Origin of the sequence: Streptosporangium sp. 'caverna', assembly GCF_003203775.1 — a bacterium.
GTDB classification, from domain to species: domain Bacteria; phylum Actinomycetota; class Actinomycetes; order Streptosporangiales; family Streptosporangiaceae; genus Streptosporangium; species Streptosporangium subroseum.
Window position 1 is genome coordinate 10867770 of sequence record NZ_CP029711.1, and the last position, 55489, is coordinate 10923258.

At 68.0% G+C, this 55489-nt stretch carries 54 protein-coding genes and 1 pseudogene (2 of these 55 only partly in view); 27 read left to right on the forward strand and 28 right to left on the reverse strand.

Features of this window, described 5'->3' with window-relative positions:
* From DKM19_RS47000 to DKM19_RS47010, 3 genes are all read left to right on the forward strand, one after another.
* Positions 1–1453, forward strand: the 3' portion of a protein-coding gene (locus DKM19_RS47000) for an ATP-binding protein (RefSeq protein WP_110705052.1). It extends 1373 nt beyond the left edge of the window; the window shows 1453 of its 2826 coding nt (coding positions 1374–2826); its start codon lies beyond the left edge, outside the window; the stop codon is at positions 1451–1453.
* Position 1454: 1 nt separating this feature from the next.
* A complete protein-coding gene (locus DKM19_RS47005) occupies positions 1455–2144 on the forward strand; it encodes a response regulator transcription factor (protein ID WP_110705053.1) in 690 nt (229 codons plus the stop codon).
* Positions 2145–3012: 868 nt separating this feature from the next.
* Positions 3013–4368 carry a DUF1593 domain-containing protein gene (locus DKM19_RS47010; RefSeq protein WP_110705054.1) on the forward strand — a complete coding sequence of 452 codons (1356 nt, stop codon included), beginning with the start codon at positions 3013–3015 and terminating at the stop codon, positions 4366–4368.
* 369 nt (positions 4369–4737) lie between these two features.
* On the opposite strand, the gene DKM19_RS47015 is transcribed toward DKM19_RS47010, so the two are convergent.
* Both DKM19_RS47015 and DKM19_RS47020 read right to left on the reverse strand, forming a co-directional pair.
* Positions 4738–5694, reverse strand: a complete 957-nt coding sequence (locus DKM19_RS47015) for a phosphotransferase family protein (protein ID WP_110705055.1) — start codon at positions 5692–5694, stop codon at positions 4738–4740.
* A gap of 490 nt (positions 5695–6184) precedes the next feature.
* Complete coding sequence (locus tag DKM19_RS47020; RefSeq protein WP_110705056.1) at positions 6185–6685, reverse strand: hypothetical protein; 501 nt, start codon at positions 6683–6685, stop codon at positions 6185–6187.
* Between the two features lie 222 nt (positions 6686–6907).
* Between DKM19_RS47020 and DKM19_RS47025 the strand changes: the two genes are divergently transcribed.
* Together DKM19_RS47025 and DKM19_RS47030 are read left to right on the forward strand one after the other, a co-directional pair.
* Positions 6908–7831 carry an alpha/beta hydrolase gene (locus DKM19_RS47025; protein ID WP_110706486.1) on the forward strand — a complete coding sequence of 308 codons (924 nt, stop codon included), beginning with the start codon at positions 6908–6910 and terminating at the stop codon, positions 7829–7831.
* 863 nt (positions 7832–8694) lie between these two features.
* Complete coding sequence (locus DKM19_RS47030; RefSeq protein WP_204358548.1) at positions 8695–11904, forward strand: BTAD domain-containing putative transcriptional regulator; 3210 nt, start codon at positions 8695–8697, stop codon at positions 11902–11904.
* 292 nt (positions 11905–12196) lie between these two features.
* Here the strand turns inward: DKM19_RS47030 and DKM19_RS47035 are convergent, their stop codons facing one another.
* Positions 12197–12412, reverse strand: a complete 216-nt coding sequence (locus DKM19_RS47035) for a 2TM domain-containing protein (protein WP_110705058.1) — start codon at positions 12410–12412, stop codon at positions 12197–12199.
* Positions 12413–12839: 427 nt separating this feature from the next.
* Between DKM19_RS47035 and DKM19_RS52395 the strand changes: the two genes are divergently transcribed.
* Positions 12840–13094, forward strand: a complete 255-nt coding sequence (locus DKM19_RS52395; protein WP_239513976.1) for a DUF6247 family protein — start codon at positions 12840–12842, stop codon at positions 13092–13094.
* Between the two features lie 258 nt (positions 13095–13352).
* Entirely contained in the window at positions 13353–13796 is a 444-nt protein-coding gene (locus DKM19_RS47045; RefSeq protein ID WP_110705059.1) for an ester cyclase, read from the forward strand.
* 558 nt (positions 13797–14354) lie between these two features.
* Here the strand turns inward: DKM19_RS47045 and DKM19_RS47050 are convergent.
* Positions 14355–14939: a hypothetical protein gene (locus tag DKM19_RS47050; RefSeq protein ID WP_110705060.1), complete on the reverse strand. Its 585-nt coding sequence runs from the start codon at positions 14937–14939 to the stop codon at positions 14355–14357.
* A gap of 375 nt (positions 14940–15314) precedes the next feature.
* Here DKM19_RS47050 and DKM19_RS47055 point away from each other — a divergent pair, with 375 nt between their 5' ends.
* The gene (locus DKM19_RS47055; protein ID WP_110705061.1) at positions 15315–15833 is read left to right on the forward strand and encodes a hypothetical protein; all 519 of its coding nucleotides are present in this window, start codon (positions 15315–15317) and stop codon (positions 15831–15833) included.
* A 162-nt stretch (positions 15834–15995) separates the two neighbouring features.
* Here DKM19_RS47055 and DKM19_RS47060 read toward each other — a convergent pair whose 3' ends face one another.
* Entirely contained in the window at positions 15996–16919 is a 924-nt protein-coding gene (locus DKM19_RS47060; protein ID WP_110705062.1) for a helix-turn-helix transcriptional regulator, read from the reverse strand.
* Positions 16920–17124: 205 nt separating this feature from the next.
* Between DKM19_RS47060 and DKM19_RS47065 the strand changes: the two genes are divergently transcribed.
* Both DKM19_RS47065 and DKM19_RS47070 read left to right on the forward strand, forming a co-directional pair.
* Positions 17125–18105 carry an aldo/keto reductase gene (locus DKM19_RS47065; RefSeq protein ID WP_110705063.1) on the forward strand — a complete coding sequence of 327 codons (981 nt, stop codon included), beginning with the start codon at positions 17125–17127 and terminating at the stop codon, positions 18103–18105.
* 95 nt (positions 18106–18200) lie between these two features.
* Entirely contained in the window at positions 18201–18605 is a 405-nt protein-coding gene (locus tag DKM19_RS47070; protein WP_110705064.1) for a nuclear transport factor 2 family protein, read from the forward strand.
* A gap of 97 nt (positions 18606–18702) precedes the next feature.
* Here DKM19_RS47070 and DKM19_RS47075 read toward each other — a convergent pair whose 3' ends face one another.
* Positions 18703–19479, reverse strand: a complete 777-nt coding sequence (locus DKM19_RS47075) for a TetR/AcrR family transcriptional regulator (protein WP_110705065.1) — start codon at positions 19477–19479, stop codon at positions 18703–18705.
* Positions 19480–19591: 112 nt separating this feature from the next.
* Between DKM19_RS47075 and DKM19_RS47080 the strand changes: the two genes are divergently transcribed.
* Positions 19592–20671, forward strand: a complete 1080-nt coding sequence (locus tag DKM19_RS47080) for an alpha/beta fold hydrolase (protein WP_110705066.1) — start codon at positions 19592–19594, stop codon at positions 20669–20671.
* 316 nt (positions 20672–20987) lie between these two features.
* Here DKM19_RS47080 and DKM19_RS47085 read toward each other — a convergent pair whose 3' ends face one another.
* The 3 genes from DKM19_RS47085 to DKM19_RS47095 form a co-directional block, all read right to left on the reverse strand.
* The gene (locus DKM19_RS47085; RefSeq protein ID WP_204358549.1) at positions 20988–21803 is read right to left on the reverse strand and encodes an alpha/beta fold hydrolase; all 816 of its coding nucleotides are present in this window, start codon (positions 21801–21803) and stop codon (positions 20988–20990) included.
* Between the two features lie 4 nt (positions 21804–21807).
* A complete protein-coding gene (locus tag DKM19_RS47090) occupies positions 21808–22200 on the reverse strand; it encodes a VOC family protein (protein WP_110705067.1) in 393 nt (130 codons plus the stop codon).
* A 120-nt stretch (positions 22201–22320) separates the two neighbouring features.
* Complete coding sequence (locus tag DKM19_RS47095; protein ID WP_110705068.1) at positions 22321–23295, reverse strand: helix-turn-helix domain-containing protein; 975 nt, start codon at positions 23293–23295, stop codon at positions 22321–22323.
* Between the two features lie 284 nt (positions 23296–23579).
* Here DKM19_RS47095 and DKM19_RS47100 point away from each other — a divergent pair, with 284 nt between their 5' ends.
* Complete coding sequence (locus DKM19_RS47100; RefSeq protein WP_110705069.1) at positions 23580–24281, forward strand: Clp protease N-terminal domain-containing protein; 702 nt, start codon at positions 23580–23582, stop codon at positions 24279–24281.
* Positions 24282–24304: 23 nt separating this feature from the next.
* On the opposite strand, the pseudogene DKM19_RS47105 reads toward DKM19_RS47100, so the two are convergent.
* The 5 genes and pseudogenes from DKM19_RS47105 to DKM19_RS47130 all read right to left on the reverse strand — a co-directional run.
* Positions 24305–24655: pseudogene (locus DKM19_RS47105) on the reverse strand (transposase); the annotation flags it as partial.
* Between the two features lie 196 nt (positions 24656–24851).
* Entirely contained in the window at positions 24852–25580 is a 729-nt protein-coding gene (locus DKM19_RS47110) for a VOC family protein (protein ID WP_110706488.1), read from the reverse strand.
* 44 nt (positions 25581–25624) lie between these two features.
* Positions 25625–26203: a PadR family transcriptional regulator gene (locus DKM19_RS47115; protein ID WP_110705071.1), complete on the reverse strand. Its 579-nt coding sequence runs from the start codon at positions 26201–26203 to the stop codon at positions 25625–25627.
* Between the two features lie 386 nt (positions 26204–26589).
* Positions 26590–26934, reverse strand: a complete 345-nt coding sequence (locus tag DKM19_RS47125; protein ID WP_162642302.1) for a nuclear transport factor 2 family protein — start codon at positions 26932–26934, stop codon at positions 26590–26592.
* Positions 26931–28319 carry an MFS transporter gene (locus DKM19_RS47130; RefSeq protein WP_110705074.1) on the reverse strand — a complete coding sequence of 463 codons (1389 nt, stop codon included), beginning with the start codon at positions 28317–28319 and terminating at the stop codon, positions 26931–26933. The genes DKM19_RS47125 and DKM19_RS47130 overlap by 4 nt, the downstream gene beginning before the upstream one ends.
* A gap of 91 nt (positions 28320–28410) precedes the next feature.
* Here DKM19_RS47130 and DKM19_RS47135 point away from each other — a divergent pair, with 91 nt between their 5' ends.
* Positions 28411–29133, forward strand: a complete 723-nt coding sequence (locus DKM19_RS47135; RefSeq protein ID WP_110705075.1) for a TetR/AcrR family transcriptional regulator — start codon at positions 28411–28413, stop codon at positions 29131–29133.
* A gap of 99 nt (positions 29134–29232) precedes the next feature.
* On the opposite strand, the gene DKM19_RS52695 is transcribed toward DKM19_RS47135, so the two are convergent.
* The 3 genes from DKM19_RS52695 to DKM19_RS47145 are packed head-to-tail and all read right to left on the reverse strand — an operon-like array spanning position 29233 to position 30148.
* On the reverse strand, positions 29233–29355 hold the full coding sequence (locus DKM19_RS52695; protein WP_255415488.1) for a hypothetical protein: 123 nt from the start codon (positions 29353–29355) through the stop codon (positions 29233–29235).
* 11 nt (positions 29356–29366) lie between these two features.
* Positions 29367–29804, reverse strand: a complete 438-nt coding sequence (locus DKM19_RS47140; protein WP_110705076.1) for an SRPBCC family protein — start codon at positions 29802–29804, stop codon at positions 29367–29369.
* Positions 29801–30148, reverse strand: a complete 348-nt coding sequence (locus tag DKM19_RS47145) for a helix-turn-helix transcriptional regulator (RefSeq protein WP_110705077.1) — start codon at positions 30146–30148, stop codon at positions 29801–29803. The genes DKM19_RS47140 and DKM19_RS47145 overlap by 4 nt, the downstream gene beginning before the upstream one ends.
* A 358-nt stretch (positions 30149–30506) precedes the next feature.
* On the opposite strand from DKM19_RS47145, the gene DKM19_RS47150 reads away from it, so the two are divergent.
* Both DKM19_RS47150 and DKM19_RS47155 read left to right on the forward strand, forming a co-directional pair.
* Positions 30507–31475: a GlxA family transcriptional regulator gene (locus DKM19_RS47150; RefSeq protein ID WP_110705078.1), complete on the forward strand. Its 969-nt coding sequence runs from the start codon at positions 30507–30509 to the stop codon at positions 31473–31475.
* A gap of 1 nt (position 31476) precedes the next feature.
* On the forward strand, positions 31477–32100 hold the full coding sequence (locus DKM19_RS47155; RefSeq protein WP_110705079.1) for a DJ-1/PfpI family protein: 624 nt from the start codon (positions 31477–31479) through the stop codon (positions 32098–32100).
* A gap of 91 nt (positions 32101–32191) precedes the next feature.
* Here the strand turns inward: DKM19_RS47155 and DKM19_RS47160 are convergent, their stop codons facing one another.
* The 4 genes from DKM19_RS47160 to DKM19_RS47175 form a co-directional block, all read right to left on the reverse strand.
* The gene (locus tag DKM19_RS47160; protein WP_204358551.1) at positions 32192–33610 is read right to left on the reverse strand and encodes a sensor histidine kinase; all 1419 of its coding nucleotides are present in this window, start codon (positions 33608–33610) and stop codon (positions 32192–32194) included.
* Positions 33611–33734: 124 nt separating this feature from the next.
* Positions 33735–34439, reverse strand: a complete 705-nt coding sequence (locus DKM19_RS47165) for a response regulator transcription factor (RefSeq protein ID WP_110705080.1) — start codon at positions 34437–34439, stop codon at positions 33735–33737.
* 56 nt (positions 34440–34495) lie between these two features.
* Positions 34496–36016 (reverse strand): serine hydrolase, encoded by a 1521-nt coding sequence (locus DKM19_RS47170; RefSeq protein ID WP_110705081.1) that lies wholly within the window; start codon positions 36014–36016, stop codon positions 34496–34498.
* Between the two features lie 256 nt (positions 36017–36272).
* Positions 36273–36500 (reverse strand): hypothetical protein, encoded by a 228-nt coding sequence (locus DKM19_RS47175; RefSeq protein WP_204358552.1) that lies wholly within the window; start codon positions 36498–36500, stop codon positions 36273–36275.
* 174 nt (positions 36501–36674) lie between these two features.
* Between DKM19_RS47175 and DKM19_RS47180 the strand changes: the two genes are divergently transcribed.
* The 3 genes from DKM19_RS47180 (at position 36675) to DKM19_RS47190 (ending at position 39947) form a co-directional block, all read left to right on the forward strand.
* Positions 36675–37949 carry a sensor domain-containing protein gene (locus tag DKM19_RS47180; RefSeq protein ID WP_110705082.1) on the forward strand — a complete coding sequence of 425 codons (1275 nt, stop codon included), beginning with the start codon at positions 36675–36677 and terminating at the stop codon, positions 37947–37949.
* Positions 37937–38596 (forward strand): response regulator transcription factor, encoded by a 660-nt coding sequence (locus DKM19_RS47185; protein ID WP_110705083.1) that lies wholly within the window; start codon positions 37937–37939, stop codon positions 38594–38596. Before DKM19_RS47180 ends, DKM19_RS47185 begins: the two co-directional genes overlap by 13 nt.
* Before the next feature lie 166 nt (positions 38597–38762).
* Positions 38763–39947 (forward strand): serine hydrolase, encoded by a 1185-nt coding sequence (locus DKM19_RS47190; protein ID WP_204358553.1) that lies wholly within the window; start codon positions 38763–38765, stop codon positions 39945–39947.
* 366 nt (positions 39948–40313) lie between these two features.
* On the opposite strand, the gene DKM19_RS47195 is transcribed toward DKM19_RS47190, so the two are convergent.
* Positions 40314–41240 (reverse strand): alpha/beta fold hydrolase, encoded by a 927-nt coding sequence (locus DKM19_RS47195; protein ID WP_110705084.1) that lies wholly within the window; start codon positions 41238–41240, stop codon positions 40314–40316.
* A 95-nt stretch (positions 41241–41335) separates the two neighbouring features.
* On the opposite strand from DKM19_RS47195, the gene DKM19_RS47200 reads away from it, so the two are divergent.
* The 4 genes from DKM19_RS47200 (at position 41336) to DKM19_RS47215 (ending at position 43362) form a co-directional block, all read left to right on the forward strand.
* A complete protein-coding gene (locus tag DKM19_RS47200; protein ID WP_110705085.1) occupies positions 41336–41941 on the forward strand; it encodes a PadR family transcriptional regulator in 606 nt (201 codons plus the stop codon).
* A gap of 104 nt (positions 41942–42045) precedes the next feature.
* Positions 42046–42312, forward strand: coding sequence for a hypothetical protein (locus tag DKM19_RS47205; RefSeq protein ID WP_110705086.1), 267 nt, complete (start codon positions 42046–42048; stop codon positions 42310–42312).
* Positions 42313–42423: 111 nt separating this feature from the next.
* Positions 42424–42816: a helix-turn-helix domain-containing protein gene (locus DKM19_RS47210; protein ID WP_239513977.1), complete on the forward strand. Its 393-nt coding sequence runs from the start codon at positions 42424–42426 to the stop codon at positions 42814–42816.
* Positions 42817–42951: 135 nt separating this feature from the next.
* Positions 42952–43362 (forward strand): VOC family protein, encoded by a 411-nt coding sequence (locus DKM19_RS47215; RefSeq protein WP_110706493.1) that lies wholly within the window; start codon positions 42952–42954, stop codon positions 43360–43362.
* A gap of 63 nt (positions 43363–43425) precedes the next feature.
* Here the strand turns inward: DKM19_RS47215 and DKM19_RS47220 are convergent, their stop codons facing one another.
* Positions 43426–43752, reverse strand: a complete 327-nt coding sequence (locus DKM19_RS47220; RefSeq protein WP_110705087.1) for a hypothetical protein — start codon at positions 43750–43752, stop codon at positions 43426–43428.
* An 82-nt stretch (positions 43753–43834) separates the two neighbouring features.
* Here DKM19_RS47220 and DKM19_RS47225 point away from each other — a divergent pair, with 82 nt between their 5' ends.
* The gene (locus DKM19_RS47225; protein WP_110705088.1) at positions 43835–44020 is read left to right on the forward strand and encodes a hypothetical protein; all 186 of its coding nucleotides are present in this window, start codon (positions 43835–43837) and stop codon (positions 44018–44020) included.
* Between the two features lie 154 nt (positions 44021–44174).
* On the opposite strand, the gene DKM19_RS47230 is transcribed toward DKM19_RS47225, so the two are convergent.
* Positions 44175–45257, reverse strand: a complete 1083-nt coding sequence (locus DKM19_RS47230; RefSeq protein ID WP_110705089.1) for an aldo/keto reductase — start codon at positions 45255–45257, stop codon at positions 44175–44177.
* Between the two features lie 470 nt (positions 45258–45727).
* Between DKM19_RS47230 and DKM19_RS47235 the strand changes: the two genes are divergently transcribed.
* The gene (locus tag DKM19_RS47235; RefSeq protein WP_204358554.1) at positions 45728–49018 is read left to right on the forward strand and encodes a S8 family serine peptidase; all 3291 of its coding nucleotides are present in this window, start codon (positions 45728–45730) and stop codon (positions 49016–49018) included.
* Between the two features lie 54 nt (positions 49019–49072).
* Here DKM19_RS47235 and DKM19_RS47240 read toward each other — a convergent pair whose 3' ends face one another.
* The gene (locus DKM19_RS47240) at positions 49073–49828 is read right to left on the reverse strand and encodes a siderophore-interacting protein (RefSeq protein WP_110706495.1); all 756 of its coding nucleotides are present in this window, start codon (positions 49826–49828) and stop codon (positions 49073–49075) included.
* Between the two features lie 449 nt (positions 49829–50277).
* Positions 50278–51141 carry a superoxide dismutase gene (locus DKM19_RS47245; RefSeq protein ID WP_239513978.1) on the reverse strand — a complete coding sequence of 288 codons (864 nt, stop codon included), beginning with the start codon at positions 51139–51141 and terminating at the stop codon, positions 50278–50280.
* Positions 51142–51547: 406 nt separating this feature from the next.
* Between DKM19_RS47245 and DKM19_RS47250 the strand changes: the two genes are divergently transcribed.
* Positions 51548–52012, forward strand: a complete 465-nt coding sequence (locus DKM19_RS47250) for a hypothetical protein (protein ID WP_110705091.1) — start codon at positions 51548–51550, stop codon at positions 52010–52012.
* A gap of 216 nt (positions 52013–52228) precedes the next feature.
* Positions 52229–53056, forward strand: a complete 828-nt coding sequence (locus DKM19_RS47255; RefSeq protein WP_204358555.1) for a DUF72 domain-containing protein — start codon at positions 52229–52231, stop codon at positions 53054–53056.
* Between the two features lie 172 nt (positions 53057–53228).
* Here the strand turns inward: DKM19_RS47255 and DKM19_RS47260 are convergent, their stop codons facing one another.
* Positions 53229–54101 (reverse strand): LLM class flavin-dependent oxidoreductase, encoded by an 873-nt coding sequence (locus DKM19_RS47260; RefSeq protein ID WP_110705093.1) that lies wholly within the window; start codon positions 54099–54101, stop codon positions 53229–53231.
* Positions 54102–54557: 456 nt separating this feature from the next.
* Between DKM19_RS47260 and DKM19_RS47265 the strand changes: the two genes are divergently transcribed.
* Entirely contained in the window at positions 54558–54980 is a 423-nt protein-coding gene (locus DKM19_RS47265; RefSeq protein ID WP_110705094.1) for a hypothetical protein, read from the forward strand.
* Positions 54981–55326: 346 nt separating this feature from the next.
* Here the strand turns inward: DKM19_RS47265 and DKM19_RS47270 are convergent, their stop codons facing one another.
* Positions 55327–55489, reverse strand: partial view of a helix-turn-helix domain-containing protein gene (locus DKM19_RS47270; RefSeq protein WP_110705095.1) — the final stretch only. Its footprint extends 563 nt past the window's final position; the window shows 163 of its 726 coding nt (coding positions 564–726); the start codon falls outside the window, past its right edge; the stop codon is at positions 55327–55329.

Here is a 55489-nt window from a genome sequence, read left to right on the forward strand (position 1 = left end):
CGCGGCCCTGGCGACCATGGCCGTACTCACTCTTGCCATGCTGCCGTTCCGCGGCGAACTGAACATCGCCACCACAGCTCTGGTGCTGGCCGTGCCTGTCGTGGTCGGTGTTGTGATCGGCGGCTTTCGGGCCGGCGTGATCAGTGTCGTCGGCGGATTCCTCGTCTACGACTTCTTCTTCATCCCACCCTACGAGACGCTTTATGTGGGCGTCAGCGAGAACTGGGTGGCGCTCGGCGTGTACGCGATGATCATGCTGCCCGTTGCCCGAGTGGTGGTCAGCATGAACACCGCCCGCGCACAGGCGCGGCAGCGGGCGATGCAGATCCGGCAACTGTTCGAGCTGTCCGCCCTGCTGGTCGAGGACAAGCCGCTCGAGGAAATGCTCACGGTCATCGTGAACGCCCTGCGGGACGTCTTGGACGCCCATCAGGTGGCCCTGCTGCTGCCCCGCAACGACGATCTCGAGATCGTCGCCTCGGCCGGCGCCCCACTCACCGAGGACGACCGGCGCCGGCTGCTGCCCTCCCCGGGCCGGACGGCCAGCGTCGACGCCACCCGGCCCAACGGCACCAACCCGTTCGGGATCGCCCTTGTCGCCGCCGGGCGGCCAGTGGGCATTCTGACCGTCTCCGGCACCGAGATCACCGGCCGGCAGCGCGAACCACTTCTGCTGTTCGCCAACCAGATCGCGTTGGCCGTCGAGCGCGCGCAGTTGCGCGAACATGTCCTGCGTGCCGGGCTGACCGAGGAGGTCGAACGCCTCGCCCGCACGCTCGTCGCGGCCGTCTCCCACGATCTGCGAGCCCCACTGGCCTCCGTCAAGGCGTCCTCGTCCATCCTTGCCGACCCGCAACTGGGCGAGGGACTGGACCCCCATGCCCGGCACGAACTCGCGGTTCTGGTCGACACTCAGGTCGACCGGCTCGCCGCCCTGGTCACCAACCTGCTCGACATGAGCCGTGTGCAGGCCGGCATGCTCCAGCCCCGGGCCAGCATCGTCCACCTGCACGACCTCGCCGACACCGTCCTCGCCGACCTGCCGCTCGGCCGCCGCGACTGCCCCCCCATCCTCGACCTGCCCGATGACCTCCCGCTCATCGACGTCGACGTCGTGCTCATCGCCCGGGTGTTCACCAACCTGCTGGAGAACGCCATCCGTCACGCGCCGAAAGACAGCCCGATCACCATCGCCGCCCGGCGTGCCGATGCCGCCACGATCACCGTGTCCGTCACCGACCATGGCCCCGGCGTCAGCCCCGACCGGCGTGGCGAGATCTTCGGGCTGTTCATCCGCCGGCACGGAGACTCCGGCTCAGGACTGGGACTGGCCATAGCCAAGACCTTCATCGACGCCCACCGGCAACGCATCTGGGTCGAAGACGTGCCCGGAGGGGGAGCACGCTTCTGTTTCACCCTGCCCGTCGCCGCGCCACTACAAGAAAGATCCTGACATGTCAGCCGTGCTGATCATCGACGACGACATCGCGCTCCTGAACGCCTGCCGGGTCGGCCTGCAGGCACTCGGCCACGACGTGCGCACCGCTGAGACCGGCGGTGACGGACTGTCCGCCGTCGCGGTGTGGCGACCTGACGTCATCGTCCTCGACCTCGGTCTCCCCGACCTCGACGGGATGGAAGTCTGCACTCGTGTCCGTGGGTGGACCGACACCCCCATCGTCATCCTCTCCGCCGACGGAGCCGAGGACCGCAAGGTCGGAGCACTCGACGGCGGCGCCGACGATTACATGACCAAGCCCTTCGGCATGCGTGAACTCGACGCTCGCCTGCGGGTCGCGCTACGCCACCATCACAACGTCGGCGCCGGTGACGACCAGGACAGTGAGCTCCAGGTTGGAGCCCTCACCCTCGACCTGCAGCACTACGAGGCGACTCTGCAGGGTGCGCCACTCGACCTCACCTGCAAAGAGTTCGAGTTCCTGGCTTATCTCGCCCGGCACGTCGGCAAGGTCTGCACCCGCCGCTTGATATTGGAAAACGTCTGGGGACCCGCGTACGCCAACGAGACGCACTACCTCAAGGTCTACGCCTATCGGATACGCAAGAAGCTCCACGACGAGCAGGGCCGCTTCTTGCAGACCGACCCTTCCGTGGGCTACCGCCTCAAGGCCACCGACACCTGACGCGCCGGTCGTGTGGTCCTGCCCAGAGCCAGGTGCCTCTGCCTGACGTTGTAGCTCGGCGGGGCTTGGCCTGGCGCGCATCGCCGCCGGCCCTCCCGGCGAGGGGAACGATGAGCCCCCAACTGCTTCGGATCTTTAGCTGATCTCTCTGCGTACAGCAGTGAAGTACAGCAACAGGATCACACATCATCTCGCCCTGCCATCCGGCATTCCGCGCCTGAGCACGGCGGAGAGCCTCTCAGGTGGCGACCGGCTCCCGTTTGCAAGCAGGAAGTCAGGAGTTCGAATCTCCTGGGCTCCACCAGTCAAAACACCTCTGAAGTGATCTTGGTGTGCGGTGCTCGGGCTAACGGGCCATTGGCTCACTCAGGCCGGCACACCCACGCTGCCGTCTATCCCTGTCCCGGTCCTTCTGCTCGGCCTCCACACGTGCGCTCAGCGCGTCGGCGATCTTCTGGTCGGCATCCCGTGTGGCGTGCTGGTCTAGGTGGACGTACGACGGGCTTCCCCGCGGTCACGTGCTCATTGGTGTGGAACTGCTCGCGGGTGAGGCCACTTCCCCGATGAGTCCGGGACGAACCCAGCGCGGGTTGCGGTGTCGGTCGCTTAGCGGTCGACGCACTGGCCGAACGACCAGGTTTCGGCTCTGAATCGCATCGCTCAGCTCTCCTCCAGCGCGTATCCACTTAGCAGTGCATATTTATTCAACACTGCATGAGCTTATGCAAGTCGTAACGCAGCGCACGGCGCCATGTCAAGCGTCGCATCGCCGACGGACACCCTCTTGCGCGACGCGGCGATTGTTGGCTACCGTCCACTACATATTCAGTCATGGCTGAATATTTATTCAACTCCAAGGGGTGGAGAGATGCAGTTCGCACGTCGCACGTTCCTCGCTCACGCCGGTGGCGTCGTGGCCGGGGTCGCGCTCGGGTCCAGAGCCACTGAGGCGCTCGCGACCGACCGGCACCTGCCGACGGCTCCCGAGCACGGTCGCGGCCCGCGGTCGCTGCCCCGTGTGCTGGTCTCTTCGGACATCGGTGGCACCGACTTCGACGACTTCCAGTCGATGGTGCACTTCCTGCTCTACGCGGACCGCTTCGACGTCGAGGGGCTCGTCTCGTCACCCTACGGGCCGGGCCGCGCCTCGGACATCCTGTCGGTCATCGACGCCTACGAGCACGACTGGCCGAACCTGCGCACATGGTCACGCCGGTACCCCGCGCCCGGCCGCCTGCGTGCCATCACGAAGCAGGGCGCGCTGGACATCGCTCCGGCTCCGGGGTACGGCGCGCCGACCGAGGGCTCCCGGTGGATCGTCGAGTGCGCGCGACGGCGCGATCCACGACCGCTCAACGTCCTCGTGTGGGGCGGCATCGACGACCTCGCGCAGGCGCTGCACGACGCGCCCGACATCGAGCCGAAGCTGCGCGTCCACTACATCGGCGGGCCCAACAAGCTGTGGACGGTCGACGCGTACGACTACATCGAGACACATCACCCCCACCTGTCGATCATCGAATCCAACGCCACGTACCGCGGCTTCTTCACGGGCGGCGACCAGTCCGGCGACCTCGGCAACCAGACCTTCGTCGCCTCGAAGGTCGCTGGCCATGGCGCGCTGGGCGCCTTCTTCGTCAACGCCTCTCCCGACCTCAAGATGGGTGACTCGCCGTCGATCACCTGGTTCCTGCAGGGCGCGCAGGACCCCGCGCGGCCGAGCTGGGGCGGGCAGTACGTGCGCGTCTGGGACGGACGCAAGACGATATTCGACCGCTTCACCACCGCCGAGGACGTCGGCGAGGTCTACGGCGTGATCGAGTTCGCCATCCCAAAGCCTGCCGGCTGGCGCCCGACGAACTACGCGCGGATGACCATCGGCGGCCGAACAGGCGGCCCCTTCCCGGCGGCGGTCGACGAGGGCCGTGTGCTGCGCTTCCGCTTCTCCCCGCGCGATCCTAAGGTCTGGGACTACGTCGTCGACAGCGACCACTCGGCGCTCAACGGCGTCACCGGCGCCGTCACCGCCGCGCCGCCGCCGGCGTGGCGCGCGAACCGTCCGTCGCGCAGGCACCCCAACTGGTGGTCCGACGACCAGGACCCCGCCTACGCCGAGGGCACCTGGGTCGGGGCCAAGCACGTCAGCCAGTGGCGCGCGCAGTACCTGACGGACTTCGCGCAGCGCCTCGAGCGCTGCGTCGCGCCCGCGAAGCACGGGCGCTGACCGGTGATCCGGTGGGTCGCGCCCGCGACCCACCGGACCAACCGCAAGACGAAGCACGGGCGCCACGGCACGGAGCCATCACTGCCACCGGCGCCACCAGGAAGCCGATGACGCATGTGATGCCGATGATCCGCTTGCCGGCTCGCGACCTGGGCGGACTGAGCACCATCTCTCCTCCGTCCAGTTCGAGGAGCTGTTCCCGAACTCGGACCGTACGAGCCATGAGGTCAATGTCCGACCGGCGTAGGGTGGTCGCCTCACCCCGGCGCAGGCTGGCAAAGGTCGTGACCGCCCGTCGAGCCCTAACCATACGGCGGCCTGAGCTCCTGGACTAGAAGTGACATATCGGCTCAGTTTTCTGAGCAGTCCTTACACCCAAGCCGTGCGCTCACGAAGCCACTCCAGCGCCGCTCGACCCTGAGCGCCCTGGAAGGCACGAATCGTAGGCAGTCCCGGCGGGGCGGGCCGGCGGGACTGCCGAACGAAATACCCGGTCAGTGCCGCCAGGACCGTGGTCGCCGCAGCCGGGTCAGCGGCCCGCCCGACCGGATGAGCGACGAAGACCTCCTCCGACGATGGACCACCCTGCATCCGCACGCTGGGCAGCATGCCTAACAGGTCGAACCAAGGCGCCCCAACGAACGCCGACGGCCAGTCAACGACTATCACCTCATCGGGAGTGAGCAGCAGATTGTCCCCCCGCATATCGCCATGCACCAAGCTGTTCCCCTTGACCGCTGTTGACCAGCCGACCTCCAGATCGGCCAGCGCGTCCAGATGACGCACAGCCCACGGGTCCAGCCCAACCAAGTCGTCCTCGCCCGCGTCCCGGGCCGCGACCAGCCGCCGCCAGTCTTGGAACGTCTCACCAAGCCGCTCCTCTGCCGACGGAGCGGCAACCGGGGATGGGGTCAGCGCGCTGACCAATCGGTCCAGAGCGGCCAGTACTCGATCGAGCTCGTCAGGACGCCACGGGTCGGCAGGCGGCTGACCGTCCACATCCTCGAATAGCAGTGCCACCCAACCATCGACGTCGAACCATGCCAACAGCTTCGGGGCAGGCACGTCCGCAGGAAGCGCGGCCGCGATCTGAGCTTCGGCCCGATACATGTCCGCGGTGAGCGGGTTCGGCTCCGGCCCGACGGCCTTGGCAAACGCCCGCCGCCCGTCCGCTAACCTCAGACGCACGGCAGCGCCCGGCGAAAACCCACCTCTCTGCGTCACCGCCCCGATCACCGACGCACCCAGATGAGTCTCGATGGCCTGACGGAGCTTGTCGGGCACAGCAAGCCAGGGCAGGCGCATACCGGTCGCGGGAACACTCATCGCCCTAGATTGCCGAAGATTCCTCTCAAGTGCGAATTATTTTTGATTCGGTAAAATCATTTGTTCGCCGTCCAGCAAGCTCCGCAATCGCGATGGCCGAACTCTTCGCCCAGCCTAGACAAACGACCAGTTGGCCTGCTCGGCCTCGACCAGACTCTTGTTGGTGAGCCACGCGGCACCCGTCGCTTGACCGACAGACCACTTATGCGGACCACCTAGGTGTCATTGCCGAATTGTTCTTATGGGTATCAAGGCGGCGGGTGGCGTGCTGTCGCACGGCCCTCCACCCGCCCGCCGTCCGGGCGTGCGGCGTGGGCGTCGGTAGCTCAGGGGCCAAGTGCGTTGGAGACTTCCCAGGCTGACAGCGCGGATTCGCTTCCCGTCACCCGTTCCAAGCGCGAAGGCCCATGTCAGCACATGATCCTAAATCGGACCTTCGTTATTTCTTGAGCCGTTTTGAGCTTCCACGCGACTGTGTCGGCGAGTTAGATCAGGCGGATATCTGTACCTTGCGGTGCTTGCGCATGATGTCGGCGGCGAAGTTGGGGGTCTCCTCTTCGCAGTGCCGCCGGATGAACAGGCCCAGCACGATCGTGCGCGCCAGGACCGCTAGCACGGGAGGCAGGATCACCTCGACGGAGCACGCGAACGTGGACGACGTCGTGGACTTCGGCGTGGTCGTGAGCGTCCATCGCACCGCGCCAGTCACCGGGACGAGATGGAACAGGAAGATGCGGCTCGCGGCCGAGTACATTTCGACGAACGACTTTTCCGCCCGCACGACCCGGTAGTGCTGGATGATGAGATTGCCGCCCACCGACTCGGTGTTGACCATGCCGCGGCCTTTTTCATCGGTAAATGTGCCCGCACCGTGGTGGCCTCGCGCACAGGCCTGGTATTCGTCGTCGGAGAGGCCGAAGAGCCAGTTTTCCAGGTCGATTTCCGGGTTGGACGCGTCAACCGTCGCATATGCGGTGTGCTTGATGGTCATAGTGTTGCCCCTCGTCGATGGAGCCGGCGGCTGAAATCCATCGGCGACAGATGAACCTGCACGCCCAACTTTCTTGGCGCCGTGGCTCTTCGCCGATCTCAATTCTCACAGGCTAGATCGAGGCACTTGATGACGACTGGATCGGGTCGTCCAGTGCTCGTCAATTAGCCGGGATCTACATTGCCCGTCAAAGGTTCCCCCTTCTTCGGCGAGGTGACACCCATGGCCCTGGACGAAGCCACGGCCCAGTTCTTGAAGCAACTGGGCGAGGCGGGCAGCAGCCCGCTGCACGAGTTGACCCTGGCAGCGGCCCGCACCATGTACGCGCAGCTGCACAGCCTGTCCGGCCAGGGACCGCCTATGGCCCGCGCCGAGGACGTCACCATCGAATCGGAGGACGGCGCCTCGTTCCCAGCCCGCGTCCTGACCCCGACGACGGCCTCGCGCGGCGTGATCGTGTACTACCACGGCGGCGGCTGGACCGTCGGCAGCATCGACGACGTCGACGCCGTGGGCAGGCATCTGGCCGAGCGCACGAATTGCACCGTCGTCCTGGTGGGCTACCGCCTCGCCCCCGAACACCGCTTCCCGGCCGCGCCCCGCGACGCCTACGCCGCCCTGTGCTGGGCCGCCGCCGCGCTGCCCGGACAGCCGATCGTCGTGGCGGGCGACAGCGCGGGCGGCAATCTGTCGGCCGTCGTGGCCCGGCGTGCCAAGGACGACGGCGGCCCGGTCATCGACCTGCAGGTGCTCATCTACCCGGCCACCGACTGCGACCTGGACAGAGCCTCCTACCACGACCCGGCCAATCAGCTCCTGCTCGATCGGCACGCGATGGTCTGGTTCTGGGACCACTACTTGCCCGACCCGACCCAGCGCGCCGACCCAGACGCCTCTCCCTTGCGGGCCGCGGACCTGTCGGGGTTGCCGCCCGCCGTGTTCGTGCTCCCCGAGCACGACGTGCTGAGTGAGGAGGGTGAAGCCTACGCCGAGCGGTTGCGCCAGGCGGGCGTGCCCGTCCGGCTCCAGCGCGCCGCCGGCCAGATGCACGCCTTCTTCCCCCTGATCGGCGTGCTGCCCGGCAGCGTGGCGGCCCTCACCCTGGTCGCGGAGTCGATAGACGCGGCCCTGCACGTCCGAACGTGACGAGCGAGATGAGCGAGATGAGCGTTCCCGTTGTCCGAGCCGTCGCGCGGGTTGAATGTCGAACGCGCGCGACGCCGGTCAATGGGTAACCGGAATGCAGAACCGGCAGACCAAGGCATGCCCGCCGGCTCGGTGGTGGCTGACCGGGTCCGTCCGGTTCATGCCCGTACGGTCCGACCCCACCTCACCTCTCTCGTCCCCACCGAAGAACGCGGTCGTTTCCCAGAAGTGCTGTGAACGCTGGTCTCCTGGACCCTTCGGGCTCCCACCACGGACCTCGCGAAGAATGTGAACCTCTCCGGTCCGCCGACCCGCCGAGGGGTGTCACCGGAACACGGCATAACAGGCAGCCACACCCCGCGTCACGTCTCCACACACCGGGCGCTCCACGCGCCCTGCCCGCTGGTCAGGTTTCTGCAGGTTCGGTTGTCCAAGGGCCGGGATGCCGGGCGGCGGTGGTGGTGGCAAGCAGGAGGGCGGCGAGAACGCGGGGGAGGGCTCCGGCGGCGGGTTCGGCGCGAACGCTACCGGAGTGGAGATGGTCCTCGTCGGGGAAGGCCAGGTCCGACGGTCCTCCGTCCAGGGATCTCGGCCTTGACGAGCGCGGCCGGCCAGGGCGCCGGGATCACCGCGCCGCCGATCAAACGACGCAAGCGACATCGACTGTGGACCTGGCAAGTTTCGCACTGCTACGGTGCGATTTTGACGGTTTGTTAGCTGGCAATCTGTCGTATCACCCGGGAGTCGGCGTGGCCCTGCCCGTTCATCCCGTCCGGCCGGGCAACGAAGATCGGCCAGCCGGTGGCACTCTCTTACACCTCCAGGTCCTCGGCCCGTTGCGGGTGTGGCGCGACGGTGTCGAAGTGGATGCCGGTCCCCGGCAACAGGCTTATCTGCTGGCCTTGCTGCTGGCCCGGGTGGGCAGGCCGGTCAGCACGAGCGAGCTGATGGACCTGATCTGGGACTACGAGGTCCCCAGCAGTGCGCTCAACGTCATCCATAAATACGTCGGCGCGTTGCGGCGACTGCTCGAACCCGCGGTTCCCGCCCGTACACACGGTTCCTACCTGCACCGCCGTGGAAACGCCTACCTGTTCACCGCAGCCCCCGGCACCCTGGATCTCGTCACCTTCCGGGAACTCGTCGAGACGGCGAAGGAGGCCCTCGCACAGCAACGCCTTGAAATGGCGCTCGATCGCTATGTCGAATCGCTCGGCCTCTGGCGGGGCCGTGCGGGCGACGGGTTCACGCACAGGTCAACCGCGCTGCCGATCTTCGCCGCCATCGACGACGAGTTCCACGCCGCGTGCACCGAAGCGGCCGAACTGGCGGTGTCGCTGGGCCGACCGGCAGGGGTGCTGCCGGCGTTGCAGCTGGCCGCATCGATGGCGCCGTTCCACGAACCCGTCCAGGCCAGCCTCATCTCCACCCTCGGGGCGGCGGGACGTCAGGCGGAGGCACTGTCGTTGTTCCGCGAGGTCCGCGCCCACCTTGCCGACGAGCTCGGTATCGATCCTGGCCCGGAGCTGCAAGCCGCACACCTGCGAGTGCTGTCGCAGCCCTCGGCGTCGCCGCTCGTGGCGCGTACGGACGGTGGGGGTGACGGCGCGTCGGTGCGAACGGCAGCCGGGCTGGTCGGCCGGGCCGAGGAACTCGCCCTGCTGCGGCAATCCGTCGAGATGGCATTCATCGGCCTCCCAGCGCTCCGTATCGTCGAAGGCGAGCCGGGCGTGGGCAAGACCCGCCTGGTGCGGGAGATCGCCACCGAAGCGAGCCGACGTGGCGCGCTGGTCGTCTGGGGTTCGTGTCTGGAAGGCGACGGAACGCCGTCGATGTGGCCCTGGGAACAGACGCTCCGTCCGATCCTCGACAGCCTGCCCGCGCTGTTGCGGGAGAAGTGGCTGACCAGTGAGCTCGGCAGTCTCCTCGAATCGCGAGACGACTACGCAGCCGCGCCGGCGATTCCCGGCAGCGGTGCGCAGTTCCGTATGTTCGAGCAGGTCGTCACCGTCGTCGGGCAGGCCTCGGCGCAACGGCCCATGCTGCTGATCCTCGATGACCTGCAGTGGGCCGACGCCACCTCGCTCCAGCTGTTCGGCCACCTGGCGGGCCGCTTACCCGCCGGTACGGTGATCATCGGTGCGCTGCGCGATCGCGCACCCACACCCGGCTCCAGCCTGTCGCGGGTGCTGGCTGAGGCCAGCCGGCTGCCCGGCCACCGCAGGATCCGGCTCGGCCCGCTCGACTTGACCGACGTGACCGAGCTCATCCGCCGCGAAACCGGCCACGATCCCGGTGCCGAGGTCGCCCGCGGCATCCATGCCCGCACCGCCGGCAATCCGTTCTTCGTCCAGGAGCTGTCCCGGCTGCTCAGCGACGGCGGCTCGCTCGGCGACGGCGGCCCATCAGTACGGGCCGGGGTTCCGGCGACCGTGCGAGACGTCGTCCGCGATCGGATGACCGGTCTCGACGACAGCGCTCACGGCCTGTTGCGCGTCGCCGCGGTCATCGGCCGCGACGTGGACCTCGACCTGCTCGCCCGCGCGATCGGTGTCGACATCGCGGACTGCCTCGAACGCCTCGAACCGCTGCAAGCACTCGGTCTCCTGGAGACCAAGCCGGATGACCCGTTCTCCTGGCACTTCGCGCACGACCTGGTCCGCGAGTCGGTCACCGAGACCACCGCGCGGCAGCAGGCCGTCCAACTGCATCTACGCGTCGCCGACGCCCTCGAACACATCCATGCGGACGACGAGTCCGTCGCCGAACGCCTCGCCTACCACCTGCGCGGCGCCGGCCCCCTGGCCGACCCGGTTCGCACCGCGAAGGCACTGGCGCGCGCCGGTCGCCGCGCGGCGACCAAGCTCGCGTTCGCAGCCGCCTATCGGCACCTGGAATCGGCCGTCCAGATCGCCCGGACGGCAGGGCTGCTGGAGCTGGAACTGTCCGTCCTGTCGCTGCTCAACCTCCTCGCCGTAGAGCCCCCGGGAATGGGCGGCTCGACGTTCGACCTGCTGGAACGGGGCGCATATCTTGCCCGCAGACTCGGCCGCGAGACGGCCGAGGCCGAGTTTCTCTTCTTTCGGATGACCGGGGCCTATGTCTCCACCGAGAAAGACCGTGGGATGTGGGCTCGCCGGCTGCATGAGCAAGGCCAGGCGTCCGCGGACCCGATCATCCAGGCGTACGGCCGGCAGGCCTGGGGCCTGTACCAATGGGACATCGGCGACATCGGCGCGGCGTATCAGTGTTTCAGCTGGGTAGGCCGTACCACTGCGGACGGCATTGCCTCGCTGCTCGCGAACGCGGCCGACCCGCACCCGGGGCCGGCTCAGGAAAGCCTGTACCACCTTGCCGGCCAGGTCGGGGGCGTCCCGGTTCGACGCCGCGACGACCTCGGGCGTTGGCGGATCCAGGATGAGTGGGTCGGTTATCTGGCCGTGATCACCACGCTGCATGGCGATGTCGAGACGGGGCGGTCCCTGCTCGCCACGGTGTACCAGGCCGAGGGAGACCCCTTTGAGATGTCGGGCTGGGTCCGCTACCAAACCATGGCCGCCTCGATGGCCGGTGACACGGCCTGGGCGATGCACGCGACCGAGCGGTGGGTCGCGGCCGGCGCCGACCTTCCCGGCGTCGCGCAGGAAGCCTATATACGGCTGGACTGGTACTGGGCCCGTGCCCTCACCGGCGACGACCCGGCCGGCACCGCGGCCAAGGCCGAACATCTCCTGGCCGCGACCCTGCTCGACCCGCCGAGATGGGGCCTCGCCTACTGGTACGGACTGATCGCCGAGATGTGGCTGGCAGCCGAGATGCCCGACAAGGCCGCGACCGCCCTCGACCGGGCCGACCAAGCCATCAAGGTCCACGGCCAGCGCTATGCCGAAGGACTTCTCCTGTTGCTGCGCGCGCGCCTGCTGCACGCCCGTGGCGAACCCGTCGACGTCGTACGAGCCGCCGCCGACGAAGCCCGGGTCCGATCCGGCGAACGGGGGGCCCACCTCTTCGCCCGCCGCGCCGAGAGGTTCCTGGCCGATCTCGAGACACAGACCGGCATGGCAACCGGATGAAGGGCCGGCTACGTGTCTCGGAGCAGGCCCAGGCCGGCCAGGCGGCCCGCGGTGCCCGTGACGAGAACAAGCATGGTCGATCTCCCTGGGTCAGGATCAGGTCAGCGTCCGGTATCGGCGGGCACGTTCGTGGTGATGAAGGCGTCGATCCGCGGATGTCGATGATGAGGCGGCGTGGAGCCGCGTACTTGATTTGCGGTGAACGAATCAGCTGACACGGGGCGGAAAAGCGCGATCAGGGCATCCGGGCCACCGCACAGGTCCGGACGTCGGAATGTGAGGCACATCCGGTTCAGAGGACGGCTCTCGATTTGGGCGGCGAATAGACGGTCCAGACGTGGAAAGCCGCTCCGATTCCCCAGAAGACCAGCGACCACATGGGCCAGAAGAACTGCTCCGGGGTGTAGAGCCACCACGTGATGACTTGGGCCAGGTTGGCCACGACGTAGAACAGCAGGTGGACCCGCAGGTCCCATTTCTTGGCGGCTTCGCTTTTCGTTGATCGCATATTCGCAGGCTAGGCCGACGCACTTTATGACGAGTGGGTCGCTCGTTCACTGGACGTCAACTGCCCCGGATCTACATTGACACCGCAGTTGAGCTGCGAACCACCCATTGAGGTGAGATCGATGACGACGACCAAATCGACCACCGGCCTGATGTACGTCGATGTCATCAAGTAGACAGAAGCCCAGGTCAGGCATGTTGCCGTAACCTGGGATTCGATCTTCGTCCGGCCTTCTTCCGCTCCCGTGCCCGTTGAATCTGGGCTCGTCCTGACTGCGCGGCCACCGCAGCACTATCGCCCCATTTCCGCGTGCTCGTGTGACTGGATCTCTGAGTCATCCCATCGGAAGTCTGTAGGCTCCATGAGCAGGGGGAGGAGATTCCAGCATGACTGCACAACCGCAGGACTTCGTGCCCCTAGCTCACCGATGCCTGAGAAGAACCTGCGGACTATCCGCTCCGTCCTGGTCGTGCCGCAGGATCGCGAAGCGTTCGACGTGGGGCTCAAGGCAGTGCTCGATGAGGTTCGAGTGAGTTTGGACCTCGGTGCGCTGAACGCCTTCGTCCACCGCTGGTGGATCTCCGCATGCGACTCGGTGCGGGATCCAGAAGGACGCCGCCGAATGCATGCCAGAGCCGAGCAGGTCCTGGCCGGCGAACCGGTCTCCCCGGGAAGACCGTAAGAACCGGCTCAACCACATGCGGTGCCGACCCGCCCTGATCACCGCTTGGCCGACAAAACCGGCCTGGATTTTCGTCCTCCGTAACCTCGGCCATCGAGCCTCTCCAGGCACGGCAAGGGGTCTACGCGACTTTGCCCCGAATGGGAGATTGCTAGGTATTTCCTGGTGTGTCCACGACGGCCTTGTGGTCCACAGTCGGCCTACCCGTGGGTAGCGTGATACGTGAGTTGATGTTCCGACCGCGGAGGGGCCACGGCCATGGTCGACAAATGCGAATTCAAGCCCGGGCTGGCAGAAGCGATCAACGACCACGACATGCATCGGCTGCTCGATTACTTTACCGAAGATGCCATCTTCGTCTCTCCCGCAGGAGTAGCAGAGGGGCGCGAACAGATCGCGTGGCTCTTTGAGCAATTCTTCAAGGGATTTCCGGATCTCTGCCTGACGGTGTGGTACAGGGCCACCGGCACCGACAACCACATGATGGTCGAATGGACGGGGACCGGCACGCACACCGGACCGTTTCTGCTGCCCGACGGGCAGGAACTGGAAGCGACAGGCCGTCGCATCACTCTGCGCGGCACCTGCGCCTCGTTCGTCGAGAATGGAAAGGTCGTCACGCACCGGGAGTACTTCGATCAATTGGAACTGTACACACAGCTCGGCCTGCACCTGTCAAAGGACGATCCAGCCCCCGCGTAGCCCCTCCCGCAGCGGATCGCCCGATTCGGTGGACAGGTCCACTTGCCGGCCGAGAGTTCGAGCTCTACCTCGGAAGGCATTCAGCAAGGGTAACGACGTGCCAAAGGCAGGCGAAGAGTTGTGCCCTGCACACGCTGAATGATGCAGAAGGTGGCGCGTGATACAGCGGGCTTCCGCTACGCCCACCGAAGGGCAGGAGCGAGACATAGTGGACGGCTCCTGCGCTCCTGCTCTGTAGAAGAGAACGTTCGCCGAGCACCGCCGCCTTCTCACGGCCGATGGCTGGCCGGCGTTGCCGGCCTCCACCTGCCACATCGACCTTCACCAGTTCGGGGCAGCCGGAACGCGGCTTCGGACGACCGCCCAGCCGGCCAAGCGCGCCGAGATCGCCGCGTGGTGTCTGGAGAGGAAGGCAGGGGCATGCGGCCGGCGGCGATCCGGGCCGTAGCCGCACCGCGTACCCGCCGTACCCAAGGAACTCACCGACCACTGCGACACACCGCCGCACAGGAGCGTCCGCATCACTGCCGGCCGATCTCCACGCGGAACGCTCAGCGGTCAAGCGATGGCAGAAGCAGGGTCCTGACCCGCAGGCGTGTGAGATGCATCGGCGAATCCACGACGGCGAAGAGCGACCAGAATGTAGGCGGCGAAGGCATACGCAGGGCCGTAGAAGAAGGGCGGAAGGCCAACGCCCGTGCCGTTCCTGTAGCAGGAGTAGTCCTCAGGCAGGTCGATGAAATCGGCCGGCGGGCACTGGGTCAGGTCCGACCAAGGGCCGACAATGTTGGCGGCGACGTTGACCGCCGCAAGAACGCCCAGCACAACAGCCATGACCAAGATGATCCGGTCCTGCCATCGTCGCCGGAGCAGAGCCGCGACACCCATCACAGGCACAGGCAGAGCAAAAGCGAGTATGACCACTTCGATGTCCCACAGCGCCTGCATGGCGTCTATGCCCACGGAGCCGAGATAGCCGACACCGAGGCCCTGCGCCAGGGGATAGATCCCGATCCCGTCCACGACGTGCATGTCGTAATAAAAGAGGCCGGTACTCGCGATGAGCTCACTACCGATCCAAGCCATGACAGAGGGGAAGAGTGCGAGCAACGCAGCCGCCGCCCACCAACGCCATACCCGCATCTGTCCTGCTCTCCGACAACGGTTTCGAATCGGACAGAAAACCTGTCACAAGATCATGTGTCGGAATTTTTTCACATCGAAGATGCGACCGGAGCCGGTGCTACTGTCACGATCGCCTGACGGTGGCCGATCTCGTCCAGGGCCGGGGGCGATCGACGGTCCAGGACTTCGTTCCTCAGCCCCAGCCCACCGAGCACCAGGGGGCATATCCCGTGCCCGTTGCGTGCCCGTCAGAGGGATGACCAAGGGGGACTCACGGGAAACGCCGGGCTCCCCTGCAGGTCGGCATGTGTCTTTGCAAACAGGACGCCAGGGATACGACGGCGTCGTTGACGTGAGTTGTCCTGTTGCGCGTACCAGACCAGGATCACTCGCATGGGCTTCTATGAGTACTACCGGGCCGCGGATCGTGAGACGGCGATCATCCAGCCGGAGCGCTCCCGTGTGATCGCCGACCCTAAGTACGGCATGCCCGAGTTCGACGCCGTGGAGACCAAGTGGCTCGACCCGTGGATAACCCTGAGCGAGCTGGCGGCGCTCATCGGCGACGTCGACCTGCCCACAGGGCTGGACACCACAGTGAGCCTGTACCCCTCCTCGTATCCCGACCCGGCTCCGCAGACCGACGAGGAATGGGACGCACTGCCCGAGGACTCGCCCTATCTCAGCGACATGGGTATCGAGGAGTTGTCGGTGAACGTGCGTGACCTGCTCGCCGGCGCCGACGACGCGCGCCTGCCGAGGGTGGTGGAGCGCTGGGCGAAGAGCGAGCAGTTCTCACACTTCAACTCGACCGACCTGGAGTATCTGATGCCCGCGGCCAAGGATCTCATCGGATTGTCCCGTCGTGCGAAGGAACATGGGCAGCAGCTCTACTGCTGGTTGTGCACCTGACCGGAACGCTCGCCGAGCAAGCTCATCACACCCGTCGGAGCGACCGATAATCCACGCTCACCCGCGTAACGCCTCCACTGCCCCGACAATCGCGGACAAGAGGAATGATCAATCAAGGGCTGTCCCCATGGTCGGCCGGGGCCGATACCGACCGGTCGCAGGTTAAAGATCAGGTTGGTTTTCGGGGTTGTGGCCGCGTGTTCCCGCTGTCGGGGTGTTGTTCCGTTGGTCGTCGGCGTTCCAGCTGGCCAGGAGGCGGATCGCGTCGGCTTCGGGGGTGCCGGGCTGAGGGGCGTAGACGGTGAGTATCTGGTTGGAGACGGCGTCGATGCGGAGGGTCTCGTAGGGCAGCGCGACCTCGCCGATGAGGGGGTGCCGGAAGGTCTTCGTGCCGACTCGGTGGATTCGTACGTCGTTGGTCGCCCAGCGCGTCCGGAATTCTGTGCTGCGGGTCGCGAGTTGTCCGATCAGTTCGGTCAGGTCGGGGTCGTCGGGGTGGCGGCCGGCCTCGATGCGCAGCATCGCCACGACGTCGGCTGTGATCCGGTCCCACTCGGGGAACAGGTCTCGGGCCCTGGGCTCGTCGAGGAACAGGAAGCGGGCGCTGTTCGGCTGTCCGGGCAGGTCGTACATCGGTGCGATGAGCGCGCGCCCCAGTGTGTTGACCGCGAGGATGTCGAACCGGCCGTTGAAGACCATCGCGGGTAGGTGGTCCATCGAGTCGAGCAGCAGCCGGATTCCGGGGGTGACCAGGTTCTTCGCCGCGCCGCGGTTGCGTTTGCGGGCTGCGGGGGTCAGGGCGGCGAGCAGCCGGTCGAGGTGAGCGCGTTCGTCATCGTCCAGACGCAGGACGTCGGCGACGGCGCCGACGACTCCGGCGGAGGGCCCGGTCGCCTGGCCGCGTTCGAGTCGCACGTAGTACTCCGGGCTGACCCCGGCGAGCAACGCGACCTCCTCCCTGCGCAGGCCTTTCACCCGACGGCGGGTGCCCTGAGGAGGAAGGCCGGCGTCGGTGGGGGTGACCCGGGCGCGGCGGGTGGTGAGGAACTCGCGAACCGCCGCCCGCGCGGCCTCCTTCTCGTCCATGAGATCGAGGGTACGCCCGGCCCACGCCCCGGAAGGGGTCCCTGTGAGTACCCCTTTTCGCAGGGTCTGTCGGGATGTGGTGAACCGATGTTGGCTGGACGTCGGCGAGATCGAGATCGACGACCGGATGCCGCGAACGCCGTCCTTAGCCGTTTCCCTCTGACGCACCTTCCTTCGACACCCTCGACGAGAAATGAGTTCTCTGATGCAGCACGCCATGCTGGGGAGCCTGCGGGTTTCCCGGATCGGTCTGGGCGCCATGTCCATGGCCGGCACCCTCCTGTCCGGCGGCGGCCTGGACGACGCCGAATCCATCCGCGCCATCCATCGCGCTCTCGACCTCGGCGTCACCCACATCGACACCGCTGAAAGCTACGGTCCGTACCACAGCGAGGAGATCGTCGGTCAGGCGCTGGAGGGCCGGCGCGACCAGGTCGTCCTCGCCACGAAGTTCGGCATCCTGTCCCATGCCGGGGATGGAACCGGCCTGTTCGACAGCAGTCCGGCCAACATCCGCACCGCCGTCGAGGGCTCCCTGAAGCGCCTGCGCACCGACCGGATCGACCTCTACTACCAGCACCGGGTCGACCCGAACACCCCCATCGAGGAGACCATCGGCACCGTGGCCGAGCTGGTCGCCGAGGGCAAGGTCCTGCACATCGGCCTGTCCGAGGCCTCGCCGGACACGATTCGCCGCGCCCACGCCGTGCACCCGATTGCCGCGTTGCAGACCGAATACTCCCTGTGGACCCGCGACGTCGAGACCGAGCTGCTGCCCCTGCTGCGCGAGCTGGGCATCGGCCTCGTCCCTTATGCGCCACTCGGGCACGGGTTCCTGACCGGCCAGATCCGCACGCCGGAGGAGATCCCCGACGGCGACTGGCGCAAGACCAATCCGCGCTTCATCGGAGAGGCCTTCTCCCAGAACCTGCAGCTTGTGGAGGAAGTACGCAACATCGCGGCCGAGGTCGGTGCCGCCCCGGCACAGATCGCGCTGGCCTGGCTGGTGGCCCAGGGCGAGGACATCGCCCCGATCCCCGGCAGCCGGCGGGTCGCTCGCGTCGAGGAGAACACCGCCGCCGACGGCGTCACCCTGACCGCCGGCCAGCTGCAGCGGCTCGACACCCTCACGCCGGCCACCGGCGCCCGACACGACGACTTCAACGAGTCCACGATCGACCGCTGAGACCGGCATCGACGAGTGTGCCGCAACCAGCCCGAACACCGGACCCCAACGGGGCTCTCGACGCACGAGAGCCTTCGCCTCAGAGGAGAGACGCCATGTCCACAGCTACATCACTGACCGAGCAGAACCGCGCGATCGTCGAAGCCATGTTCGCAGCGGCGAACAACGGCGACGTCGAGGGAGTCTTCTCCTACCTGTCCGACGACGTCGCGGTCATCGAGCCGGCGTTCCTTCCCTTCGGGAAGGCCTACCACGGCAAGGACGAATTCCTCGGCCTCGCCCAGGTCCTGCCGAACTACCTCGATGTCTCCAAGATCACGGTGCACTACACCATCGCCGACGGCGACCGCGTCGCGGCGTGCGTCGGCATCACGGACGTCGCGACCGGAGAGCTGACCCAGTTCATCGAGCAATTCACCCTCAAGGACGGCAAGATCGTCGAGAATCGGCTGTTCTACCACAACGCCGGCACCTTGGTCGACCAGCCCAAGGTCGTGTAGCGCACGCTCAAACTCGCCGATCGCCTCCAGCGTCTCATCCAGTAGCCGAACGCTCGGCGTGCTCGGAATCGGAGGCACACCGAGACCCGCCGGTGTCTCAGGATGAAACTCCTTCAGCGTGGTCGATGAGCACCTGGACGCCGTCGAAGATGCGGGCAAGGCCGAAGTCGAGCGGGTCGATCGCCGCCGGCGCGAACATGCCCTCGGCGATGGCCTTGGTCAGGGCGGGGAAGCGGTCGGCGTGGCGGTCGAGCAGTTCGCCGGTCAGGCGGCCCCATTCCCGGTCGTGGTCGGCGTCGAAATCAACCAGTTGCTGGGCGAGGTTGCGTACCTGTCCGACGCTCAGGAGGAAGACCTGGTGGCGCTGGGCGGCCGTCAGGCCGGTCGGCTCCAGGGCGGCGAGCGCGGCGTCCAGCCAGGCGAGCTGGGCCGGGCCCATGACCTGGCGGCGCATCGCGGTGGCTGCGAGCAGCCAGGGATGGGCCTGGTAGACGGCCCACAACCGGTGGGCCCATTCGGTGAGCCGGGGCCGCCAGCCGGGGCCGGCGGCCGACAGGTCGGGGCGCTCGGCCAGGACGGCTTCGACCATCAGCTCGACGAGTTCGGCCTTGCCGGGCACGTAGCGGTACAGGGCCATCGCCGAGACGCCGAACTCGGCGGCGACCTTGTTCATCGAGGCGGCCTCCAGGCCTTCGGCGTCGGCGAGGGTCACCGCGGTCTCGGCGATGCGGCGGGGGCTGAGGCTGGGCTTGGGACCGCGGGTGGGCTGTTCCTGCTCGCCCCACAGCAGCGCGACGCTCGCGGGCAGGTCGCGCACCTTCTCCTTGGTGCCGCCGGCCTCGTTGTTCCTGCGGGTGGCGTCGGTTCTGGCCATGACGGTCCTTTTCGTCGATCGCTGCCGTGCGGGGAGCGGTTGACACCCTCCTCTAACTGTATATACCTTAAAGCTAACCGCTTAGGCCATAAACAGTTTAGGGAGCTAACAGATGCTTGGCGCCATCCTCGCCATCACCACCGCCGCCGTTGCCACACCCGTGGCCGGGCTGCTGGGCCACCGGCGGCTCAAGCGCTCCGTCCACGCCAAGCGACTGCGCATCACCACCCCGAACGGCATCGACGAGTCCGGCTTCGTCCGCATCGGCGGCATCGACCAGTGGATCTCGATCCGCGGCGATGACCTGCGCAACCCGGTGATTCTGGAGATCCACGGCGGTCCCGGCGCCTCCAACCTCGTCTTCGCCCCGCGCACCCGCGTCTGGGAGCGGCACTTCACGATCGTGCGCTGGGACATGCGCGGCGCCGGCAAGACCTTCGGCCGCACCGGCCCCGGCGGGCAGGGCGAGATGAGTCTGCAGCGGCTGCACCACGACGCCCTGGAGGTCACCGAGCACGTCCGCGCCCGGCTCGCCGTCGAGAAGGTCCTGCTGGTCGCCAACTCCTTCGGCTCCTGCCTCGGGCTGCGCCTGGCCCGCAGCCACCCCGAGTTGTACTCCGCCTACGTCGGCACCGACCAGAACATCAACGCCGGCGGCCGCGACCACACGGCCTACCACGCGCTGGCCGACCGGCTCGACAAGGCGGGCAAGCGCAAGGAACTGGCCGCCCTCACCACGATGGGCGCCGACAAGTCCGCCTGGGACCTCAGGCAGTGGTCGCACCACAACAAGCTCCTCATCACCTCCGACCCGCTGACCTTCAACACCATGAAGACCGTGGTGATCGGCTCGCTGTGGTCCTCGCCCCTGCACACTCTGCGCGAACTGCGCACCTACATGCAGGGCCAGACCTTCTCCGAACGCCTCGCACCCGAATCCGTGACGATCGACGAGTGGGCCGAGGGCACCGCGTTCCAGATCCCGTTCTTCGTCTTCCAGGGCGAGCACGACGTGTTCACCCCGCCCGAGCTGGCCAGGCGGTTCTTCGACGACGTCACCGCCCCCGTCAAGGACTTCGCGCTCATCGAGGACGCGAGCCACTTCGCGGCCCTCCGCCGCCCCGGCCATTTCCTTGACCTGATGCTCACCAAGGTTCGCCCGGTGGCCACCAGCGAGGCGATCGGCTCATGAGCAGAGCGGGAAGGGGTACCGGACTCCGGCGGCGGCTCGCCGAAACTTCAGGAGCCCCGGGCTACAACCTCAGCCATTGAAGCTCTCCGATTGGGTGACCAAGCCTCCTGCCTGCCCCCGAACAGGCGGTCCGTTGCCGTCTCGCCGGGGCGGATCTGGAGATGGTGGACCGTCTCGGAGACCACGGTGTCGGCGTGGCCGACCAGGCGTGATGTGCTCGATGGGGACGCCGGCCAGACAGCGTGGACCTCACGTCACGGCCTTTCGGGGCACGCGATGATGACGCCATGAGATTCGGAACCGCGTCCAGGCCGGCTCAGATGGCGATGAAGAATTCCAGCAGTTCCGGGGCGAGGGACTGAGGGGCCACGTTATGCGTCTGGTCCTCCAGGATTCTGTGCACCGCCCGGGGCACGGTCGCGGCGACCGCCTTTCCCGCGTTGGTCATCCACGCAGGGCTGTTCTCGCCGATCAGCACGAGAGTGGGCTGCGTGATCGAGGTGAGAAGGTCGGTGGGCAGGGCGTTGCCCGGTCCCATGAGAGCGGCCTCGTACGCCAGGGTGTGAGCGATCGCCTCCACTTCTGACCAGGAGGAGTGAGCGCGCATCGCGGTCACCGTCTCGACGGGGACCTCGGCGGCCTCGACCATGAACAGTTCGGCCGCCTCCGCGCGCCGGCCCTGTTCGACCAGGATCTCCAGTCGCGACGCGAAGTCGTACGACAGGCTGGGTGCGCTGTCGTCAACGTGGTACGGAGGCTCCCACACGGCGAGTCTCGAGATGGCCGGGTTCCGGGCCGTGGCCTCCAGCGCCAGGGCGGCGCCGGAGGACCCACCGAAAACCATGGCCGACCCGCCCGCCGCCTCGATGAGGGCGGACAGGTCCTCGATCTCACGCTCAACGGCATACGGCTGGGTGTCGCCGCTTTCGCCGCGGCCACGACGGTCATAGTTGAAAACCGTGAACCACGGGGCCAGGGCGGTCGCTACGCCGTACAGCGTGGGATGGGTCCTGTCGGTGAACGCGCCGTGCACCAGCACGACCGCCGGCCCGACGCCGGATCGGTCGTACGCGATGGAGGTCCCGTCGGCCGAGGTCACCCTGCCGGTCGTCATCTCGTTCGTGGCGCGCATTTCTTCAGCTTGCCGGTGCCGCCAGGCACAGGGCCTCCCAGTGGTGGCCGTCGAGGTCGGTGAAACCGCGCTGGTACCGGTAGCCGTCATTCCTCAGATCGCCGACGGCTGCGCCGCCCGCCGCGATGGCCTTGTCGAACAACTCGTCGACCTGAGCGGGGTTCTCGACGCCCACGACCAGGATCACCTGGGTGCTCTTGGTGGCGTCGGCGACCTCCGTGCCCGCATACGTGGCGAACGTCGGCTCGGTCAGCAGCATGACCTGCGCCTGCTCATTGATCACCACAGACGCCATGTCGTCGGCCATGCCGAAGAGCGTGAAGCCGAGGTCGGTGAAGAACGCCTTCGACCTCTCCAGGTCTCTGACCGGCAGATTGGCGAACAGTACGGGGGACATCGCTGGATCCTTTCCTGACGGTTGTTCGCGCCGGTTGGTGCGAACACCTTTATTCTGCGGATCCAGGCCCGCCGGGGCTTGGCTCTCGGTGCCGGCCGATTGACTTTCCGTGCCAGGCCCTCAGCCGGGTGGCATGAGGCAGGTGCGGCGGTATTCGGCGGGAGGCAATCCGTACGTGCGCCGGAACAGCCGGCTGAAGTGAGCCGAGTCCGGAAGGGCGTATCTGGACGCGATGACCCCGACGGGTACGTTGTGGAGGGCCGGGTCGGCCAGGTCTTTGCGGCAGCGTTCGAGACGCCGGTGCCGTATCCACGCGGCCACCGTGGTGTCCTGTGTCTCGAACAGCCGGTGCAGGTAACGCAGGGAGACATGGTGCGCGGCCGCGACGGTGCCGGGGGCCAGATCGGGTTCGCCCAGATGCTGCTCGATGAAGGTGTGGATGCGCAGCAGCAGCGTTCGTGACCGTGACTCCTCCGAGAGCGTCTCGGTCTGCTCGACGCGCTCGGCGATGGCCATGGTGACCAGGTCCATCACCACTGTGGACAGCCGGGCCGCGTTCGCGGGCCGGTAGGTCTCGAGATCCAGGGCCACCCTGCGAAGCAGGGGCGCCGCGAGGGCGCCGGCCCCGCAGTCCGGTGTGATCGGGACCGCGGTGAGCTTCGCGATGGAATCGAAGGGCAGGGCCAGCATCGCATGGGGAAAGCCGAAAATCGCCAGATGCACCGCCGAGTCATAGGCCAGCTCGTACGGCCGGCCGAAGTCGTAGATTGCGAACTCTCCGCGTTTGAGCTGCGTGGACCTGCCGTCTTGCATCAGGGCGGGGCGTCCCGAGATCGCCAGCACCACCCGGTAGAGGTCGGGATTGTCGCGGCGGATCAGACCAGGTGTCCGGTGAACGCTGTGTGGCGTGGAGGTCTGCACCCTGCCGACGCCCAATGGGCCGAGCTGCCCCGCGCTGATCTCACCCCGTAACGGTGCGTCCCCCTCGATCCGGAAATCGAGAGGACCGAGCGTGTCACAGACAATGCTTCGCCATTCGTCATATCGGCGTGCGGCGGGCACATCACGAGTGCGGATCAGGATGCCCATCCTCATCGCCCTCCGTTGCGGTTTCCGGGTCGAGTCTCTGATCGATTGTCGCGTGCCGAGATCTCAAACGCGACGGGCACGGATTGGGCCATGAGGCGGTTGACCCGCTGATCGCTTTCGACCGTGCCCGCTTCCCGCATCGTGAGGGCTTCCTCTCTTCTTACCGATCGTTTCAGAATGAGGTTCGGAGTCGTCTCAGGCAGGACCATCGCACGAGACTGAGGGAGCAGATCCGGAACGAGCGTCAATTAGAAGTTGACGATCGAGGATCGTCAACTTAAAGTTGACGCATGAGCCCACTCGACATCAGCCTTGCCGACCTGATCGCCCGTCTCGACGAGGAATTCCCTGACGCCAACGAACTGTCCCGCATCAGCGAGGCGCGACTGCGCGCCCAGACCCTGTCCCACCTCGGTGACCAGCTCATCGATCACTACGTCAGCAAGGCCAAGCAGACCGGCGCGTCGTGGACCGAGATCGGCGACGCCATCGGGGTGTCCAAGCAGGCCGCCCAGCAACGCCACGCACCCCCTTTCGAGCGGTACACCAACCTGAACCGCCACAGCATCGTGCTGGCGCAGGAGGCCGCCCGAACGCACAAGCACGACTCCATCGGCACCGAACACCTCCTGCTCGGCCTGCTCGGCGAACCGCAGGGCCTGGCATACGAGCTGCTGATCGCGAAAACCGAGTCGGAGCAACGCATCCGCGACGCAATCGAGGAAGCGATGCCGCCGGCCGGGAAGAAGGCGCCGCGGGGTCACATCGCGTTCCGGCCGGAGAGCAAGGAAGTCATCGAGCAGGCACGGCGTGCGGCGGATGACCTCGGCCACGACTGGGTCGGTACGGAACACACGCTGCTGGGCCTGATCCGCGTCGAGGAGAGCCCGGCCGCGCAGATCCTGCGCAACCTCGGCTTCACGTCAGACGAGCTGCGCGAGACGATCAAGACCGAGATCACCAAACGGTCCGCCGTGCGCGACAGGCAATAGCGAAACGATCAGTCGCCGCGGAGGACCGGGCCGGCGGTGCCGGTGTACTGGCGTTGCACTCCGGCCGAGCAGGTGCCCTTCTTCTCAAAGCCGGTGTCATCGCCCACCAGCACCCCATCCGGGGTGCCCGGATACTCGATCAGGTAGCTGCGGATGTCGTCGCGGACCCCATCGACGTCCCACTTCGCGGTCGTGAACAGCCGTTGCATGCCATCAGGGGTCCTCTCGCCGGCGTATTCGGCCAGTGACCAGCCGGTCTTGCGTTCCAGCCCGGACAGCAACCCCTGGATGCAGGCGCGGGCGCGCAGCCGTACCTCCCGCCGCCTGGATCGGCCCGCCACCTGGGCGAACGCGTCATCCAATCCGGCCTGCAGACGAGGAGCGTCGGGGTGTTCCACTCCGGCCGACGCGGCCACCGCATGATCTTCAGTTCCATCACACCTGAATGATCACAGCGGTGGCCGTTCGCACGTCACTCGGGCGGGGGCATGCGTACCCATGAGGGGGCATAGACCGGTAGAGCGGATAGACCTGCCCCACATCCCGATCCACGGCTGGAGTACTAGAGGCTCACGGGCGGTCGAGGAGGACGGCCTCCAGGTCGTCGAGGCTAGCTAGGGTCTCGCCGAGTTGCTCGCGCTCGGCTTCGGAGAGGGTGAGCGCGCGTGCCCGGGCGAGGGCGTCGCGGGCGGCGGTGGTGTCTTCGGCACGGAGTGCGAGCTCGGCGCGATAGGCCAGGGCTTCCACCAGGTCGGTGACCGGCGCCGACCCGCGGTGCCTGGTCAGCGCGCTGTCCAGGATCCGGGCGGCCTGCCGGGTGTCGCCCTTGGAGTCGCCCAGCACGACCGCGTTCCGCGTGGCCTTCGCAAGTTGGCTGGCCGGTTCGTCGGTGTTGTCGTCCGCCGCGGCGGTGTTGTGGAAGATCCGGATCCAGTTGCCGCCGGGGTCGACGATCGAGAAGCCGGAGACGTTACCGACGTTCTTCCGCTTGCGTGGCCTGGTCATCCGCGGGATGCCGGAGACCAGGAGCTTGCCGTGGGCCTTGCGCATGCCGGCCGCGAACGCCTCGAATAGCGCCCCGGTGTCGGACACGAGGACCACGCAACTGCCGTAGGAGTCCTCGGGTCTGAAGTCCGGAATGCCGAAGAACTGCAGCTGGAGGTCTTCTCGCTGCAGGCCCACGCACGGATACGGGCGGAGCTGGTAGTAGGTCCGGTCGAAGCCCAGCATGGTGTAGAACTCGACGATCTCGTCGATCGACCGGCAGGGGAGCAGCGGCACAGTGATCTCGTTGGCCATCATTCTCCGTTTCGGCAGGGCGGGTTGAGTCGTGCGGCGGGTTCCTATTCGATCGGTGCGGGGAACTCGCCGGCCATGGTGAACGCGCCTTCTTCGAGGCGGCGGATCAGCCGATGGGTCCAAGTGGCGCTGTAGTCGGCGGTGGTCAACCACAGCGTCAGGACCTCACCGACCGGACCCAAGGTGTCCAGGTCGGTGCCCGCGGGCAGGTGCGTGGTGATGCTCTCGCGCCACTCGTCCATCGCACGCGCACGCTCGCGCAACATCTGCAGAGCCTGATCGCGGGGCAGATCCTCGATCAGGCCGACGGCGCCGCCCAGCACGTCCAAGCTCGGTTGGTGGTCGGACAGCGCCTGGCGCAGCAGGGCGAAGTACTCCTCGTCGCCCTTCCCGGTCAGCTGGTATTCGATTCGCGGCGGGCCTCCGGCCTCCGAAGGGCCCGTCTCGTGCGCCACCAGCAATCCCTGGCCGGCCATGCTCTTGAGTGCGTGGTAGACCGAGCCCGAGGTGGCGGTGGACCACTCGTGCGCACCCCACGCTTCCAGGTCCGCGCGAACCTGGTAGCCGTGTGCGCGTCCTCGGCGGCGCAATGCGCCGAGCACGAGCAGCCGTACGGGCTTCAACGAATTCCCTTCGATGTTGCTGGCCTAGGTCAGCCAGCTTTCTCGGAACGTACTGCAGATCTCCGCACTAGTCAAATTTGGCTAGTGCTCCGGTCGGACGTCGTGATCTTGCGGCGTGACGGTCCGGGACGTGGTGCGGCCACCGCTTGATCATCGTCAGTTGCGTGGACATCTGAAGATCAGGCGGTGGCCCGGGGGCCACAGGGCGGAACCCGGCCGGTGGCAGGCCGTGCAGCAGGAGTTGCTCGCTCGGGTGGCGTCGCGGTTCGCCCGGGTCGAGACCCGGCGCCGGTTCGCCGGGTTTCTGTCCGGGATGCTCGCGGAGTTGCCGCGCAAGGACTGCTGGACGATTTCTTACCGTCGCACCACACGACGCATTAGCGTGATCAGACGAAGAAGCCGTCGATCCGGCGGATCAGCCCCTTCTCGAAACGTGCGACATCGTAACCGGTGGCCACGGGCGAGCCGGGCTGCCCGAGGTGCCAGGTGAACAGCATGAGGTCGTGGTGCTCGTTGATCACTTTGCCGAGGCCGAAGGTGAGGTCACCGAGCTTCTCCCGGGCTTGGCCGATCATGAGGTTGATGGCGTCGCGGCCTTCGACCGCCGCCCAGTCGGGGTCGCTGTAGACGCCGTCCTCGGTGAAGATCGCGTCGATCGTAGCCCGGCGGCGAGTGGCGTCCCTTTCGTTCCAGATCTCGATGTACTTCCGAATGAGGTCGTCGCTGTTCATCGGGTGATTCCTTCCGGGGAGGTGGTTGCTTGCTGTGCGGCGGCGGTCGGCCGCCGCCTGAGGGTGAGGGCGATGAGGGCGCCCGCGATGGAGGCGGCGGCGGCCACCCATCCGGCCGTGCGCAGGCCGTCGACTCCCGGTGCGCCCGCGTTGGCGACCGCGATGATGACGGCCAGGCCGATGGCGCCGCCGATCTGCTGGGCCGTGGTCGCCAGACCCGAGGCGACGCCCTGCTCGGTGAGGGCGACGCCGGACCCGGCCGCCGCGAACATGGCGACGAAGGTGAAGCCGCCCGCCAGACCCCAGATCACGGTGCCGGGAACGAGCGCCCAGAAGGAGCCGTCCGCCGACATACCGGCGTAGAGGACGACCATCCCGATGCCGCTGCCCAGCATCCCGACGATCAGTGTGGTCCGCACTCCCCACCGTCCCAGCAGAGCGGGCGCGAGCTTGGCGGCGGAGACCATGGACAGCAGCGTCAGCGGCAGGAAGGCCAGGCCGGCCTGCAGAGCGCTGTAGCCGAGTACGGGCTGCAGGTACATCGTGAACAGGTAGTAGCCGCCACCGAGTGCGCTCTGAAAGAACAGGATCACCAGCATCGACGTGGCCAGGTTGCGATTGCCGAGCAGGCGCGGAGGAGCGAGCGGTTCCCGGGAACGGGCCTCGACCAGGAGGAAGACTCCGATCAGGGCGATCCCCGCGGCCAGGGAGCCCAGGCCATGGAGCGTCACCCAGCCCGCCTCGGGGCCACTGACCAGGCCGAGCACCATCAGCGTCGAGCCGGCGGTGGCGAGCAGCGCGCCCAGCACGTCGAAGCCGCCGCGCTCATGCGATGGGTCGGGAGGCAGCAGGCGTGATGCTGCGATGATCGCGATGAGGGTCAGCGGGACGTTGACGTAGAAGACCCACTGCCAGCCCCCCGCCGCGGTGAGCACTCCGCCGAGCAGCGCGCCCGCGGCCAGGCCCGCGCTGCCCGCGGTGCCCCAGGCGCCCAGTGCGCGGTTGCGCATCGGTCCTTCGGCGAAGCCGGAGTAGATCAGCGCCAGGGTCGCGGGGGTGAGCAGCGCGCCGCCCAGTCCCTGGATCACGCGGGCGGCCACGAGCAGGCCTGGATCGGCGGCGAGCCCGCCGGCCAGCGACGAGATGCCGTAAAGCGTCAGGCCGAGGATGAACATGCGCCGTGCGCCGAGGCGATCGACCGCGCGGCCGCCGAACAGCAGGAAGCCCCCGAACCCGACGGCATAACCGCTGACCACCCACTGGAGGGTCTGGGCGGAGAAATCGAGTTCATGTCCGATGTCGGGGAGCGCGACATAAACGATGTTGTAGTCGAGAGCGACGATCAGCTGGGAGAACGCCAGGAGGGCCAGTTTTTTCGCATTCATGCGGTGAGCTTTCTCTACGTGCCGAACATTTACTACACGGCGTTTAGTAAAGACACAGCGTACGGTACCGCAACCCTGTAGAGTGTCAACCATGGGAGTCCCAGTGCTGAGCCGTAGAGAGCGCCTGCGAGTGGAGACGGCCGCTGAAATCAAGGCGGTCGCGCTCAGGCTGATGTCCGAGGGCGGACCCGACGCCATCTCGTTGCGAGCCATCGCCCGCGAGATGGGTATGACGGCGGGGGCCATCTACGGCTACTACGACACCCGTGACACGCTGGTCAGCGCACTGATCAAGGACGTCTACACCTCACTGGTCGACGCGGTGGAGGCGGCGCGCGATGTCCTCCCCGCCGACGACCCGGCGGGCCGGATCCTGGCCTGGGGGCAGACGCTGCGGGAGTGGGCCCTGGTCAATCCCGAGGGCTTCCGGCTCATCTACGGTGACCCGCTCCCCGGCTACCAAGAGCCGGAGGGCGGGGCCGCGGCCGAGGCCGCGCACCGCGCCTGCGCGGGCCTCACCGGTCTGGTCGCCGCCGCCTGGCCGCAAGCCGTGATCCGGCAATCGGGCGAATACGACTGGGCCGACTTCGATCCGATCCTGGTGGGCCTGGTTCGCGAGGAGTTCCCCGAGCTGCCCCCTGCGGCGGTGGCACTGGCGCTACGCGTCTGGGGCCGCATGCACGGCCTGGTCGCACTCGAGATCTACGGCCATCTACGCAGTCAGGTGAAGGACCCTGCCCGGATCTATCTCGACGAACTGCGCGACCTCACCCGTGGCCTGGGGCTTGACGAAAAATCAACCACCCGGGCATGAGGGATTTCGCCGCCCCGAGCCGGCGATCGCATTCGTATCGACGTCGCAGCCGGGGCAGCGGCAGGCACGCTACGCCCAGCACCTGCTGCACATGCGAGGTCAGGTAATCGGCATGCCGTCGACCACCACTCCGGCGATCGGCGGCAGGTTCTCGCCGACCGCCACCCGCGAGCGCAGCAGATGGAATGGCAGCAGCGGAGCCGCGGAGCGGTCCTTTGTCACGATGGTCTGCTTTATCCGCGCCGCAGGTCGGCGCCGAGCGCGTCGAGCCAGTCGCCGGTGCCCCGCTGCCGCCAGCCGGGGTCTTCCCTGCCGTCGAGGAACGTGCCCTGTTCGGTGAGCGTCAGCAGTGTCCCGCCGTCCACCGGGGTGAGTTCCACGGTGGTCAGCGACACCGTGGCCAGTTCGGCTCCGCCGTACAGGGCCGAGGTGTAGACGATGCGGTGGTCGGTGACGATGTCCTGATACCAGGACTCGAACGTCAGCACCCGGCCGTCGTGGTCGGCGCGGTTGACCTCGCGGCCGCCGACCCGGAAGTCCAGCTTGTGCTCACCGGTGGGGGTGGAGAACCAGCGAGCCTTGGTCGCCGGGTCGGCCCATGCGGCGAACACCCTGGCGGGCACCGCCTGGTAGGTGCGTTCCAGGGTGAAGGTGGCGTGCGTGACGGTCATGAGGTGCTCCCTTGCTCTGATGGCTTCTCTGCCAGGAGGTCGTCGAGACGGTCGAGGCGCTGCTCCCAGGAGGTGCGCTGGCGTGCGATCCATTCCTCGGCCGCGCGCAGGACCTGCGGCTCGATCCGGCAGGTGCGGACTCTGCCGACCTTCTCGGACGTGACCAGGCCGCAGGCCTCCAGCACCTGCAGGTGCTGCATCACGGCCGGTAACGACATGGCCAGGGGTTGGGCCAGTTGGCTCACCGAGGCGGGGCCGCTTACCAGCCGCGCCACGATGTCCCGGCGGGTCCCGTCGGCCAGCGCCTGGAACACCCGGTCCAACGACTCCGAATGGTTAAGCATGTATTTAACTATGTGCTCGTAGAAGCCAATAGTCAAGTGACTGCTTAAGTGTTTGCTCGCGGTGACCCCTCTGCCGCGGACTCGACCGCGGTGAGCAGGAAACCGGTGCGGAGCAGGGTGAGGGCGGCGGACAGGTCGGCGCGGAATCAGTGGTCGCGGTCGAGGGCCGGCCGACGAGATCCAGCTCACCTTCCTCGTCGGGCGGCGGCGAACCCCTTGCGTCAACGGCCGGCATCGCGGTCAAGCCCTCTTGGATGCGCGGTGTCCGCGCACGATCGTCATCGACCGGGCGTCGATGGCCGAATCTGCAAGGTATGTGTCCTTGCGGCCATAGCTGCGCAGGGCCAAGTATGGCGACATGTCTCAACGCGTCGTCATCATGCTTTTCGACGGCTTCCAGTTGCTCGATCTCGCGGGTCCGGCCGACGTCTTCTCCGCGGCCGGACTGCTGAATCCGAGCGCCGACTACCGGGTGGAGGTCACGGCGGTCCAGGCGGGGGCCGTGCGCTCCCTGTCCGGCGTCACCGTGGTCGTTGAGACGCCGCTGCGAAGCGTGAAGGGTCCGATCGACACGCTGCTGGTCGTCGGCGGTCTCCCATCCCGTACGACTGTCGCCGACACGGCGGCACTGGTTCCGGAGGTGCGCAGGCTCGCCGAGGAGTCAGGTCGTGTCGGATCCATCTGCTCGGGCACGTTGCTGCTGGCCGAGGCCGGTCTGCTGGAGGGACGGCGGGTAACCACTCACTGGGCGGTGGGGGACCTGCTCGCCCGCGAGCATCCGAACGTGCGGGTGGACGCCGATCGCATCTACGTGCGCGATGGCAACGTGTGGACTTCGGCGGGGGTCACCTCGGGGATCGACCTCGCCCTCGCCCTCGTCGCTCACGACCACGGGCACGATCTGGCCAGGGAGATCTCTCGTTGGCTGGTCGTATATCTGCAGCGACCAGGCGGGCAGAGCCAGTTCAGCACGCCGCTGCGCGCGCAGACGCCAAAACGCGAGCCCCTGCGCGACCTGCAGGGATGGATCGAGGAGAGCCTCGATGCCGACCTGTCGGTGGAGGTCCTCGCAGGACGCGTGAACATGAGCGTCCGCCACTTCTCACGGGTGTTCATGACCGAGGTCGGTGTGCCACCCGCGCGGTATGTCGAGCACTCGCGGGCGGCGGCGGCCAAGCGACTGCTGGAAAGCACCGACGAGCCGCTCGACCGGATCGCCACCCGGGTCGGACTCGGGACGCCCGAGACCCTCTACCGCGTCTTCCACCGCCACCTCAAGATCTCACCGGGAGAGTACCGGCGCAGATTCCACACCAAGGAGAGCTGATATGCACATCGTCATCCCCCTGTACGCGGGTTACGACGCCATGGACGCCTTGGGACCGTACTTCGTGCTCCGGAACATCCCCGGCGCGACGGTCACCTTCGTGGCCGAGCGGCCGGGCGTCGTCGCCGACGAGGGAGTCACGCTGACCGCCACCGCCTCCTTCGCCGACCTGCCCAGACCCGATGTCCTGGTGGTGCCGGGTACCAAGGACGTGAAGCGGAGCATGGCGGATCAGGAGCTGATCCGCTACGTGAAGGCGGCGCACCCGACCACCACATGGACCACCTCGGTATGCGTGGGCTCGCTCACGCTCGGCGCGGCAGGCCTGCTGGAGGGAGTCAAGGCGACCACTCACTGGGTGGCCCACGACCTGCTCGCGCAGCTCGGGGCGGAGCCGGTCAACGAGCGCTTCGTCAGGGACGGCAAGATCATAACTTCGGGCGGCGTGCTGGCCGGCATCGACATGGCGCTCTACCTCGCGTCCTTGCTGGCGGGCGAGGACATGGCCATGGCGATCCAGCTCGGGCTGGAATACGCACCGCGGCCACCGTTCGACGCCGGGACGCCGGAGACCGCTCCCGCGGAGATCACTGAGCTGGTGCGCTCCCTCCTGAGAGATGCCTGATCTCATCGGGGGCGCGTGCAAGGTAGGAGAGCGTGGAAGGGCGAAAGCCGAGGTGTGGGGCCGCGGGGGCGTCCACACGGCGGCAGACCCCTCACGAACCTCCCACGATCGCCTTGGAAGCGAGCCGCTCGTGGGCGAAGCACAGCCGGTAGGCGGCGGCCGAGGCCGTTCTCGTGTTGTAGTACACGCAGTCCTCACCCGTGGGCGTGGGCGGGGCGTCGTCCGGCGGGCCGTCCTTGGTGAACGTGGGTAGCCGAGGCTGCACCTCGCTGCGCGCGTCGCCTACCGTCAACTGCTCGTACCGGTCCCGCTCCAGGACCGAGAAGGAGGAGCTGACGAAGCTGATGGGGATCATGAGCAGGAGGATCCCGGCCAGCACCGCCAGCGGGACCACGATGGTCTGCACCAGGCGGCGCCGCACCTGCCGCCGGGCATGAGCCAGCTCCCTGGCGGAGGCGGTGGGCCGGGTGGCGGTGGCGGCGCGCGGGGTCGCGCCGTCGGTGACCGGCAGCTCGGCGACGACCTCGAAGCCGCCCTCGGAGGTCGGACCGGCGCGCAGCGTGCCGCCTGCGAGACGTACCCGCTCGTCGAGTCCCACCAGCCCGGAGCCGCCTGAGGCCACGCCCGGCAGCGGCGCCACCGTGGCCGGGTCATTGACGACGCTGAGGCCGAGGATCGCCCCGTCTCGTACGAGCCGGACGCGTACGGCCGTGCCCGGTGCGTGTTTGGCGGCGTTCGTCAGGGCTTCCTGGAGCACGCGGTGGACGGCGAGGCCGACCATGGGCGACAGGTCGTCCGTGTCGCCCAGGCGTTCCAGAGTGATCGTGACCCCGGAGTTTCGCGCGCGTTCGACCAGGGCCTCGGCGTTCTCCGTAAGCGGGACCCTGGGCGGCTGCTCGTCGTCCGCGCGCAACACGCCGATGATCTCCCGGAGCCGTTCGGTCGCGGCCCCGGCGGCCTCCCGCAGTTCGCCGACGGCCGCCTGCTGCCGGGCGTCCAGCTTGGGGTCGAGCTCCAGGGCACCGGCCCGTACCGCGATCAGCGTCAGGTCGTGGCCGAGCGAATCGTGCATGTCGCCCGCGATGCGGGCCCGCTCCCGGATACGGGCGCGGTCGGCGACGGCCTGCTGCTCGCGCTCCAACCGGTCGGCGAGCCGCCAGCCCGTACCGACCAGTTCGGCGTACTGGCGACGGTAGCGGCCCAGCAACCATGGCAAAGCCACCGTGAGCAGCAGCGTCAGCAGTTGCGTGGGCCAGCCCCACAGGTCGCGCAGGACAAGCGCGCACAGTGGCAGTCCGACGACGGCGACGGCCGCGAAGAACCACAGCGCCGGACGGGCGGTCGCCATCCGCTGCCCGGCCAGATAGCCGAAGAGCACCAGCGCCGTCCAGTACAGGGGGGTGAACATCTGCACGTCCAGGGTCAGGCTCAGCGCCACCGGTACGGCCAGCGCAGCCAGCGGCCATCTCCGGCTCAGGGCCACCGCGGCCCCCAGCAGTGGAACGCCCACGGCCGCCGTCACCACCTCCCTCCCATGGAGGGAAACGACCGCTGTGACCGGTGGAACGCACATCACCAGCCACAGTCCAAGGTCAAAGAGATGGGAGAGCCGGCCGGGCACGCTGCGCATGAGGTCAGGATCGCCGATGCCCACGCACCGGCGCCTCCGACGAAAGTGTGGACTCCTCCTCGGGTACGAGACCTGCCTCGTACGCGAGGATCGCGGCCTGTACCCGGTTCTTGAGGTCGAGGCGGGTGAGGATCTGGCTGACGTACCCCTTGACCGTGCCTTCGACGACATGCAGGCGCCGGGCGATCTCGGCGTTGGACAGGCCGGTCCCGACCAGGGCGAGGACCTCGCGCTCGCGGGCGGTCAGCTCCTGCACCTGGGCGCGGGCAACGGCCTGCTTGCCGAACTGCCGCGTACCGAGGTGGGTGATGACCCGCCGCGCGATGGTGGGAGAGAGGTACGCACCGCCTTCGGCGATGGCCTGGACGCCGGCGATCAGCTCGCGTGGGTTGCCCGACTTGAGGAGGAAGCCGGCCGCGCCGGAGCCGAGCGCGCTCACGATGTACTCGTCCTCGGAGAAGGTCGTGAGCATCACGACGGCGGTCTCGGGGAGGACCCGGCGCAGCTCGGCCGCCGCCTGGAGCCCGTCGAGCCGCGGCATCCGGATGTCGAGCAGGCAGATGTCCGGGCGGTGTCTCAGGGCGAGGTCGATGGCCTGGTGCCCGTCGGCCGCCTCGGCGACGACCTCGATGTCGTCGGCCGTGGTGAGGATGGCCCGTATGCCGGCCCGGATCATCGCCTCGTCGTCCGCCAGCAGCACTCGGATCATCGGCCCCCGCCTTCGCCTGTTCACAGAGGCGGCACCCGAAGCCGGGTACCGCCCGGTCATGCAGGCACGCTATCCCAGTGAGAGAAGCTCGCCGCCCCGCTCGGGAGTGGGGCGGGGGTACCCGCGCGGCGGGCGAGGACGGTGTGGACGAGGCGGGAGACCACGACGGCGGCGGCGGCCAGCGCGCCGGTGCCGGCCCAGACGTACAGCGCGAGCCAGACGTAGGTGATCTGGTCCAGCGTGCCCACCCGGTTCATCACGAAGCCGATCAGATCGGCGAGGCCGGTGAAGAGCGCGATCGGCAGGGCGTAGGGGACCAGCCGGACGATCAGGCGCCACACGGGGCGGCCCGCACGGCGCCGGGCCCAGCCGCGGGAACGGTGGACCCCCAGGAAGCCGAGCCCGAGGTTGAGCAGCGTCAGGCCGCCCAGCCAGGGGTCCGCGGTCGTGGTGAAGGGTACGGTGCCCGCGTCGGGGCGGCCCTCGATGACGTCGATCAGATCGCCGGTGATGATGACCGCGTCGTCACCGGAGATCATCCCGGTGTTGGTGACGACGGCGATGCCGTATCCGCTTGCGGGCAGGAGGGTCTGCGCGGAGTTGTGGGTGAGCAGCCAGCCGGTGTGCTGGAGCTGGGGCGCTCCCCCGGCGGTCTTCCCGGTGTCCCATCCCATGCCGTAGGCGCTGCCGCCCACGCCGGACGCGGTCTGGGTGGTCTTGACGGTCTCCTCGGGGAAGACGTGGCCGGCGCCGTTCTGCGTGATCAGCCACTTGGCCATGTCGTCGGCGGTGCTGACGACGCCGTATCCGCCGTTGATGAACCACTTCGGATGGGAGCGCTTGATGACCTGGCCGTAGGCGCGGATGTACCCCTCGCCCTCGCCGGGGAGGTCCATGGTGGTGTTCACCGTTCGAGTGGACGTCATGCCGAGTGGGCCGAAGACGGTGGTGGCCATGTAGTCGGCGAACGGCACCCCGGACACCACCTCGACCAGCCGCGCCGCGACGGTGTAGTTGGGGTTGTGGTAGATCTCCCTGGTGCCCGGGTCGGTGGCGAGCGGGGCGGTCCGCAGCATCGCGACGGCGTCCTTGAGGGTGTCCGGCGCGGGGAGCGTCAGCTCGGGGAAGGTCTGGTCGCTCATCCCCGAGGTCTGCTGGAGCAGCTCCCGCACGGTGATCTTCCCGGCGCGGGGGTCGGCCATGGTGAACTCGGGCAGATACGTCCGGACGGGGGTGTCCAGGCTGATCTTGCCCTGGTCGGCGAGGTGCAGCACCGCCAAGGCCGTGAACGACTTGGAGACCGAGGCGAGCGGCATCGGCGTGTCCTTCGTGATCGCCTCGCCGGCGGCCGTGTGGCCGTAACCCGCGGCGTACACGAGCTGGTCGTCCTTGGTGACCGCGATCAGGGCGCCGGGCAGTCGGGTCCGCTCGATGTAGTCGTGCATGTAGTGGTCGATCGCGGTCGCGCTCAGCCCGCCGGTCTCCGGCGCTTCTGCCAGGGCACTCGCCGACGTCACCCCCATCGCAAGCAACACACCGGTCAGGCCGGCGATGGCCGCGACCTTTCGTATCGTCATCGGGGGTCCTCCGAGGTCTTCGTTCGCATGGGACGAACGTAGAAGTCGGGGGGAGGGCCACACAGCGCACGATCGGATGGACCTCACCTGACTTTCGTCAGGTCCCCGATCGAGGTGCACCTTCTTCGAACACGAAGCTGTGGCCCATCTCCCGAGGAGTCGTGGGGCAGCGGTTGGGCGGGCGTCCGGTCCTTGTTCTCCGGCGAACGGCGAACGGCGGGCGCGTTCGGCCGGCTGTCCTCGGTACGGGTGGTGCTCATCGGCGCCTGTTCCGGTAGTGATCGTTGATCAGAGCGGCGATGCCGGCGAGCGCGATCAGGCCGAAGGCGTTGGAGACGAGGACGCTGCCGACGGTGACCGAGGTGACCACGTTGACGACGGAGCTGATCACCACCACCAGCCACAGAACGGGACGCGCCTCGCCGCCGGGGATTGTGACGGGCTGCGGCGTCTGAGTGGTTTCCCGGGTGTAGATGCCGGCCATGGTGTGCTCCTTGTTCGATGCGATCGACAGGTCGTTTGCGATGCATCGAAATTTACGGATGATCACCGCTGACGGCGATCCTGCCAAGGAGACAAACGGGGTATAGCTTGCTATACCCTCGGTCAGCGATCTACGACGATCTGGGTGCCCTGCCGTCTGGTCGAGGAGGTACGGATGCCGACCGATGATGCCCGTGCCGGCCGGGAGACAGCCGATCGGTGGGACGTGTTCGCCCGCGCCCGCGCCACCCTGGACGCACTCGAACACCTCTTCAGCGGGCTCGGCACCGTGGTTCTGGCACTGGTCGCACTCCTGTTGGTGATCGGCACCGCGCTGACCTGCCTGGTCGGTGTGGGGCTGTTGCTGGTGCCCGCCGCACTGCGTGGGCTGCGGGCGATCACCAATCGGGAGCGTGCTCGGCTGTCACGCTGGGGTGGTCCCGAGATGATCAGCCCGGAGTCGGCGCCGTCCGGGCTGCGCGCCGCCGTCGCCGACCGGACCACGCGCCGGGAGCTGGGCTGGGTGGGCGCCCACGTCACCCTCGGGCTGGTTCTTTCCGTGGTCGGAATCACGCTGCCCATGTACGTGGTGCGTAACGCTACGTTTCCGTTCTGGTGGTGGTTGTTGCCGGAGGACGAGGCAGCGAGCATGTCCATGGGGCTGTGGCCGGTGCGGGATCTGTACGGCGCGATCGGAGTCGGCCTGCTGAGTGTGGCGTGGCTCGTCATCGTCGTGATGGTCCTCCCGGGTATGGCGCGGCTGCAGGCGTGGCCCGGTCGGCGGCTCCTGGCCCCTGACCCCGGTACGGACCTCGCGTTGCGGGTCGCGCAGCTCACCGCGACCCGCGCCGCCGCACTGGACGCGCACGCCACCGAGCTGCGGCGCATCGAACGGTCGCTGCACGACGGGACGCAGAACCGGATCGTGGCGGTCACCGTTCTGGTCGGCGCGGCGCGTCGCGCGCTGGCGCGTGACCCGGCGATCGCCGAGGAGATTCTCGAGCGCGCGCAGGACGCCGCCGAGCAGGCGCTCGCCGAGCTTCGCGGGGTCGTCCGCAGCATCCTGCCGCCGGTGCTGACCGACCGGAGCCTCGCCGACGCACTCACCGGCCTGGCCACGGCCTGCCCGGTGCCCTGCCGGATCGACGCCGACATCCCCGTACGGTGCGCCGCGTCCGTCGAGGCCACGGCCTACTTCGTGGCGGCCGAGACGCTCACCAACATCGCCAAGCACAGCCAGGCCCGGCACGCCACCGTCACGGTCCGCCGCGACGATGACCGGCTCCACCTCCAGATCACCGACGACGGCCACGGTGGGGCGGACGAGCGCAGCGGGTCCGGCCTCGTCGGCATCCGCCGACGTATCGAAGCACACGATGGGACATTCATGCTGGACAGCCCCCCCGGTGGACCCACCACCCTCACTGTGAGCCTGCCATGCGGATCGTGATCGCCGAGGACGATCCGCTGCTGCGCGAAGGCCTCGCGCTGCTGCTGCGCGCCGAGGCACTCGACGTCGTGGCCACCGCCGCCGATGCCGGCGGTTTCCTGGACGCCATCGACGCCCACAGACCGGACGTCGCCATCGTCGACGTCCGGATGCCGCCGACCCACACCGACGAGGGGATCGTCGCGGCGGTGGAGGCCCGGCGACGTCAGCCGGGCCTGGCCGTGCTCGTGCTGTCGGCCTACGTCGAGCAGGCGTTCGCCACCGAACTGCTCGCCCACGGCAGCTCCGGCCTGGGATACATGCTGAAGGAGAGGGTCGGGCGAGTCCAGGAGTTCCTGAGCGCGCTGCAACGGGTGGCGGACGGAGGTACGGCCATCGATCCGGATGTCGTCGCGCAGCTCCTCGTACGCACCCGGCCCGACACCCAGCTGGACCGTCTCAGTCCTCGCGAGCGCGACGTGCTGGCCCTGATGGCCGAAGGTCTGGGCAACACCGCCATCGCCGAACGGCTCTTCGTCACCGACGGCGCCGTCCACAAGCACATCCGGAACATCTTCGCCAAGCTTGAGCTGGCGCCCACCGACCGGGCGGATCGGCGTGTCACCGCCGTCCTGCATTACCTAGAGGACGCCAACCGCCGCTTGTGACCACCGGCCACCTCGGCCGCGGCCGGGCGGCGGCGGCCGGGTGGTGGGGGTATAGCCAGCTGTACCAGAGCACTCCAGTGCGCGGGATCGATCATGAGACCCGCTCAACGCCATGCTGGGTGACGTCCCCACAAGGACCCCCCAACCAGCAACAAGGAGTGTCCCCATGTCGCACACCCCCACCCAGCAGCCCACCTCCCCCCGGCGTATGCGAGGACGGATCCTGGCCGCGGCGGCACTGACGGCACTGACCGGCCTCACCCTGGCCGCCCTACCCGCCACCGCTGCGACCGTCCCCGCCGCCCGCACCGCCGACGTCGTTCAGCAGACCCTGGACAGCCTGGTCCGCGACGACAAGTTCCCCGCCGCGCTGGCCGCCGTCCGCGGACGTGATGGGCGGACCCGCGACTACACCGCCGGGGTGGCGGACCTGAAGACCAAGACCAAGGTGCCCGTCAACGGCCAGGTGCGCATCGCCAGCAACACCAAGATGTTCACCGCCGTAGTCGTGCTGCAGCTCGTCGACGAGGGCAAGATCGCCCTGGACGCGCCGATCGAGAAGTACCTGCCCAAGCTGGTGCGCGGCAACGGCAACGACGGACGGAAGATCACGGTACGGCAGATCCTGCAGCACACCAGTGGCCTGGCCGACTACGACGTCGAGCTGGTGGGGAAGGACTACGGCAAGGTGCAGCACACCTACTTCGAGCCGCAGCAGCTACTGGACGCGGCCCTGTCGCAGAAGGCTCTCTTCGCTCCCGGTAAGGGCTGGAGCTACAGCAACGCCAACTACGTGCTGGCGGGATTGATCGTGCAGAAGGTCACCGGCCGCCCGATCAGCGAGGAGATCACCAAGCGGATCATCGACCGGATCGGGCTGCGCGACACCTACTGGCCGGCGCTGGGTGATCAGAGCATCCGCAAGCCCCACCCCCAGGGTTACTTCCCGGCCGCCGATGGTTCCCTGGTCGATGTCACCATGGGGGATCCGTCCATGTCGTGGGCGGCCGGACAGCTCACCGGCACTCCCCGCGACCTCAACCGGTTCATGACCGCGCTGCTCGATGGCAAGCTGCTCAAGCCCGCACAGCTCAAGCAGATGCAGACCACCGTCACGGCCGACGACTTCGATGCCACCGGCGGCGCCCGCTACGGGCTCGGTCTGGCCAGGGTGAAGCTGAGCTGCGGCGGCTATGCCTGGACCCACGGCGGCGACGCTCCCGGCTACGTCACCCGCAACGCGGTGACCAGCGACGGGCGCGCGGCGACCATCGCCGTCACCGGCCCGGTCATGACGCTGCCCATCGCCCAGCACCTTGAGGCCGCCCTCGACACCGTGCTCTGCAAGTAAGCGCCATGCCGCCGCCCCTCAGGGGCTCGCGAGGGCCGAGGATGGTTCCCACCGTCCTCGGCCCTCGCGGCATTTGCGGATGTTCCACCCATGCTGCGACCGATCCCTTCTCGGCCGGCGGCACGTCCACGACCGTCCCGAGCCCACGCCTCAGGAAAGGGGATCGCCTGGGGAGACCGCATCCGCGAGATGATCTTCGGGGTGAGTCCCGGAACGCCGGGTGACCTCGATCCGAATGTGAACTCGGTGAGTTCGAGACTCCGCCGTACCCACTCGATGCGTCCGAGCCTGTCGTCGACATCGGCGTGGCGCTCGACATCCAGTGCCATCCCATGACCTTCGCCGCACATCACGCGGCCGGCCCGGCTACTTCGTCCCGGCGCCTTGGCTCTTGGCCGCCGAGGTGAAAAAACGCCTCAGTTCGGCCGCCACGACCTCCGGCCGGCCCGAGGGGTTTCGCTTGCCGGCATCTCCCGATGCATCGTGATCGAGTCCAGGGAGCTCGATCCGTTCGACGTTGGGAATGGTCTTCTCCAGGCGGGACAGCGCAGGCTTGAGGAAGGGCAGTCCCTTGCTCCCGCCGAGGAGGAGCACCTCAGCCTGGATGTCGGCGAAACCGTCCACGGTGTTGGCCATCTCGGCCAGGAGCACGCCTTCGTAGTGCAGGGTCGGGGCGAGCGTGCGCATGGTCGCATCGCCCGGCTTGGCGTTCTTGTCCTCGCTCTTCATCATCAGGCCGGTCATCCACGTGAGCAGCCCTCGCGGCATGACGTTCATGATCGGCGGCCCGAGCCGGAGGCCGAGCATGCTTGTCACCAGCGCGGCCGCCACCTTGCCCTCGGCCATTTCCCGGTCGAAGCGGTCGATCCACCCGGTCAGGTGGGGGATGTCCTCCAGAAGCAGCGCCGGTTCGTAGACGGCGACCTTGTGAATCGCCGGCAGCACGCGTGCCGCCTGGAGCACGGCGACTCCGCTCGCGCTGACTCCGAAGACGTAGTGGGCGCCGGTTTCACGGAGAACCGCGTCGAGGTCCTCCACTTCCTTCCGCACGCTGTAGTCATCCCCGTATGGCCCGCTCTGGCCCCGGCCGCGACGGTCGGGAAGGTGGACGGTGAACGTGTCGGCCAGTTCTTCGGCCATGGTCATGTGGTTTCCGGCCGTCTCCATGGAGCCGTGCAACAGCACGATGCCCGGGCCGTGCCCGATGGTGTGGCAAGCGATCTGGGTGCCGTCGTCAGAGGTGACGAAGCCGGTGGTGAGTTCCGCCGCCTGGGGCCGTTCGTGAATGGTCATCGCAGAGTCCTTTGGAGCGCTGTTGGCCGATGTCGGGATAGTGTCACTGACACTAGTTTCTTGTCAACTAGTTTCACTGTCGGTAGTATTGGGGAATGACCACTCCTCGTACCGGCTCACCGCTCGCCCTGACCGTCCTGGCGTTGTTGCAGTACAAGCCGTTGCACCCCTACGGCATCCAGCGGCTGATCAGGCAGTGGGGCAAGGACAAAGTGGTCAACGTGGGCCAGCGAACGAGCCTCTACCGGACGATCGACCGCCTCACCGCAGCCGGCCTGATCGGGGTGCGCGAGACAGAGCGAGACCAGGCCTACCCGGAGAGGACGGTGTACGAGATCACCGATACGGGACGCGCCGTGGCCCGCGAGTGGTTGCTGGACATGCTGGCCACGCCCAAGCAGGAGTTCCCCGAGTTGCCGGCGGCGCTGTCCCACCTGCTGATGCTCGCTCCCGAAGAGATACGCGACGCCCTGGAGCGGCGCAGCAGAACGGTCGGCGAAGCGCTGGCCACACTGGACGCCGAAATGAGCGCTGAAACCGGACACGGCCTCCCCCGCATCACCATGCTCGAAGCCGAATATCTGCGTGCCGTCACGGCGGCCGAATTGCAGTGGCTTCGCTCGGTGATCGACGATCTGCGTAGCGGAGACCTGACCTGGTCGGCCGCTGACCTCCTGGCCTTTGCCGAAGCCCCGGAGTGAAAATCAGCTGTATGCGGCGTGGCTGCCTGTATCCGGTGGGCATCGTGGAAGCCACCGGGAAGATCGCGGAGTACGGGCTTTCGGCACAGGCCTAAGATCAGCTCATGCGAGCCGGGTACAGCGAGGCGTTGGCGATGCTCGGGTACGTGCTCGGCATGGTCATCACGTCGGTGCTCATCGGGTGGGCGCGGGAGAGTGACCGGGAGTCGCTCGGCGAAGTCCTGCTCATGTGCTCCGTGCTGTTCGAGATCGCGTTCCTCTTCGGGCTGGTCCGGCTTCTCCTTCGCGGACTGCGGTGGGGCGGTCGCTTCTTCGCACGTCGGTGGCGGCCAATGGAGCCGGGGGATCCGTCCGGATCGCCAGGCCACTAGCGGGCCGAGGCGGCGGTACCGCTGGGCGCGGGCCGTCGTGGTGCGGCACCGAGCAGCGGATCGGTCGCCGGGTCTGTCGCGGACGGTGGGGAACCATGGTGTGATGGCGTTGTGGGCCGCGCCGCAGAAGAGACCAACCGCCGCATGCTCCGGGCACGGGACGCGATGGACCGCGCCTACGCTCAGCAGTTGGACATCCCGGCCCTGGCCCGGATCGCCCATGTGTCGGAGGCGCACTTCACGCGCACCTTCCGGGCCACGTTCGGCGAGACGCCGCACCGCTACCTGCAGCGTCGCCGTGTCGAGCGTGCGATGTCCCTGCTGCGGGAGACCGACCTCAGCGTGATGGACATCTGCTTCCAGGTCGGCTTCGGCAGCCCGGGGACCTTCAGCCGCACGTTCCGCGACATCGTCGGCCGGTCACCGAGGACGTACCGCAAGGAAGCGGTGGCCACGGGCGTACCGACGTGCTTCACGATGGCGTGGACGCGGCCGAGCGCCTGACCGGCCGCACTGCCCGTACCGTCCGCACTGCCCCGGCTGCCCGTGCCGTCTGTGCCGTCCGCACTGCCCGTGCCGTCCGTCGATTGAGCAGTTTTGGATACGTTTTTGTCCGGTTGGCTCGGTAGCGTGATGCACATGTTCAACGCCATCACGCACTCGCAGATATACGTCCTCGACCAGGATGAGGCCCTCGACTTCTACGTCGGCAAGCTTGGTCTGGAGGTCAACGCCGACGTCGACATGGGCTTCATGCGCTGGCTGACCGTCAACGTCCCCGGTCAGCCGGAGCGCCAGATCATGCTGGAGAAGCCGGGCGGTCCGGCGATGTCTGAGGAGACGGCGCAGCAGGTCCGCGAGCTGGTGACCAAGGGCGCGATGGGTGGCCATCTCATCTTCAGCACGGACGACTGCCGCAAGGCGTACGAGACGCTGCTGAGCCAGGGCGTCGAGTTCACCGAGGAACCCACCGATCGCCCGTACGGAATCGACTGCGGCCTCCGGGACCCCTTCGGCAACCACATCCGCTTCACCCAGCTGAAGGCCTGATGCTGTGACCGGCAAGGTTCACGGGATTCTTCCGGAGCCGATCACCGGCTCCGGAGCACTCGGCTACCTGGACGACGCCTGGCGGTCACTCCCGCGCTGAGCGGGCGCCTCGGCCAGTGAGGCCGGGGGCTCCTCCTGCCCGAAGGCGATCACGATGTACCTGCCGTTGGCATAGCTGACCACGGGCCGCTGGAGCATCTCGCCCACCCTGTGGGCGACCGCCTGGAACAGCTCGATCATCTCCGGCGTGTCGGCGCTCACCCTGAACCGTCCGTTGGCGGCGAGCTCCTGGGCGACGAGGGAGGCGAAGTTCGCCTCGGCCCGGACCTTCTCCTCCGCGCTGAGAGGGGTGCGCCGGAGCGAAGGCGGCGTGCCGAGAGGGTGGGTCATCGCTGATCTCCTTTGATCGCCGGCCTCCCGGCATGCTATCCGCGCTGGAATCACGATCGGGCGTTCGGTGACCATATGGGAGTTGTCGACTGATCCGAACACCACCGACGGAGACCTGATCTCCGGAGGAGACGACGGCAGGGTCATTCGCTGGTCGCTCCGGCCCGATCCACTTGTGGGGAAGCTCTGCCGGGAGATCGGCCGCGACCTCACCCGCAAGGAGTGGGTCGCCTACCTCCCCTCCGCGGACTATCGGCCCACGTGCTGAAGGGCTGTACGCCCGGTCAGGGATGGGGTTCTGATTGATCGACCGGTCCCTGCCGCGGGCGTCGTGGCAGGGACCGGTTGCGTGTCCCCGAGCAGGGCCGCCATGTCGCGGGCCTGCCGACGATACGCATCCGCCCCAGACCCGTCGCGGAGGCTCAGTAGCGGACGTCACTCTGCGACAGGGGTGGATACACGGCGGACGTCTCACCGTCGACGGTGGTCCCCGCGAACTGCAGCATCGCCCGCAGCGCGCCGTGCATCGGCGCCGGGTAGTTCAGGGTCGGGGCTGAGACCTCGTCCAGCGTGCGGAGGTGTTCGGGGGTGAGGGTCACCTCCAGGCCGGCGAGGTTGCCGTCAAGGTGTTCCACGCGCCGGGCGCCGAGGATGGGCACCACGGTGCCTTCGCGGGCGCGCAGCCAGGCCAGCGACACCGCCGCGGACGTGGTTTCGAGCTCGTCGGCGATGGCGGCGACGGCGTCGATGACCGTGAACTCGTCCTCGCCGGGACCGCCGACGAAGGCGGTGCGGGCGGAGTCGGTGACCCGGGTGTCGCGCCGGTACTTGCCGGACAGGAAGCCGTTCTTCAGGGGACTCCAGGGAACCAGCGCCATGCCCTGATCGAGCGCGAGCGGTGCGATTTCGCCCTCGACGGTGCGCGCCAGCAGCGAGTACTCGACCTGCAGCGCGATCAGCGGGGTCCAGCCCTTCAGCAGCGCCGTGGTCTGGGCCTGGGCGGTGACCCAGGCCGGCGTGTTGGAGAACCCGACGTAGCGAATCTTTCCGGCCCGGACCAGGTCGTCGAGGGTGCGCAGCGTTTCCTCGAGCGGGGTGTGCCGGTCCCAGTTGTGCAACCAGTACAGGTCCAGGTAGTCGGTGCGCATGCGGCGCAGGGTCTCGTCGAGCTGGGCGATGATCGACGAGCGGCCCGCACCGCCACCGTTGGGGTCACCGGGGAAGAGGTTGGTGAAGAACTTCGACGCCAGCACCACGTGCCGGCGCCGTCCGGGATGGGCGGCGAAGAAGTCGCCGAGGATCTTCTCCGAGTGGCCGTTGGTGTAGAAGTTCGCGGTGTCGATGAAGTTTCCGCCGCGGTCCAGGTAGGTCTCCAGGATCTTCTCGGACTCCTCGACGCTGCACCCGGCGCCCCCGGGATCCTCCCCGAAGGTCATCGCGCCGAGGGCGAACGGGCTGACTCGCAGCCCCGACCGGCCGAGGGTGACGTAGTGATCGAGCGGCATGATGTGGCTCCAGTGTGCGTCGGGATGGTCATCCCATCGAAGCGCGAGCCGTACGGTCCGCGATAGACCGATCCGCGCCGCTCCTTGCACAATCCTCTCGACTTGGCCCCGAACGGGTCTGCGCGGCCACATCGCGGACGCTTCCGGGAACTGCGCTCACCAGCGACGCAGCTGACGGCCGGATCGCCCGGCCCACCGTGAGGTTGGCCCACACTCTCTGGTCTCGATCGAGCTCCGGCGCGTACGGCGGCAGCCGGTAGGCCCTCGGCCGGTCACTGCGCTCGGCGGACGCCCGCGTCGACGCCCGGGTGCGTGCCTCGGCGGCCGCGGTGGCGGTTATGGCGTCGAGGCACAAAGGCAACCTGGTGGAGTTCCAACTTTCAACCCGAGTTACTACGATCTTGCCCGCTAGTGCATATATGCAGTCAAATGCCCATGTAAGGGACAAGATGTTCAAAAGAACGTGGTGGGTGCCAGCCCTCGCCATGACAGCCATGGTGTTCAACGCCGTGCCGAGCCAACCGGCGATGGCCGATGTGGGTGCTCCCAGCGCAGGGAAGACGTACACCGTCACCCTGTTGACGGGCGACGTGGTGACCGTGAAGACCACCGAGTCCGGCTGTCCCAGGGTCACGGTGCAACCGGCCGAACGGAGCGGGGTGATCCGGCAGACCTGCGGTCCCGACGGGCACGTGCGGGTCATCCCCGCTCGCGTCGCGGCGCAGGTCGGCTCGGTCCTCGACCCGGCACTCTTTGACGTCACCGCGCTGATCCACGACGGCTACGACGACGCCAGCACTCCGGAACTGCCGGTCATCGTGCAGTCCACGGCGAGCGCACGAGTGACGGCCCTCGGAGACGTGCGGCAGCTGCCGAGTATCGGCTCGGTGGCCGGACACATCCCCAAGAAGAGCGTGGCCACCGCGAAGATGGCCACGGACTCCCTGCTCGCGGGGGCCGCGAAGGTCTGGCTCGACCGTAAGGTCCGGGCCACCGCGCTCAACAACACCGACCTCGACCACAACCTGGGTCAGATCTCCGCGCCGAAGGCCTGGGACGACGGCTACACCGGCAAGGGCACCCGGGTCGCCGTGCTCGACAGCGGCGCCGACTTCACCCACCCGGACCTGGCCGGTCAGGTCGCCGACCGGGCCGACTTCACCGTCGAGGGGGGCGACGCCGTGGACCACTTCGGCCACGGCACCCACGTCGCCGCGACCATCGCCGGCAACGGATCCGCCTCGCACGGCGAGCGCCGCGGTGTCGCGCCGAACGCCCGCCTGCTCATCGGCAAGGTCCTCGACGACTCCGGCTCCGGCTCGGACTCGCAGATCATCTCCGGCATGGAGTGGGCCGCGTCCCGGGCCGACGTGATCAACATGAGCCTCGGCGAGTCGGATCCGAGTGACGGGACCGACCCGCTCTCGCTCGCCGTCGACGCGCTGACCAAGCAGACCGGCGCGCTCTTTGTCATCGCCGCGGGCAACAGCGGTGGCGCGATCGCGTCGCCCGGCTCCGCCACCGCCGCGCTGACGGTCGGCGCCGTCGACGGCGCCGACCGGCTCGCGGACTTCTCCAGCCGGGGGCCGCTGATCAACACCCGCGCGGCCAAGCCGGAACTGGTCGCACCGGGCGTCGACATCGTCGCCGCGCGGGCCGCCGGCACGACGCTGGGCTCACCCGTCGACAAGTACTACGTCTTCTCCTCCGGCACCTCGATGGCCGCCCCGCACGCCGCGGGCACCGCCGCACTCCTCGCCCAGCGGCACCCCGACTGGAAGGCGGACCGGCTCAAGGCCGCGCTCGTCGGCGCCGCCGACCCGCTGCCCGGTGCGGACCCGTACGCCGTCGGCGCGGGCCGGCTCAACGCGGTCCGGGCGCTCTCCGGCCCGGTCAGCGACCAGCCGGTGGTCGCCCTCGGCACGTTCGACTACCCACAGTCGGGAACCAGCGAGGCGAAGCTGAGCTGGACCGGCGAGCCGACCTCGGCGACCGTCAACCTCGACCTCGACGTCGCGGTCATCGGCCACTCGGGGGCGCCCGCACGGCGCGGCGTCGCGTCGCTGTCGGAGACCCGGATCAGGCTGAGGCGCGGCGACTCCGCCGGCTCGACCCTGCGGGTCGACCGCTCGGCCCTGGCCGGGAAGCCCGGCCTGTACACCGCTGTCGTCACCGCCCGCACCTCCAACGGGAAGTTCGCGTCGAGCACCCCGGTGACCTTCTACGTCGAGCCGCAGAGTTACGACCTGACCGTCAGCACCGTCAAGATGCCGCCGATGTCGCCCGACGCATCGGACTGGGTCAACGTGCTGGTGACCAACCTCGACGACCCGATGGTCTACGGCGGCGGCGCGTTCGCCGTCCCCGGCGACACCGTCACGCTGCGGGTCCCCGTCGGCCGCTACGCGGTGACCGGCGCGTACGGCGCCTACGACCCCTTCACCAGCAAGCAGCAGGGGACCTTCGTCGGCGACTCGGATGTCAGCGTCACCGCCGACAGCACCATGAAGCTGGACCCCGCGACGGCCAAGCCGGTGACCGCCTCGATCGACGGGGTCGCCACCAAGAGCAACACCGTCGACTTCACCTACCTGCAGACCTCGCGAAACGGTCTGACCTGGTACGACTTCGTCTCCGGCTGGGGCGAGTCGGCGAGCATCTCGGTGGCGCCGATGAAGCGTCCCGGGATCGGGAGCCTCCGGGCGTACGCGGGATTCGGCCTGGAGTCACCCGACAACACGGCCAGCCCGTACCTCTACGACCTGGTCCGCGATTTCGGCAACGCCGTCCCGGCCGACCCGAGCTACCGGGTGACGACGGCCGAGCGGGCCAAACTCGCCCGGATCGACCAGCGGTTCAGCCAGATGGACTCGCCCGGGATGGTCACCTCGCTGCGGCGCTACGGCTACACCCCCGACGGGGTGTACCTCACTCAGCACCGCACGTACGACCTGCCGGTGTCCCGCACCGACTACGTCTCCCCCGGGTTCATCTGGCAGGACGAGGGGATCTACGGCGGGCTGCTCGCCCAGGAGGGCGCCCGTGACTACCAGCCCGGCAGCAGGCAGGCCAAGACCTGGGCGCGGCAACCGCTGCACTCCGACTGGTACGACGACCCGGCCGGCGCGGGGTACGGCTGTGTCTCGGCACCGGCCAGGACCCGCGGCAACCTGAGCGTGGACCTGGTCCTGCTCACCGACCAGCACCAGCGGGCCGACTGCCTCGCGGGCGGCTCGATCGGCGTCAACCGCAAGCTGTCGCTCTACCGGGACGGGAAGCTCGTCGGTGAGGGAGCCGCCTCGCGCGCCGACTTCACCGTGCCCGAGAAGGCGGCGGACTACCGCCTGGACTTCGACGTCGAGACGAGCCTGATCCTGCCGATCTCGACCCGGGTCAGCACCTCGTGGACGTTCCGGTCGGCCGGCCCGAGCGACACCTCGAGTGTCCCGTTGCCGCTCCTCTCGGTCGACTACGCGCTGCCGCTGGACGCCGCCAACCACCCGACGGGTGGGACGGCCGACTTCAGCGTCCGGCAGGCGAAGGGCGTACCGGCCCAGCGGGTCACCTCGTTCCAGGTGTGGACCTCGACCGACGACGGCGCCACCTGGCGTTCGGCCCGGGTCCGCTCCGACGGGGACGGCTACCGGGCCGACCTTCCGGCGACCACGGCCGGGCAGGCCGTCTCGCTGCGGGTGAAGGCCGCAGGCGGCGGCGGTAGCGGTATCGAACAGACGATCATCCGGGCCTACCACGCCGGCTGACGTCCCATGATGACGCGGCCCGGCTCCGAGCCGGGCCGCGTCGGTCCAGGCCCGTCAGTCCAGGCCCCGTTTTCCGGGTGCCCAGAACGCTTTGACCAGAACGGCGTCGCGTGGCCAGCCGCGCTCGCGGACGAGATGCTCGCGTACGGCCTGGCACGTGCGCGCCTGTCCGGCGACGTAGGCCACACCCGGATGGTCGGGCAGAGCGAGCGAGCGGACGGCGTGGACGAGCAGGTCCGTATCCGCCGGGGATGCGCTGTCCCGATACACCCAGGTCAGCTCGTCCGACCGGGACAGCGGCAGCCGGTCGTCGGGGCCGCCGACGGCGACTGCCCCGTACGCGCGGGCCGAGCCGGGCAGGGCGCGGAGCATGGCGCCGAAGGCGACCTCGGCTGTCTCGTCTCCCACGAAGAGGTGGTACGGCGCATCGCCGCGTGGCACGAACCGGCCTTCCGGCCGGGTGAACGCCACATGCCGGCCGATGCTCGCCTGCCTTGACCAGAGGGCTCCGGGACCCGCTTCCGCGTGGTCGAGGATGCACAGGTCGAGGGACCCGCGAGGGTCGTAGTCCCATATCGAGTAGGTGCGGAGCAGGTCGCGGAAACCTCGTAACCAGATCTGGGGCGAGAGCAGATCGCCGACCTGCAGCCGAACGTGCTGACCGGGAGTCCAGTCAAGGTCGCGCAGGGACGCTCCGCCGATCCTGATCCGGCGCATATGCCGTGCGACGGGCACGACGTCCTCCACCGTGCCGGACACGAGGACTCGGTCCAGGATGCGCCGTATCGGCCTGGCGCCCGCCGTACTCATCGGGTGGCCGCCGCGCACTCCAGAAGGTGCTCCACCTGTGGAAAACCGGGGGTACGGGCCTGATCGGCCATCCGCGAACCGCTCACCTGGACCGGTGCGGAGGCCTTGTGGCGAGGCTCCCGCAGGCCCCGGCGGCCGGGAGAGGAGTGGCCTGCCGCGCTGGCCACCCGCGTGACGGCTGAGGCCGCAGGTGCCGATCCGTGGTCGTTTCCCTGAATCGTGCGGTCATCGGTGATTGCTGGTGGGCTGACCGTCTCAGCCTGATTGCTCATACGGTCAGGGTGAAGGTTAATGTGCACATGAAGTCAAGCGATTCGGACGGGGACATGACCAAGTGCTCCCACGCCCGCGAACGGATCGCATCACGCATCCCCTCCGGCAGCCGGACAGCGGCGACCGTGTGAAGGAGCGTGCCCGCCGCGGCGGGCACGCCAATCATGAAAGAACGATCAGTGACGCTTGACGGCCACCACGTTGTACGTGGTCGTCGGGGTGGGGGTCGTGGTGAAGCGGGCGTTGGGGAGGTAGAGGCGGTCGCGGAAGGGGGCGATGGTGGTGGGGACGTCGAAGCGACCGTCCACGAGTTTGCGGACCACCTTCCCGGAGGTGGCGTCGCGGTTCAAGGAGAGGGACGTCAGGGTGTTCAGGCGGTTCTGCACGACGTAGAGGGTGCGGCCCTCCAGCAGCAGGCCGTCACCGTTGACCAGGGACTCGGTGCCGATGTCCACCAGGGTGGCGACGCCGGTCGAGGGGTTGACGCGGAACAGCTTGCCGGTGTTGGACTGGACGACGAGCAGGGCCTTGCGGTCGGGGGTCGGGGCGATGCCGTTGGCGTTGTTGCCGGTCGTGTAGACGATGTCCCCGCTGAGCGGCACCTTCACCGCCTCTTTCGGCAACGTTCCCCCGCGCCCGAACGGCAGCTTGTACAGCACGGGGTTGGCCGAGTCGGTGAAGTACGCCGCGTCGCGGGTGAGCACGACGTCATTGACGAACGAGGTGCCGGTGGCGAGCTGGTAGCTCGCGAGCACCTTGCCGCTCCGGGTGTCGATCACGCGGGCGTTGCCGCCGGTGCCGCCGGCGACGAACAGCCGGCCGCGCTCGTCGACCTTGAGGCCGAGTGACGGAGTGCCCGGCCCCGGATCGATGATCCGGCCCCGGCCCGTGCGCAGGTCGACTCGGTAGATCGCGCCGGTCAGGCGCGAGCCGAAGTACGCGGCCGAGCCCGGGCCGATGGCGATCCCTTCCGGCTGGAAACCGTCCGGAAGAGAGAATTCAGCGGGATAGGCGGGCTTGCTTGCAGAGGTCTTGCTCACAGAGGTCTTGCTCACGGAGGTAGAGACAGAGGCAGGGGCCGCACCGGCCCTGGATCCGGCCTCGGCCGCAGTGGCGGTCGAGGCTCCCACGAGCACGGCAAAGAACCCTGCTAAGAGGACTGCCACCTTCATTGAAGAACATCCCATCTGTCGGGGGTGGGGTGGTCTACCGAAATGCCCGCTTGGGCAAGTGGTCTAACGCGTGACACCCGGCTGTTGTTCTCAGGAGACGGGTTGTTTGTGTGTCGTAGTGCACGCTCGGCGCTGAGCGTGCGTTTGTACGCAGAACGGGACGTTGTGCCTGCCTAATGTCAGTGCTGTCCGGAACGAGCGGCCATCACAAAGCTCACCGGACACCAGCACCACACACTCACCCGAGCGTCCTCACCAGAAGGAATTCCCCCTCATGAGCAAGCTTCGTAGCGTCCTGGTCGGCACCGCCCTGGCCGGAGCCCTCGCGGCCGGCATCGCCGCGGCTCCCGCCCAGGCCGCCACCGCCTCCACCGCCGGTACGGCCTCGGTCGCCCAGGCCCAGTACACCAAGCACTGGTTCTCCGGCTCCTCCAGCTTCGGCCGGGGCGAGTCCCGCGGCGACCGCTCGGAATACCGCGGCTACTGGTACTACTCGAACGGCCGCTACTACTTCGACATCGAGGCCCGGGATCACGACCGGGACCGCCAGAACACCTACGTCGACTTCAGCTGGCACGACAACAACGGCTGGCACAACCGCCGGTTCTTCACCGGCGGCAGGAGCGAGTGGAAGTTCAGCTACAGCCGCAACAGCGGCTTCGACGGCTTCCGCACCCGCATCGGCGAGGGCAACTCCCGCGACTTCGACTGGGGCAACTACTACCGCCACTCCTTCTGATCCCTGGAGGTGGTGTGACGCGCTTCGCGTCCGAGGGCGATCCGGCCGATACTTCCGTCGGCCGGCGCCACTCCTCTCAAATGTTGCCAAGGGCTGAGATGGGTACGGGCTGCTCCGCACAGGCAGGTGCGGCTGGTCGGCTCAGGGCGAGCTCGGTATTTTCTCCTGCCGACCTTGGATAGCGTCGGAGCCATGCGGCTTCATGTGGGATGCGCGATGTGGACTCACGCGCCATGGCAGAGGCGCTTTCTGCCCCATCCGCTCCCTCCCGGGGAGCGCCTGCGGGCCTATGCGACCTGGTGCAACGCGGTGGAGGGCAATACGACGTTCTACGCGACACCGACGAGAAGCACGGTGGAGTCGTGGGCGCGGCAGACCGACCCCGCCTTCCGCTTCGTGGTCAAGCTGCCCAAGCCGATCACGCACGAGCGTCGCCTTACCGACACCGACGAGGAACTCCGATCGTTTCTGGAGGCGATCGAGCCACTCGGACCGCGAGCCCACGCACTCTGGATCCAACTGCCGGGATCGTTCGCTCCGACCGACCTCGGCACCCTGGCGGGCTTTCTTCGCCGGCTTCCCCGCTCGCACAGATACGCCGTCGAGGTCCGCCACCGCGCGTTCTTCGATGACGCGCGATCCGGACGGCTTCTCGAAAGGGTCCTCGCCGGCGCCGACGCCGAGTGGATCCCGTTCGACACCACCGCGCTCTTCCAGAGTCCTCCGACCAGCGACGCCGAACGAGACGCGTGGATGAAAAAACCGCGCATGCCGCACCGGGCGTCCGCCCTCACCGACCGTCCGATCGTTCGCTACCTCGGCCGGGACGACACGGCGCGCACGGTCGAGGGCTGGCAGCAATGGATCGGCGTGGTCACCGAATGGCTGCGCGAAGGCCGCTCGCCGACCGTGTTCATCCATACTCCCGACAATGCCGACGCGCTGATGCTCGCCCGCCGGTTTCACGACGACGTACGGGCCCGGCTGCCCGAGATCGAGCCACTGCCCGAGCCCATGCCGACCGAGCCGCTGACCCTCTTCTGACCGCCGAACCTTCCGTCCCGCCCTCTGAGCGCTGAACCTTCCGTCCCGCGCAGGCGGGCGGACCCGTCTCACCGCGCCGCGTCGTCGGTCACCCGGCGGCTCATCGCACCGCGTCGTCGGTCATCCGGGCGGCTCGCCCGCTGTGCCGTCGGCTATCCGGACGGCTCGCCCCTCAGGGGACGAGCGGCCGGACCTCGTCGGCCACGAACCGTACGAAGCCCTCGGGATCCGGTTCGTCGGCTGTGGGCTGGAGGATCACGGTGTCCGCTCCGGCGTTCGCCAGTCGCAGGACGGCCTCCGCGACCGCGTCCGCGCTCCCGGTGGCCCCGATGTCCTCTATCGAGGCGTCGCCCCAGCGCTCGAGCTCGGCCGCCAGGCGCGCGGCTCCGTCAGGTCCGGTCGCCGCGTGGAGATAGGCGATCACCTCGTGGTGGTCGGTGCGTCCACCCGCCGCGCGCCCCTCGTCGATGAGCTCGCGGGCCCGCCGCACCTTCTCGGGCGGAGTGCCGGCGACGAGGATGGTTCCGTCCGCGGCCTCGCCGCTCAGCCGCAACGAGCGCGGCCCGACCGCCCCGGAGAACACCGCGGGCGCCGTCGCCGGCGGCCAGTCGAGGGCGACGTCGTCGAGCTTCACGTAACGGCCGTCCGTGGTGACCCGCTCGCTCCGCAGCAGCGCCCGCAGTGCGGTGAGGTGCTCACGCAGCAGTGTCATCGGCGACTCCGCCTGCGCACCGACCTGTGCCATCCATTCCTGGACGCCGTGACCGATGCCCAGAAGGACCCGATCCGGGAACAGGCGGTGCAGGGTGGCGGCCTCCATCGCCGTCAGTGCGACGTTCCGCAGGGGCACGGGGAGCAGGCCGACGCCGATGTGCAGCCGTTCCGTCCAGGCCAGGGCCGCGGCCGCGCTGGCGATGCCGCTTTCCAGGAAGCAGTCCTCCCAGAGCCATAGTTGTTCCAGGCCCGCCTTGTCCGCCGCCTGGGCCACGTCGCGTAGCCGTTCGGGGGGCAGCTGGGGCCTGAACACAGCGCCGAGAGTAGTCATGAGATCTTTTCTACCGGTCAGTTCTTGGACAAACAATACTTTTTGGGCATGGAAAGCCATGGGCGTCGTTACTCTCCGAGCGTCCGCCAAGATCACCCTATGACCGTCGGCCAGTCTGGTCCGCGATGACGGCGACCATGGCGTAGCCCGCGTAGGTCGATCACCGTGCCCGTAAAGATCAACTCTCGATCGTCGGTCGGTTCGGTTCTCGATGGCGGCGACCGCACGGGCGGCTGAGCGGTCGATCGCCTCTCCGCCCGACAGATTGTCCATATGGGGACATGGCCAGACTCATCGGCCCGGCCGTCGGGGGCCGGACCGCTCTTTCCCGCCATCCCGCTGACACCCGCCGACGCGGCCGCGTGACGGTCGGTCATTCCCTTGGAGGAATTGTTGCCCCGCGGTCCTTCTCGCAAGATTCGGGAGAGACGCCGACACATCAGCCAAGGAGAAGCAGTGACCGATATCCATGCCCAGGACCTGGCCGCCCGCTATGTCGCCCTCTGGAACGAGCCGGACGCCGAGCTACGTCGCAAGGCCATCCGGGAGCTGTGGGCCGAGGGCGGTTCCCACGTCCTTCAGCCGCCCCAGGAGATCCGGGAGATCGCCGCGGGACTGGGCTTCGGCTCCACCACCCTCGAAGCTCACGGGTACGACGCGCTCGAAGTCCGGGTGATCCACTCCTACGAGGAGTTCGTCGCCCCGGGGCGGTTCGTCTTCCGGCCGCAGGACAACGCCGTCCGTCTCCACAACGTCGTCACGTTCACCTGGGAGATGGTGCCCACCGATGGCGGCGAGGTGGCGGGCGGCGGGCGAGAGACCCTCATCCTCGACGAGAACGGCCACATCGCCACCGACTACATGTTCCCCGGTATCTGACAGAGACCGGCCGCGATCCTCCCGGTGCCCGATGGATCGGCCGTTGTTTCCGGCGTCCGACCGGATTGGCCGCGTTTCCCGGGATCCGGTAGGTCGGTCGCGGTCCCTGGGATCCGGTAGGTCGGCTGCGGTCCCTGGAATTCGGTAGATCGGTCGTGATTCCCCGGGATCCAGTAGGTCGGTCGCGGTTTCCGGGATCCGGTAGATCGGTCGTGGTCCCTGGGATCCGGCAGGTCGGTCACGGTTCCTGGGATCCGGTAGATCGGCTGCGGTTCCCGGCGTCCGGCAGGTCGGTTGCGATTCCCCGGGATCCGGCAGGCCGGTCCCGATCGAGCCGCTCGGGGTGTCATTCGGCCAGTAGCGCCGCCGTGGCCGCGTCGGCGGGCAGGAACGCCTCCAGCCTCAGCTCCGCCACGGTCACGTCGGTCGCGGTCGCGAACGTCGTGATCGTGGTCGTCAGCCGCAGCTCGCCGCGGGCCGAGCGCAGCCGTACGGGCACGGCGAAACCG

What these genes read in the sequence shown, in the direction of transcription:
- DKM19_RS47005 (WP_110705053.1), top strand. Translation starts at nt 1,455, where the DNA reads ATGTCAGCCGTGCTGATCATCGACGACGACATCGCGCTCCTGAACGCC.
- DKM19_RS47010 (WP_110705054.1), top strand. Translation starts at nt 3,013, where the DNA reads ATGCAGTTCGCACGTCGCACGTTCCTCGCTCACGCCGGTGGCGTCGTG.
- DKM19_RS47015 (WP_110705055.1), bottom strand. Translation starts at nt 5,694, where the DNA reads ATGAGTGTTCCCGCGACCGGTATGCGCCTGCCCTGGCTTGCTGTGCCC.
- DKM19_RS47020 (WP_110705056.1), bottom strand. Translation starts at nt 6,685, where the DNA reads ATGACCATCAAGCACACCGCATATGCGACGGTTGACGCGTCCAACCCG.
- DKM19_RS47025 (WP_110706486.1), top strand. Translation starts at nt 6,908, where the DNA reads ATGGCCCTGGACGAAGCCACGGCCCAGTTCTTGAAGCAACTGGGCGAG.
- DKM19_RS47035 (WP_110705058.1), bottom strand. Translation starts at nt 12,412, where the DNA reads ATGCGATCAACGAAAAGCGAAGCCGCCAAGAAATGGGACCTGCGGGTC.
- DKM19_RS52395 (WP_239513976.1), top strand. Translation starts at nt 12,840, where the DNA reads ATGCCTGAGAAGAACCTGCGGACTATCCGCTCCGTCCTGGTCGTGCCG.
- DKM19_RS47045 (WP_110705059.1), top strand. Translation starts at nt 13,353, where the DNA reads ATGGTCGACAAATGCGAATTCAAGCCCGGGCTGGCAGAAGCGATCAAC.
- DKM19_RS47050 (WP_110705060.1), bottom strand. Translation starts at nt 14,939, where the DNA reads ATGCGGGTATGGCGTTGGTGGGCGGCGGCTGCGTTGCTCGCACTCTTC.
- DKM19_RS47055 (WP_110705061.1), top strand. Translation starts at nt 15,315, where the DNA reads ATGGGCTTCTATGAGTACTACCGGGCCGCGGATCGTGAGACGGCGATC.
- DKM19_RS47060 (WP_110705062.1), bottom strand. Translation starts at nt 16,919, where the DNA reads ATGGACGAGAAGGAGGCCGCGCGGGCGGCGGTTCGCGAGTTCCTCACC.
- DKM19_RS47065 (WP_110705063.1), top strand. Translation starts at nt 17,125, where the DNA reads ATGCAGCACGCCATGCTGGGGAGCCTGCGGGTTTCCCGGATCGGTCTG.
- DKM19_RS47070 (WP_110705064.1), top strand. Translation starts at nt 18,201, where the DNA reads ATGTCCACAGCTACATCACTGACCGAGCAGAACCGCGCGATCGTCGAA.
- DKM19_RS47075 (WP_110705065.1), bottom strand. Translation starts at nt 19,479, where the DNA reads ATGGCCAGAACCGACGCCACCCGCAGGAACAACGAGGCCGGCGGCACC.
- DKM19_RS47080 (WP_110705066.1), top strand. Translation starts at nt 19,592, where the DNA reads ATGCTTGGCGCCATCCTCGCCATCACCACCGCCGCCGTTGCCACACCC.
- DKM19_RS47085 (WP_204358549.1), bottom strand. Translation starts at nt 21,803, where the DNA reads ATGCGCGCCACGAACGAGATGACGACCGGCAGGGTGACCTCGGCCGAC.
- DKM19_RS47090 (WP_110705067.1), bottom strand. Translation starts at nt 22,200, where the DNA reads ATGTCCCCCGTACTGTTCGCCAATCTGCCGGTCAGAGACCTGGAGAGG.
- DKM19_RS47095 (WP_110705068.1), bottom strand. Translation starts at nt 23,295, where the DNA reads ATGAGGATGGGCATCCTGATCCGCACTCGTGATGTGCCCGCCGCACGC.
- DKM19_RS47100 (WP_110705069.1), top strand. Translation starts at nt 23,580, where the DNA reads ATGAGCCCACTCGACATCAGCCTTGCCGACCTGATCGCCCGTCTCGAC.
- DKM19_RS47110 (WP_110706488.1), bottom strand. Translation starts at nt 25,580, where the DNA reads ATGGCCAACGAGATCACTGTGCCGCTGCTCCCCTGCCGGTCGATCGAC.
- DKM19_RS47125 (WP_162642302.1), bottom strand. Translation starts at nt 26,934, where the DNA reads ATGAACAGCGACGACCTCATTCGGAAGTACATCGAGATCTGGAACGAA.
- DKM19_RS47130 (WP_110705074.1), bottom strand. Translation starts at nt 28,319, where the DNA reads ATGAATGCGAAAAAACTGGCCCTCCTGGCGTTCTCCCAGCTGATCGTC.
- DKM19_RS47135 (WP_110705075.1), top strand. Translation starts at nt 28,411, where the DNA reads ATGGGAGTCCCAGTGCTGAGCCGTAGAGAGCGCCTGCGAGTGGAGACG.
- DKM19_RS47140 (WP_110705076.1), bottom strand. Translation starts at nt 29,804, where the DNA reads ATGACCGTCACGCACGCCACCTTCACCCTGGAACGCACCTACCAGGCG.
- DKM19_RS47145 (WP_110705077.1), bottom strand. Translation starts at nt 30,148, where the DNA reads ATGCTTAACCATTCGGAGTCGTTGGACCGGGTGTTCCAGGCGCTGGCC.
- DKM19_RS47150 (WP_110705078.1), top strand. Translation starts at nt 30,507, where the DNA reads ATGTCTCAACGCGTCGTCATCATGCTTTTCGACGGCTTCCAGTTGCTC.
- DKM19_RS47155 (WP_110705079.1), top strand. Translation starts at nt 31,477, where the DNA reads ATGCACATCGTCATCCCCCTGTACGCGGGTTACGACGCCATGGACGCC.
- DKM19_RS47165 (WP_110705080.1), bottom strand. Translation starts at nt 34,439, where the DNA reads ATGATCCGAGTGCTGCTGGCGGACGACGAGGCGATGATCCGGGCCGGC.
- DKM19_RS47170 (WP_110705081.1), bottom strand. Translation starts at nt 36,016, where the DNA reads ATGACGATACGAAAGGTCGCGGCCATCGCCGGCCTGACCGGTGTGTTG.
- DKM19_RS47175 (WP_204358552.1), bottom strand. Translation starts at nt 36,500, where the DNA reads ATGGCCGGCATCTACACCCGGGAAACCACTCAGACGCCGCAGCCCGTC.
- DKM19_RS47180 (WP_110705082.1), top strand. Translation starts at nt 36,675, where the DNA reads ATGCCGACCGATGATGCCCGTGCCGGCCGGGAGACAGCCGATCGGTGG.
- DKM19_RS47185 (WP_110705083.1), top strand. Translation starts at nt 37,937, where the DNA reads ATGCGGATCGTGATCGCCGAGGACGATCCGCTGCTGCGCGAAGGCCTC.
- DKM19_RS47190 (WP_204358553.1), top strand. Translation starts at nt 38,763, where the DNA reads ATGTCGCACACCCCCACCCAGCAGCCCACCTCCCCCCGGCGTATGCGA.
- DKM19_RS47195 (WP_110705084.1), bottom strand. Translation starts at nt 41,240, where the DNA reads ATGACCATTCACGAACGGCCCCAGGCGGCGGAACTCACCACCGGCTTC.
- DKM19_RS47200 (WP_110705085.1), top strand. Translation starts at nt 41,336, where the DNA reads ATGACCACTCCTCGTACCGGCTCACCGCTCGCCCTGACCGTCCTGGCG.
- DKM19_RS47205 (WP_110705086.1), top strand. Translation starts at nt 42,046, where the DNA reads ATGCGAGCCGGGTACAGCGAGGCGTTGGCGATGCTCGGGTACGTGCTC.
- DKM19_RS47215 (WP_110706493.1), top strand. Translation starts at nt 42,952, where the DNA reads ATGTTCAACGCCATCACGCACTCGCAGATATACGTCCTCGACCAGGAT.
- DKM19_RS47220 (WP_110705087.1), bottom strand. Translation starts at nt 43,752, where the DNA reads ATGACCCACCCTCTCGGCACGCCGCCTTCGCTCCGGCGCACCCCTCTC.
- DKM19_RS47230 (WP_110705089.1), bottom strand. Translation starts at nt 45,257, where the DNA reads ATGCCGCTCGATCACTACGTCACCCTCGGCCGGTCGGGGCTGCGAGTC.
- DKM19_RS47240 (WP_110706495.1), bottom strand. Translation starts at nt 49,828, where the DNA reads ATGAGTACGGCGGGCGCCAGGCCGATACGGCGCATCCTGGACCGAGTC.
- DKM19_RS47250 (WP_110705091.1), top strand. Translation starts at nt 51,548, where the DNA reads ATGAGCAAGCTTCGTAGCGTCCTGGTCGGCACCGCCCTGGCCGGAGCC.
- DKM19_RS47255 (WP_204358555.1), top strand. Translation starts at nt 52,229, where the DNA reads ATGTGGACTCACGCGCCATGGCAGAGGCGCTTTCTGCCCCATCCGCTC.
- DKM19_RS47260 (WP_110705093.1), bottom strand. Translation starts at nt 54,101, where the DNA reads ATGACTACTCTCGGCGCTGTGTTCAGGCCCCAGCTGCCCCCCGAACGG.